Genomic DNA, 54831 nt, shown 5'->3' with positions numbered 1-54831 from the left:
TTGCCGCAACCGCCGTCCGCCCGACCCGTCAGGACCAACGTGCGCATTTCCGGTTCGTGTGGCAAAGCCGCGTCTATATCTACCACGCGCACCGTAGCCGGGGCGGTCTCATTCACCGGCGATTTTGTGTGATTTCACTGCGTGGGCGGCATCTGGCACAATTGACCAGTTGTCTGTCGCGGTTGTCGGCCCGCCCGAGTTGCTGCCGCCCGCTGCGAGACACGCCTTTCGAATGCCCGAACCCATCGGCTCGGTGACCACAGCGTGCTTTCTGCGCAGGTCGTAACCCGTAGCCGCGAACCGCAAGGAAGCGTCCCGACATGAATACGCTGGACTTCGTCGACAAGGCGTCGCTGCGCGACGACCTCCCGGCTTTCGGCCCCGGCGACACGGTCAATGTGCACGTCAAGGTGATCGAGGGCAACAAGCAGCGCATCCAGGTGTTCAAGGGTGTGGTGCTCCGCCGACAGGGCGGCGGGATTCGGGAGACGTTCACCGTCCGCAAGGAGAGCTACGGCGTCGGCGTCGAGCGCACCTTCCCGGTGCACTCGCCCAACATCGATCACATTGAGGTCGTGACGCGCGGAGACGTCCGTCGCGCCAAGCTCTACTACTTGCGGGAGCTGCGTGGCAAGAAGGCCAAGATCAAGGAAAAGCGCTGACCGCGTTGAATCTGCCGTGGGCCTCGCCGCCGCCGATGGCTCCCTGACTACGCTGATCGCGTGACCGAAACCACCGACTCGTCACCCGAGGGCCAGCCGGATTCCGATTCGGCGGAGCCGAAAATCGCGACCGACGATTCATCCGCCCCGGAGCCGCAGGCCGAGGAAAGCCCGGTAGAGAGCCCGGCAGAGCCGGAGGGCAAGCGGGGCAGCGCGCTGCGCGAAGGCGTGATCCTGGTGACGATCGCGGTGGTGCTGTATTACCTCATGCTGACCTTTGTGGCCCGGCCCTACCTGATCCCGTCGGAATCGATGGAGCCCACGCTGCACGGGTGCTCGGGCTGCGTCGGCGACCGCATCATGGTGGACAAGATCAGCTACCGATTCAGCTCACCGCAGCCCGGCGACGTGATCGTGTTCAAGGGGCCGCCGTCGTGGAATGTCATGTACAAGTCGATCCGCTCGCATCAGCCCGTGATCCGTTGGATGCAAAACGCGCTGTCGTTCGTCGGTTTCGTGCCACCTGATGAAAATGACCTGGTCAAGCGCGTTATCGCGGTGGCGGGTCAGACCGTGCAGTGCCGGCACAGCACCGGGCTGACCGTCGACGGGGTGCGGCTGACCGAGCCGTATCTGGACCAGGCCACGATGATGGCCGACCCGGCGGCCTATCCGTGTCTTGGCAGCGAGTTCGGTCCCGTCACCGTCCCGCAGGGCCGGCTGTGGGTGATGGGCGACAACCGCACGCACTCCGCGGATTCGCGCGCACATTGCACCAGCGTTCCGGCCGACGCGTTGAAGGGGCTGCTGTGCACCGGTGATCCGACGTCGGGCACCGTGCCAGTGTCCAATGTGATCGGTAAGGCTCGTTTCATCGTCTGGCCGCCGTCGCGGTGGGGTGGTGTGCGTTCGGTGAATCCGCAGCAGAATCAGTAACCATGGCCACGACCTGGCCACCGCGGACGGTAATCCGTAAGTCCTCCGGCTTGCGCACGCTCGAGTCGGCGTTGTACCGCAGCGGCCTCGGGCCGGTGGCCGGCGTCGATGAGGTCGGCCGCGGCGCCTGCGCCGGCCCGCTTGTGGTCGCGGCCTGCGTGCTGGGACCTGGACGGCTGGAAAGCCTTGCACTGCTTGATGATTCAAAGAAGCTGACCGAAAAGGCGCGGGAGAAGCTCTTCCCGCTGATTCGTCGGTATGCCCTGGCCTACCACGTCGTGTTCATCCCGCCCACCGAAGTTGACCGTCGCGGCGTGCACGCGGCCAACATCGAAGGCATGCGCAGAGCGGTGGCGGGGCTGTCGGTGCGCCCGGGCTATGTGCTGAGCGACGGCTTTCGGGTACCGGGCCTGCCCATGCCCTCGCTGCCGGTCATCGGGGGTGACGCGGCGGCGGCCTGCATCGCCGCGGCCAGTGTGCTGGCCAAGGTCAGCCGCGACCGGTTGATGGTGGCGATGGATGCCGAGTATCCGGGCTATGGCTTCGCCGAGCACAAGGGGTACAGCACACCCGCCCATTCGGAGGCGCTGGCCGAACTGGGGCCCTGCGCTGAGCATCGCTACTCGTTTATCAACGTCCGGCGAGTCGCCACCGACTTGGGCACCCGGGTCATCGCGGAGTGCCGGCCCGCTGAGGAGTCCGGCAATGGAACCGAGCCGGGCGACGATGCGGGCCTGTGGCCCGCTGAGGAGTCCGGCAATGGAACCGAGCCGGGCGATGATGCGGTTCAGCTTGACGCGGACGGGTGGGGGAAGATGGACGCAGAGCAACCAGAAGGACGGCTGGGCTGATGAGTGCCGAAGATCTCGAAAAGTACGAAACCGAGATGGAGCTCTCGCTGTACCGCGAATACAAGGACATCGTGGGTCAGTTCAGCTACGTCGTGGAAACTGAGCGGCGGTTCTATCTGGCCAACAGCGTGGAGATGGTGCCGCGCAACGCCGACGGAGAGGTCTACTTCGAGCTGCGGCTGGCCGATGCCTGGGTGTGGGACATGTACCGGCCGGCGCGGTTCGTCAAGCAGGTGCGGGTGGTCACCTTCAAAGACGTCAATATCGAAGAGGTCGAGAAGCCGGAGTTGCGGCTGCCCGAGTAGGACGGGTCGCCGCAATGGCCCTCAATTGTCCAGCGGAAACTTCTCGCCGAAGTCCCCTCGATGCTCGATGACGGTGCGGGCCACGTCGGCGAGTTTGATGTTCAGCTCCTGGGAGTATCGCCGCAGCACACCGAACGCTTCGTCCTCGGAAACGTTGTGCAGCAGCATCAGCATGCCGACGGCCTTGCCGATCTCGCGGTTGGACAGCAGGCCGCGGCGCAGGGTGGCGGCGTCTTCTCCATGCGCAATCGCATTGATGGCCACACTGGCGAACGACGCCAGGACGATGGCCTGGCCTGCTGATTCGGTATCGAAGCAGTTCGGAGTGTCGCTGAACAAGTTGAGCGCACCCATCTTGTGGCGATCGACCAACAGCCGAAAACCCATCACCCCGCGCACCGGGGTCTCGGCGAGGAGGCGAGCCGCCAGTTTGGGCCATTGACCCGGCGTGGTCAGGTCCGTCTCGATCTGGGGTGTCTCCTCCTCAATGGCGTCGACGCACGGGCCGTCGCCGACCGCGCGTTCCAGGTCGTCGACGTGCCGCGCGATCCGGTCGCTGGCGCCGACGGTGACGTAGCGATCGCCCTCGCGGGTCAGCAGGCTGGCGTGGTCACAGCCGGAGACGGTCAGGGTGGCCGCGACGCAGATGGCCGCGTACACCTCGCGGGGATCGGTCCCCTGGTAGATGATTTCGGCCAACGCGGCGAACACCGTCGCAGGATCGGCTTTCACCTGCTGGCTTGCTTCGCCAGCGCCGGATTCCGCGTCGTTTGCCACCGACCCACGGTATACCCGGCAATCGCGGCAGTTAGGGTTATGTCAACCGGCGGCCGGCGAGCGGGGAATCACGCTGCTGCGCATCCTTGCCGCCACATGGCTGACACCGCGCCCGGCCAAGGTACCCAATAACACTTCGCCGAACATGCCCGGTGGCGTTGTCGTCGAGGCAGCAGGAGCGACTGCGGCGGCGGCAGTCGGTAACGCTGCAGCAGGGCTAGTCGGCAGCGTGGAGGTCGCCGCCCAGGTTTGCGGCACCGACAGCGTGCCGACCAAGCTGGCTCGACCCATGCCCGCCGAGACCAGCGGCGCACCGATACCGGCAAGACCGGTCGGTGCCAGAGGCCCTGCCGAACCCGCCAGGAAGGGCCCGATCCCCTGGGCGGCGTCGCGCATCGCGTTGATCGCCACCGCATTGTTCGTCACCCCGATAGAAGATCCGGAGAACGACGCGCTGGTGGTCGAGGCGATTGCACTAGTGGTGGCCGTCGTGTTGGTCAGTATGTCGACAGGCGAGATCGCGGTGGGTGCGGCCTGCGTCGGGCCTATGGCCGACTGGGCAAGCGCAGCAGCCTGCGCGGCCACGCCGGCCGAATCGGTGGTGCGTGGCGGATCGGTGAAGGGCGACAGCCTCGTCGCTGTCGACGACGATGCGGCATAGCCATACATCGCAGCGGCATCCTGTGCCCACATCTCGTCATAGGCGGTTTCGGTGGCCGCAATCGCCGGGCTGTTTTGCCCGTAGAAGTTGCTCGCGATGAGTGACATCAACAGCGTGCGATTTGCCTCGATCAGTGGTGGCGGCACGGTCATCGCGTGTGCTGTCTGATAGGCGCCCGCGGCAGCGATGGCCCCGGCGGCGGTCTGCTCCGCCTGAGCGGCGGTGTTGTGCATCCATGCCACATACGGCGCGAGCGCAGTCGCCATCATTGCCGACGACGGCCCCTGCCATTCGGTTGTCGTCAGCCCTGTGATCACCAACCCGTACGCGGCGGCGGACGAATTCAGCTCGTGGGCCAGCTGGTCCCACGCGGAGGCGGCGGCTAGCATGGGACCCGAGCCAGGGCCGGAATAGATCCTGGCCGAGTTGATTTCTGGGGGAAGCGTTCCGAAGTCCATGTCTTAGAACCTTTCTGAGTGATGGGCGGTTACTAACCTGCTGCCGGTGTGCGCACGATGATGGGTTTGGTCCTCACGCGAGGACGGTCGAATTCGCACCGAGATAAGGTCCCCAGAACTGACTGGCTGAACGCACTACCCGGAAGGAGAGACTCGGTGGTGGCAGCAGGGACAGGGCAGGACTCGGGCAATGCGAATGCGACGTTTCGGATCTCCGGCGCGGCGATGGCCCAATTGGGCGGGGCTGCCAACGTCCCGACCGAGATGGAGCGGCCCATTCCCGCCCACACCGTTGATCCGCCTAACCGCATCGGAGCGGTCGACACGAGGCGCCCGGCGGCCTTTCCTGCGTCCTGAGCCTCCTGAAACGCCAGCCGCGAATTCTGGATGAAAATGCCGCGCCCGGATGTGACGGCGCTGCTCGTCGACATCACGGTGTTCACAATCTTCGGGACTGTCAGCACTGTGCTGTACGCGGACATGAGCGAAGGGGGATCCGGCGATGCGGTGGGGTCAGCGAGCTCCTGCAGTGCACTGGTGGCGTGTGCGACGGCCCCGTACTGAGTCGCCACCCCATTTTGGTTAGTGGTGGAGTTTGGTCGGGTAAACGGGCTCAATTGGCTTGCCGCCGCTGAGGATCCCGCATATCCGTACATGGCCACTGCGTCCTGGATCCACATCTCGGCGTAAATCGCCTCGGTGGCTGCGATCGCCGGGGTGTTCTGTCCGAAGAAGTTGGTCGCCACGAGAGTCATTAGCAGGCCGCGGTTAGCGGCGATGACGGGTGGCGGAACCGTCATCGCGAAGGCCAGCTCGTACGCTGCTGCGGCCTCCTTGGCTTGGGCGGCGGTTTGCTCGGCCTGCGCTGCGGTGGCGTGTAGCCACGCCACGAACGGTTTCGCCGCCGCAGCCATCGACAACGACGCCGGTCCTCGCCAGCCGGTGCCGATCAGCTCGGAGACGACTAATTCGTAATTCGTTGCAGTGGAGTACAGCTCGACTGCCAGCGCATCCCAGGCCGTTGCAGCCGCGACCATCGGCCCCGAGCCTGGCCCGGAATACATTCTGGCGGAATTGATCTCCGGTGGATAGACCCCAAAGTCCAGCATCCGCTGTTCCCGTGTCAGCCTGTTGCTGCCGCGTTGGCGGCCTCGGTGGTCGCATACGATGCAGCGCTGGTCAACAAGGTGCTGACGAACATCTCGTGAATCGCAGCGGCTTGCGCGCTTACGGCTTGATACATCTGGGCATGCGCGGCGAACTGCGTTGCGGTTAGCGCTGACACCTCATCGGCGGCCGCGGGAACCACCCCGGTCGTAGGGGCGGCTGCAGCGGCATTGTGGGCGTTCATCGCGGAGCCGATGGCCTGCAGGCTTGCCGCTGCCGCAGTCAGCATTTCCGGCTGAGCAGTTACGAAAGACATCGTTGATCCTAATCGTTTAGTAGGGATGGATTGCTGGTCGTGGTGGCGACCAGGGTCTGTTTCCTGGTTGGTCTGCTGTCAGGTGATGCCTGGTTTGTCCCGACGCTCGACGTCTAGAGAAAGAACGGCGCGCCTGACGGCAGATCACCTCCGGTGGTGGTGGGATGCCGTTGCCCGAGCCCACCGCAGGGTTGACCTCCCGACTGTGTTTCCCGAGCCTTGAGCTCTTCGATAGAACGAGGTCCTGCGGTGAGCTGGAGTCACGGACGGCTAGTGAGATGACGGACCTAAGAGTCCCGCGATTAGGGCGCCGCGTGAGTCCACCGGTGACGGCATAACCATCGATCGAAGGAGTGATGACACCTTGGGCTTGTTTTGTGGAATTGATTGGGCCACTGAACATCACGATGTCGCCGTCATCGACGACGACGGGCGTGTGGTGGCCCGCGGACGGGTCAGCAATGATGCGGCCGGGTTCGCGGCTCTGTTGACGCTGCTGGCTGAGGCCGGTGACAGCGCCGCGCATCCAATCCCGGTGGGGATCGAAACCGATCGCGGACTGTGGGTGGCCGCGCTGCGCGAAACCGGCCGGGTGATCTACCCGATCAACCCACTGGCGGCCTCGCGGTACCGGGCACGGCATGCAGTGTCGGGGGCCAAATCCGATGCCACCGATGCGGTGCTGCTGGCCAATATCGTGCGCACCGATGCCGCCGCGCACCGACCGCTGCCCGCCGACACCGAGCTGGCCCAAGCCATCCGGGTGCTCGCCCGCGCCCAGCAAGATGCGGTTTGGGCGCGTCAGCAGATCGGCAACCAGATCCGCGACCTGCTCAAAGACTTCTACCCGGCCGCCATCGCCGCGTTCGCCGGGCTGCCCGAGGGTGGACTGGCCCGCGCCGACGCCCGCACCATCTTGGCCGCTGCGCCGACCCCAACGCAGGCGGCGACGCTGACTCCCGCCCGGCTGCGCCGACTGCTGACCAAAGCTGGCCGCCGACGCCATCTCGACCGCGATATCGAGCGGTTGCGCGCCGTGTTCACCGACACCTACCTGCACCAACCGCCGGCCGTGGAAAACGCGATGGGCATCCAACTGGCGGCGTTGTTGCGCCAACTCGAGGCCGCCTGCACCGCGGCCGACGAGCTGGCCGAGGCGGCGATCGCCCATTTTGAGCAACACCCGGACGCCAAGATCATCACCAGCTTCCCCGGCCTGGGGATGTTGGCCGGCGCCCGGGTGCTCGCCGAGATCGGCGATGACCGAACCCGCTTCGCTGATGCCCGCGGACTCAAAGCCTTCGCCGGATCCGCCCCCATCACCCGCGCCAGCGGCAAGAAAACCGTTGTCCTGCATCGCCACATCAAGAACCGGCGACTGGCCGCCGTCGGCCCGATCTGGGCACTGGGATCGCTGCGCGCCTCGCCGGGCGCGCGCCGCCACTACGATGCCCGCCGCGCCGCCGGAGACTGGAACCACCAAGCCCAACGGCACCTGTTCAACAAGTTCCTCGGCCAACTCCACCACTGCCTGCAGACCGGCCGGCTCTACAACGAACACCTGGCGTTTCCACCTCCTCTCTCGCTCGCGGCTTGACTCTTAACTTCGTGAGATGTCTTTCTCGAAGACATCTGGGCGAGGTGTTGGGTTGCAACGCATCTCGTGGCGGAGCGCGCGTGGATATAACACGCTGCGCTTCAGGAACGTTCAACGCAGAATGTCGGGGAAAGGTGTTGGAATGGTGATTCATTCGCCGCTGCCCGCCCTCCTACACCGTTGACAACGGGTAGAAGCCATCAGCCAGGTGCGGCGGTTAAGGCGAGCTTCATCGCCTTTCGGCGATGCTACGTCGCGCAGTGCTAAGCGCGCAATCAATCAGTGAATCGCGGGGATTGTGAATCAATGTTCAATTGGGGATAACTGGCCGCCGCGGCCTGATGACGGACCGGCTATGTCGGCGCACCCGCGCAGGGTGTGCCCATGACGACGTTGACGCGAGCCGAACTGGGCGCACTCGGCGAACAGCTGGCCGCCGAGCACCTGGGCAGGCTCGGGCTGCAGATCTTGACGCGTAACTGGCGATGCCGCTACGGCGAGCTTGACCTGATCGCCGTTGACCCCGCCGCGAACACCGTGGTGTTCGTCGAAGTCAAAACCCGCACCGGGGACGGCTTCGGCGGCCTGGCCTACGCGGTGACCGAGCAGAAGGTGCGCCGGCTGCGCCGACTCGCCGCAGCGTGGCTGGCCAGTCAGGACCGGCGCTGGGCGGCGATCCGGATCGATGTCATCGGCGTGCGGATCGGCCGGCGCCGCACCCCGGAGATCAGCCATGTCCAGGGGGTCGGCTGATGGCGCTGGGGCGGGCATTCTCGGTCGCCGTGCGCGGTCTCGACGGCCAGATCGTGGAGATCGAGGCCCACATCACCTCGGGTCTGCCGGGAGTGCATCTGGTCGGCCTGCCCGACGCTGCGTTACAGGAGTCCCGCGACCGGGTCCGCGCGGCGATCACCAACTGCGGCGACGACTGGCCGCAGGCCCGGCTCACGCTGGCGCTGTCGCCGGCCACCCTGCCGAAGGTGGGCTCGGTTTATGACATCGCGCTGGCCGCGGCCGTGTTGTCGGCTCGGCGAAGAACGCCCTGGCGCCGCCTGGAGACGGCGGTGTTGCTGGGCGAGTTGGCGCTGGACGGTCGCGTCCGCCCGGTCCGCGGTGTGTTGCCGGCTGTGCTCGCGGCCAAAGGCGAGGGCTGGCCGACGGTGGTGGTGCCGGTGGAGAACCTGGCCGAAGCCAGCCTGGTCGACGGTATCGAGGTGTGGGGAGTGCGGACGCTCCGCCAGTTGCGGGCATGGCTCGGCGGATCGGCCCGGCTGGCCGAGCGGATCACCGGCGCTGTCCCGACGGTGGAGCCGTCGGCGGACCTAGCCGATGTCGTGGGACAGGCCCAAGCCCGATTCGCAATCGAAGTCGCCGCCGCAGGGGCACACCATGTGATGTTGACCGGCCCGCCGGGAGTAGGCAAAACCATGCTCGCGCAGCGTCTGCCAGGCCTGTTGCCGCCCCTGTCGGAGAGCGAGTCGCTGGAGGTCACCGCCATCCATTCGGTGGCCGGCTTGCTATCGGACGACACCCCGTTGATTACCAGGCCACCGTTTGTGGCGCCGCATCACAGCTCCAGCGTCGCCGCACTCGTCGGTGGCGGATCTGGGCTGGCTCGGCCCGGCGCCGTGAGCCGCGCCCACCGCGGGGTGCTGTTTCTCGACGAGTGCGCCGAGATCGGTGTCAGCGCTTTGGAGGCACTGCGAACACCGTTGGAAGACGGCGAAATTCGGCTTGCCCGCCGCGACGGGGTGGCGCGGTACCCGGCCCGCTTCCAATTGGTGATGGCGGCCAACCCGTGTCCGTGCGCACCGGCCGACCCGCGCGACTGCATCTGTAAGGCCGCGGTAAAACGCCGCTACCTGGGGCGGTTATCCGGACCGCTGCTGGATCGTGTCGATCTGCGGGTCGAAATGGATCCCGTGCGTAAGAGCGCTCTGTCGGTCACTGAGGCCGAGTCGACGGCGCGGGTACGCGAAAGAGTGGCAGCCGCGCGCGCCGCCGCCGCCGAGCGATGGCGAGCACACGGCTTTGCGACCAACGCGGAAGTCAGCGGGCCGCTGCTACGGCGAAAGTTCCGGCTGGGCAACGCCGTAATGCAGCCGTTGCGCACAGCACTGGACCGCGGCCTGCTGAGCATTCGCGGCCTCGATCGCACGTTGCGAGTCGCCTGGACACTGGCCGATCTGGCGGGGCGAACCTCGCCCGGCCTTGACGAGGTGGCCACCGCGTTGAGCTTCCGCCAAGCCGGGACGGCCCGATGAGCGACGCGACGTCACGAGCGTGGGCGTATCTGTCCCGGGTGGCCGAAGCGCCGTGCGCGGAACTGGCCGCCCTGGTCGATCGGGTGGGACCGACGGAAGCCGCCGAGATGGTGCGCAGAGGTCACGTCGACGACGCCCTGGCGCGACACACCGAGGCACGCCGCGACATCGACCGTGCCGCAGAAGATCTCGACTTGCTGCACCGTCGGGGTGGGCGGTTGATCACGCCGGAGGACGACGAATGGCCGGTGCTGGCCTTCACCGCGTTCACCAGCGTCGGCGCCGCGAGCAAACCGCAGGGCAGGCCACCGATGGTGTTGTGGGCCGTCGGCCCGGAACGGCTCGACGACCTCACCCAGCGGGCGGCCGCCGTGGTCGGCACCCGGGCCTCCACCGCGTACGGCGAGCACATTGCGGCCGACCTGGCCACCGGGCTGGTCGAACACGACGTGGCGGTGGTCTCCGGCGCGGCCTACGGCATTGACGGTGCGGCGCATCGCGCCGCGCTCGCCGCGGATGGGACAACCGTCGGCGTGCTGGCCGGTGGTATCGACATCCCTTATCCCGCAGGGCATTCCGCGTTGCTCCATCGAATCGGCGGGCACGGGCTGCTGGTCACCGAATATCCACCCGGTGTGCGGCCGGCGCGGCACCGGTTCTTGACCCGCAACCGTTTGGTGGCGGCGTTTGCGGGCGCGGCGATCGTGGTGGAAGCCGGTCTGCGCAGCGGCGCGGCGAACACCGCCGCATGGGCCCGGGCGCTGGGCCGGGTGGTGGGGGCGGTGCCGGGGCCGGTGACATCGTCGGCATCGACGGGTTGCCACGTCCTGTTGCGCGACGGCGCCGAGGTGATCACCCGCGCCGCAGACATCGTTGAACTCGTAGGCCGCATCGGCGAGTTGGCCGCCGAACCATCCCGACCAACCACGCCGCTGGACGGGCTCAGCGACGCTGAGCGGCAGGTGTATGAAGCGCTGCCCGGCCGTGGACTGGCGACGGTCGATGAGATCGCCGTCGCCGCCGGGCTGGCGCCGGCGAAGGTGTTCGGTCCGTTGACGATGTTGGAAGTCGCCGGGTTAGCCGAACGCGAGGATGGCCGATGGCGCATCGTCCGGACGCGAAAACGGTGACCGTATAGTCGACGACGTGGCCGGTCGACCAGTGCACACCTTCGAAGTGGTAAGCAGCGAGGAACTTACGCCGCACATGGTCCGGGTGGTGCTCGGCGGTGCAGGCTTCGACACCTTCAAGCCCAGCGAGTTCACCGACTCCTACGTCAAGCTGGTGTTCATCGCCGACGACGTCGATGTGACCGAGCTGCCGCAGCCGCTGACGCTGGACAGCTTCGCCGAGCTGCCATCCGAACGAAAGCCGGTCATCCGCACCATGACCGTGCGCCGCGTCGACCGCGCCGCCCGGCAGATCGCCATCGACATCGTCGTACACGGCGAACACGGCACCGCCGGGCGATGGGCCGGCGCCGCCGAACCCGGCCAGCCGGCCTACTTGATGGGTCCCAGCGGGGCGTATGCCCCGGATCCGGCAGCCGACTGGCACCTGTTCGCCGGCGACGAATCGGCGTTGCCGGCGATCAGTGTGGCGCTGGAAGCGCTACCCGATGATGCCGTCGGCAAGGCCTTCATCGAGATCGCCGGCCCCGAGCACGAAATCCCGCTGAAAGCCCCGGAAGGCGTGGCGGTGAACTGGATCTACCGCGGCGGGCGCGCCGACCTGGTGGGCGAGGACCGCGCCGGCGATCATGCCCCGTTGATCGAGGCCGTCACCACGACCCAATGGCTACCCGGGCAGGTGCACGCGTTCATCCACGGCGAGGCCCAGACCGTCATGCACAACCTGCGGCCCTACATCCGAAAGGACCGCGAAGTCGACGCGAAATGGGCGTCGATCTCCGGTTATTGGCGTCGCGGCCGCACCGAGGAGATGTTCCGGCAGTGGAAAAAGGAACTCGCCGAGGCTGAGGCAGCCGGCTGACCTGGCATCCTCACTGCATGGCATACGGGAACTATCAGTTCGAGATCTACCTGCAGGGCCTGTCCGGCGTACAGCCGTCACTGCCGATGGCATTCGGCGAGTTGGAAGCCAAGGCAAAGGCCGCCATGCCGCCGTCGGTATGGTCGTATGTGGCCGGCGGCGCCGGCGACGAACGCACCCAGCGGGCCAATTGCGAGGCGTTCGAGCGGTGGGGGCTGATCCCGCGGATGTTCGTCGGTGCCACCGAACGCGACCTGTCGGTCGAACTGTTCGGGATGACGTTGCCCGCACCGATATTCATGGCGCCGATCGGGGTCATCGGTATCTGCGCTCAGGACGGCCACGGCGATCTGGCGTCCGCCCGCGCGGCCGCCCGCACCGGCGTGCCGATGGTCGTCTCCACCTTGACCGCCGACCCGCTCGAAGATGTCGCCGCCGAATTCGGCGACACGCCAGGGTTTTTCCAGCTGTACACACCCAACGACCGAGATCTTGCCGCCAGCCTGGTCCATCGCGCGGAGGCGGCCGGCTACCGCGGCATCATCGTGACCCTCGACACCTGGGTGCCCGGCTGGCGGCCACGCGATCTGTCCACCGCCAACTTCCCGCAGCTGCGCGGCCATTGCCTGAGCAACTACACCAGCGATCCGGTATTCCGGGCCGGCCTGCAGCAGGCGCCGGAAGACGACGTCCAGGCTGTCGTGCTGCGCTGGGTGCAGGTCTTCGGACATTCCCTGACCTGGGATGACCTGCCATGGCTGCGCTCGCTGACCAGCCTGCCGCTGATCGTCAAAGGCATCTGCCATCCCGAGGACGCCCGCCGCGCCAAGGACGGCGGCGTCGACGGCATCTACTGCTCCAACCACGGGGGCCGGCAGGCCAACGGCGGCCTGCCGGCGCTGGACTGTTTGGCGGAGGTCGTCGACGCCGCCGATGGACTGCCGGTGCTGTTCGACTCGGGCGTTCGCAGCGGCGCCGACATCGTCAAGGCGCTGGCCCTGGGCGCGACGGCGGTCGGCATCGGCCGGCCCTACGCCTACGGACTGGCGCTCGGCGGCGCCGACGGCATCGTCCATGTGCTGCGCGCACTGCTGGCCGAGACCGATCTGATCATGGCCGTCGACGGGTATCCGACGCTGGGCGATCTGGATCGCGACGCGCTGCGGCGCGTCACCTGAGCCGCGGGCCCGGCGTCTGCCACCGTGGGGGAGTGCAGGCCATCCTCGAACAGTTCGACGACTACCTGGCGCTGCAGCGCGGCCGTTCGGAACACACCCGCCGCGCCTATCTGGGCGATCTGCGCTCGCTGTTCGCCTTCCTCGACGAACGCGCGCCCGGCGCTGGCCTGCGGGGGCTGAACCTGCCGCTGCTGCGGTCCTGGCTGGCGGCGCAAGCCGGTGCCGGTGCGGCCCGCACGACGCTGGCGCGGCGCACCTCGGCGGTCAAGGCGTTCACCGCGTGGGCGGTGCGGCAGGGCCTGTTGGACACCGACCCGGCCGTGCGGCTGCAGCTGCCCAAAGCGCGTCGCACGCTGCCGGCGGTGCTGCGCCAAGACCAGGCGCTGGCCGCCATGGCAGCCGCGAAATCCGGTTCGCAGCAAGGCGATCCGCTGGCACTACGCGACCGGCTGATCGTCGAGCTGCTGTATGCCACCGGCATCCGGGTCAGCGAACTGTGCGGCCTGGACATCGACGACGTCGACACCGGCAATCGGCTGGTGCGGGTGCTGGGCAAGGGCGACAAGCAGCGCACCGCGCCCTTTGGCGGGCCCGCCGCCGAGGCGTTCGAGGCGTGGCTGGCCCACGGGCGTCCCGAACTGGCCACCGCGGAGTCCGGGCCGGCGCTGCTGTTGGGTGCTCGCGGGCGGCGCCTCGACGTGCGCCAGGCCCGCACCGTCGTGCATCAGACCATGGCCGCGGTCGACGGTGCGCCCGACATAGGCCCGCACGGGCTTCGGCACAGCGCCGCCACCCACCTGCTCGAAGGCGGGGCGGACCTGCGTGTGGTGCAAGAGCTGCTCGGGCACTCGAGTCTGGCTACCACTCAGCTCTACACCCACGTCACCGTCGCCCGGCTGCGCAAGGTCCACGACCAGGCCCATCCACGGGCCTGACCGCTCGCCCTAGCCGTGCAGCGGCTTGAGCCGGATCGGTGTCGACGTGAGCAACCCGAGCGGGTCGACGTAGTCCGCGTGCGACGCCGGACCCCACATGGCGCCCCAATGCAGGCAGGCCGCCGCGCCACAGCCGGGGTGATCGGCCAGCAGTTCGCCGATCACCGTCGAGCTCCGCACCCGCTGACCGGCCCGCACCGCGGCCCGCACCGGCTGGTAGCTGGTGCGCAGTCCGCCCGGATGGGCCAGCGAGACCACCGGTCGCCCGCCGGAAAGCCCGGCGAACACCACCGTCGCGCTGCCCGCGGCGTACACCGGCTGACCGGCCCGTCCGGCCAGGTCAACGCCTCGATGGCCCGGGTGCCAATCTGGCGAGGGCGCATCGAAGCCGCGCACAACGGCCGGGGGCGGCCGCATCGGCCAGTCCAGACGCGCATCGTCGGCCGCCGCCGGGGCAGCACAGCACACCATGACCAGGAGCACTGCGAAGATCCGCATCGGGCCAGTCCAGCGCGCAGCGGGCCGGCCCGCCAGCCGGTCTGTGGACAAAGCACCTGCTTGAACCGTGTAAACTCGTGCACGCAGCTCGCTTTAGAGCGGGCTGACTTCGCGTGTCTACAGCCGACGGATGCCGCGCGGTCCCGTTTAAAGCATTGCTTAGCCGGGCCGGTATCCCGTGGACACCAGGGCCCGGCTTCACCCGTCGCCGGGCGACAACCGACGACAAAGGCATACACATGGCTGTTGTAACCATGAAGCAGCTGCTTGACAGCGGCACCCACTTCGGGCATCAGACCCGTCGCTGGAATCCCAAGATGAAGCGGTTCATCTTCACCGACCGCAACGGCATCTACATCATCGACCTGCAGCAGACGCTGACGTTCATCGACAAGGCGTACGAGTTCGTCAAGGAGACCGTCGCCCACGGCGGCACCATCTTGTTCGTCGGCACCAAAAAGCAGGCGCAGGAGTCCATTGCCGCCGAGGCCATCCGCGTCGGCATGCCCTACGTGAACCAGCGCTGGCTGGGCGGCATGCTGACCAACTTCTCCACGGTGCACAAGCGGTTGCAGCGCCTCAAAGAGCTCGAGGCGATGGAGCAGACCGGTGGCTTCGAGGGCCGCACCAAAAAAGAGATCCTCGGGCTGACTCGAGAAAAGAACAAGCTGGAGCGCAGCCTCGGCGGTATCCGGGACATGAACAAGGTGCCGTCGGCGATCTGGGTCGTCGACACCAACAAGGAACACATCGCCGTCGGCGAGGCCCGCAAGCTGGGCATCCCGGTGATCGCGATCCTGGACACCAACTGCGACCCCGACGAAGTCGACTACCCGATCCCGGGCAACGACGACGCGATCCGCTCGGCGGCGCTGCTGACCAAGGTGATCGCCTCGGCGGTGGCCGAGGGCCTGCAGGCCCGCGCCGGTCTGGGCCGCGGCGACGGCAAGCCGGAAGCCGAAGCCGCCGAACCGCTGGCCGAGTGGGAGCAGGAGCTGCTCGCCGCCGCCACGGCCCCCGCCGGCGATGCCCCGGCCGCGCCCGGTGCGCAGACCGATACGACCAACACGGAAGGCTGAGATGGCAAACTACACCGCTGCCGACGTCAAGCGGCTTCGCGAGCTCACCGGCGCCGGGATGCTCGACTGCAAGAATGCGTTGGCCGAATCCGACGGGGACTTCGACAAGGCCGTCGAGGCGCTGCGCATCAAGGGCGCCAAGGACGTCGGCAAGCGCGCTGAGCGGGCCACCGCGGAAGGCCTGGTCGCCGCCAAGGACGGCGCGTTGATCGAGTTGAACTCCGAGACCGACTTCGTCGCCAAGAGTGCCGAATTCCAGCAGCTCGCCGACCAGATCGTCGCGGCTGCGGCATCATCGAAGGCCGCCGACGTCGACGCGCTCAAAGCTGTCAAAGTCGGTGACAAGACCGTCGAGCAGGCGATCGCCGAGTTGTCGGCCAAGATCGGCGAGAAGCTCGAGCTGCGCCGCGTTGCGTTCCTGGACGGCACCGTGGAGACCTATCTGCACAAGCGGTCGGCGGATCTGCCGCCGGCCGTCGGCGTGCTAGTCGAATACAGCGGCACCGACCAGGAGGCCGCGCACGCGGTCGCGCTGCAGATCGCCGCGCTCAAGGCTCGTTACCTGACCCGCGACGACGTGCCCGAGGACGTGGTGGCCAACGAACGGCGCATCGCCGAAGAGACCGCCAAGAACGAGGGCAAACCCGAACAGGCGTTGCCCAAGATCGTCGAGGGCCGCGTCAACGGCTTCTTCAAGGACGTCGTGCTGCTCGAGCAGCCGTCGGTGTCCGACAGCAAGAAGACCGTCAAGGCGCTGCTCGACGAGGCCGGCATCACCGTGACGCGGTTTGTGCGTTTCGAGGTGGGACAGGCCTAGCGGCGATCGCCGGCACGGCAATCGTCACCGAGCGCCACACGGCCGGGCCGAAATCGAATAGTTTCGACCCATGCGACATGTACACGCCTTCGGTGACGACGCTCTCGGTGACTTCGACGCGGTCGCGCTCGCGCAGGCCATCAAGTCCGGCAAGGTCTCCCCGGCCGAGGTCGTCGACGCCGCGATCGCTCGTATCGAAGCTGTCAACCCGGCGCTGAACGGCTTGGCGTATCGGGCGTTCGACCGGGCCCGCGCCGAGGCGTCAAAGCCGTCCGGCGCGGGCTTTTTCGCCGGGGTGCCGACGTTCGTCAAGGACAACACCGATGTGGCCGGGATGCCCACGATGCACGGAACCGACGCGTGGACACCGCGGCCGGCTCCCGCCGATGGCGACTTCACCCGGGTCCTCCTCGGCTCCGGCCTGACGGCAGTAGGCAAGACGCAGATGTCGGAATACGGCTTCAGCGGCTCGGCCGAGCATCCCCGGATCGGACCGGTCCGCAACCCGTGGAACACCGACCACACCGCCGGCGCCTCGTCGTCGGGATCCGGTGCGTTCGTCGCAGCGGGTGCGGTACCGATCGCCCACGCCAACGACGGCGGCGGATCGATCCGAATTCCCGCGGCTTGCAACGGACTTGTCGGCCTCAAACCATCGCGTGGTCGGCTGCCGCTGGACAAGGACATGCGCAAGATGCCGATACGCCTGGTCACCAACGGGGTCGTCACCCGGTCGGTACGGGACACCGCCGCGTTTTTCCGGGAAGCGGAACGCATTTGGCCTGTCCGAAAATTACCCCCGATCGGCGACGTGCAGGGGCCCGGTAAGCAACGGCTGAAAGTCGCCGTGATCACCCGCTCGATCCAGCGAGAGTGCAGCCGCGAACTGCGTGAGTTGACGTTGAAAACCGCGGGCCTGCTCGAAGAGCTCGGCCACCACGTCGAGCACCTCGAAAAACCTCCGGTGCCTTCGAATTTCGTCACCGACTTCGTGTCGTACTGGGCGCTGTTGGCGTTCGGTCAAATTCAGGTCAGTCGTCGCGAGTTCGCCGATTTCGATCGCGCACGGCTGGACAACCTGACGTTGGGGTTGGCTCGCCACGCCCGCCGCAACCTGCACCGGCTGCCGCTGGCGGTGATGCGGTTACGGGGTGTACGGCGACACACTGCGCGGTTGGCCCAGACCTACGACGTCGTGCTTACCCCGACGCTGGCCGATCCGCCGCCACCCATCGGCCATCTCGACCCGACCGCCGAGTACGAGCAGGTCATGGACCGACTCAAGGATTGGGTGGCCTACACGCCACTGCACAACGTCACCGGCGAACCCGCGATCTCGCTGCCGCTGGCCCAGTCGGCGGACGGCCTTCCGGTGGGCATGATGTTCTCGGCCGACATCGGGCAAGAGGCCCGGCTGCTGGAACTGGCCTACGAGCTCGAAGAAGCGCGGCCATGGGTCCGCATCCAAGACAGCGCCGCCTAGCTTTCCGCCCAGCTCTCCGCCGAAAGTGAGGCTAGCTTCACGCTCGATGCCGACAGTGAAGCCAGGTTCACGCTCGACGCGTTAGCCCGTTCCCAGCTCTGCCAGCATCCGTTTGAACTCGTGCTGCTCGGCGGCCGACAGCTTGCTCAGGATCCGCGCGTCGGCTTCGTGCACCGCGGCCTCGGCCCGCTTGAGCAACGCCCGCCCCGATGAGCTCAGCGTGGCCGGCAGTGCACGACCGGACGGTACCGACGCGGGGCGCGTGACCGCGCCGAGCTCCTCGAGCCTGCGCAACACGGTGTTCATCGCCTGCGGCGTGACGTTGGCGTGCCGGGCCAGCTCGGCACTGGACATCCCCGGGTACATCGAAAGTATTCGCATACAAACGAATTCGGCGAGCGACAGGCCAATCGGTCGCAGCGCTGCCGATACCTCTGGGCGTAGCGCAGCGGCGACCCGGTGCAGCAGATAGCCGAGCGGAGCGTCGTTGACCTGGCCCACATCAAGTATCTTGACATATATCAATCATCTTGATATACAGGGCGGCATGACTGAAACGCAGGAATTCGACTTCGACTTCGATCCGGCCTACCGCGGTGAAGCAGCTCAGTTCGGGATCGGCGTCCGCCCGCCGTGGAGCATCGGGGAGCCGCAACCGGAGATCGCGGCACTGATCGAGGCGGGCAAGATCCACGGTGACGTTCTCGACGCCGGCTGCGGGGAGGCGGCGCTGTCGTTGCATCTAGCGGCCTTGGGCCACAACACGGTCGGGCTGGACGCGTCGCCCACCGCCATCGAGTTCGCCAAGGCCGAAGCGGCCAAGCGGAGGCTGACCAACGCGACCTTCGCGGTCGCCGACATCTCTGACTTCACCAGCTGGCCGCCCGGCTGCGACGGCCGGTTCGACACCATCGTCGACAGCACGCTGTTTCACTCGATGCCGGTGGAGCTGCGCGACGGCTACCAACAGTCGATCGTCCGCGCCGCCGCGCCGAAAGCCCGCTATTACGTGCTGGTCTTCGACCGCGCGGGGATGCCGGAAAGCCCGGCCAACCCGGTCACCGAGGACGAGCTACGCGAGGTGGTGTCCAAGTACTGGGTGATCGACGAAATCCGCGCGGCCCGCATTCACGCCAACTTCCCCGGCGCCCCGTCCGAGCAGTTCCCGGTGGTGGACCTGCGCGACGAGGGCAACGGGCGTGTGTCGCTGGCGGCGTGGCTGCTGTCCGCGCATCTCGGCTAAGCCGCCGGAGCGGACAACCGCAGCAGCTGGCTGAACTCCTCGAGGTGGGCCCGGACGTCGAGTGGGCCGGCGTAGATCGCCGCCGCCCCGGCATGTTCTAGTGCCTCGCGGGCGATCCCGCCGCTGAGCACGGCTGCGGTCGCAACGCCGGCGCGCCGGCCGGCCTGCACGTCCCACACGGTGTCGCCGAGGAAGATCGCTTGCGACGGTTGAGCATCGATGCATTCCAGCGCTGTGGCGACGATGTCTGGGTGCGGCTTGGCCCGGTCGGTGTCGGCGGCCGACGTCACCGCGCAGATCAGGTCTTCGGCGTCGAGCACATCGCGCAGCACGGCCAGCTCTTCTTCGCCCGCTGAGGTCGCCAGGACCGCCCGCCACCCTTTGTCCGCAACGGTTTCCAGCAGTTCGCGGGCGCCGGGCAACCGCCGCAACGTCGATCTGCTTTCCAGGAAATACCGGGTGTGCAGCTTCTTGACCTCGTCGCCCACCGCGTCGGCCATCTCGTCGCCAAGCAGGATTTGGACAAGTTCGGAGCCGGATCGGCCGATGAGGCCCAGGATCCGCCAGCAGGGCACCTCCTTGTCCACGTCGAGAAACGCGCGATGCCAGGCGACCACATGGTGGAAGTTGGAATCCACCAGCGTGCCGTCGACATCGAACAAGACCGCGGGTTCCTCGGCGGTAGAGCGGGTGGGTCGGGCCATACGAGCAGTCCTTTCATCGGCAATCAGCCGACAGTGAATACCCACCCTGCGGCCAAATGACGCGTCGGGTTTCTCCTCGTGGATCGCCCGTGGATTGCACGGCCGCGACACCGGGTAACCGCCTTGCTGAACCCGACCCGAGGAGCGGCAGTGGGCGACGTGACGGACATGGCCAAGCGGGCACAGCAGGAAGCCCGCGAAGAGGCAGACGCGTACCGCGGCGACAACCCGCGACCATTGGCCGGTTACCTGGCCGTCCTCGTCATTTACAGCACCGTGGTCGCGCTCACCGCGGTGCTCGCCGCGCTCACCGGGCGCAAACTGCCCGAGCGATGGCGGACTCAGGATCTGATCACGGTGATGTGTGGCACCCACAAGTTGTCGCGCACCCTGAGCAAAGACGCGGTGACCAGCCCGCTGCGGGCACCGTTCGCGCACTATGCCGGCACCGGGGGTCCGGCCGAGGTGCAGGAGGAGACTCGGCGCTCCAGCCAGTTGCGGCACAGCCTGGGCGAGCTGTTGACCTGCCCGTTCTGCCTGGAGATGTGGGTGGCCACTGCGTTTGTCATCGGGCTGATATTCGCGCCCCGATTCACCCGTTTGATCGCCGGCAGTTTCACCGCGCTGGCCGGTGCCGACTTTCTCCAGCTGGCCTACGCGATGGCCCAGCAGTCGGCGGAGAAAGAATGATCAACCTCCATGGTGTCCGGGGCCGGTGAGAACAGCCGGGTTGGCCAGGCCCTCAAGGCCCTGACCGAGATCCTGCTGTGGTGGGTTCTGACCACGGTTGCCTGGCTGGTGACGCTGACATCGTTCACCGCCGCCGAAATCGCGCTCGCCGCGATGTGCACGCTGCCATGTGCGGTGGCGGCACGGGCGGCCCGCCGCGCCAATGACGGGCATTGGCGATTCCGGATCGGTTGGCTGCGGTGGGCGGCAACGGTGTTGCGCGACGTGCCGATTCAAACCGTCCAGGTGTGGAAGTATCTGCTGGGTCCTCGCCGCCGCGGCGTGATCAGCGTCGTGAATTTACCGGCCGAACCTGAACGGTTGGCGGCCGGACGGCGCGCGCTCGCTGTGCTGGCTTTCGCAACTACGCCGGGAACCGTTGTGCTCGACTGCGATTCGGACGACGGCGTGCTGATGCTGCACCGGGTTCGACCGGGGCCCGGCCGGCTGGAGACGGTGGTGAAGCGGTGAACTTCGGTGAGATCGCGGCGCTGCTGTTGCTGACAGGGGTGTTTTTGCCGGGCACGTTTATCGTGTCTCGCGGCCAACCGCACGACCGGCTGGTCGGCTTGGAGTTCGCGAGCGTCGCTGCAGTAATGACGGTGATGGTGATTGCCGTTGCTTGGCAACGGAATTCGGATCTGATTGTCTCGTTGGTGTTGGCACTGGTGACGTTGCCCGCCACATTGGTGTTCACCCGGCTGCTGGCGGGCAAACCGTGATCGCCTGGTGCGTGGTCTTCGCCGGCGTCGCAGTTATGGTGTTTTGTGCGGTGGTCGCGGCAGCGGTGCCGCGGGTGTTCGACCGGCTGCACCTGCTGACCGCCACGACATCGTTCGGTGCCCCGTTGATCGGTGTGGGGCTGATGGTTTCGCAGGGCTGGACCGAGGCGTCGGCGATGATCGCGGTGACGGTTTTCTTCACCATGCTCAGCGCCCCAGTGGTCTCGGCGGCGACGGCTCGGCTGGCGGCACAGCACGAGGGCCTGGTCGACGAAAGCTCGCCGTCATGACCCCACTGATCCTGGTGTTGGTGACGTTGACCGGTATAGCCGGAACGGTTGTCGCGCTGACCGGCCGGCCTGAACGCCAGGCCATACCCCTGTCGGTGTTCGGGCTCGCCCTCACCATGCTCTTCGTAGTGCTGCAGGCACCCGATGTCGCGTTGTCGCAATTGGCTATCGGCGGCATCGTGGTTCCGCTGATGGTCATGCTGACCTTCCGGGCAGTACTGCGGCACAGCGACGAGCGCACGCACGGGGACGGCCGGTGAATCGCGCCCTGCGCACCGCGCTGTTTCTGGCCGGGGCTGCCGGGCTGGCGGTGTTTGTGTGGCAGGCTATCGGGCAGTTGCCGGCCTTCGGAGGGGCCTCCCATTTGTATCGGGATTTGGCTGTGCCGGCGGCGATTTCACGGGCAACCGCGAACGTCGTCGCTTCGGTCAACTTCGACCAGCGCACGTTGGACACGCTGGGCGAGCAGACTATCTTGCTGGGTTCGGTGACCGGTGTGATGGCACTGCTGCGCCCGGCGACCGAGGAACGTGAATACAACGCGCCGGGGGGCGCCACCGCGCTGGACGCGACCCGGCTGGTCGGCTATCTCATGCTCCCGCTGACAATCGCGGTGGGTATCGACATCATCGTGCACGGGCATCTCACCCCGGGTGGCGGATTTCAGGGTGGGGTGGTGCTGGCCGCGGGTTTACACCTACTCTACATCACCGGCAGCTTCCGGGCACTGGATCGGCTGCGTCCGGTCAATGTCTTCGACATCGGGGAAGCGCTGGGTGCGGCGACGTTCGTGGCGATCGGGCTGGCCGGGATGATCGTCGGCGGTGTGTTTTTCCTCAACCTGCTGCCGACAGGGACCATGGGCAACCTGTTGTCGTCCGGCTCGGTGGTGCTGCTCAACCTCGCCGTCGGTATAGAAGTTGCTTGCGGAATGACCGTGTTACTGGCCCAATTCCTGGCCCAGGAGATCACTGTCGCCAGGCGCGCCGGCGCATGAGTATCTACCCGTACTGTGTCGCCGGCTGGTTGGTGCTGATCGACGCATTCGGAATCATCCGCAGCCACAACCTGATTCACGCAGTGGTGTGCCTGTCGGTGGCCCAGTCCGGAACGTATTTGCTGCTGTTGGCGATCGGATATCAGCGCGGGGCTGCGCCACCGATCTTCGCCGGACCCAACCCGCCACCGCCGTCCGGCGTTGTCGATCCCGTCGTGCAGGCGATGACGTTGACCGACATCGTCATCCAGGCGACCGTCACGGCGCTGTTGCTGGCACTGGCGATCCAGATCCACAAACGGCACGGCACGTTGGATCCCGACGAGTTGTCGGCGCTGAGGGGATGAGCACCACCGCGGAGCAGCTGTTGCCGCTGCTGGTCGCGGTGCCGATCGTGGCGGGCTGCCTGCTGTTGGCGCTCGGCGGCCGGATCTCGGGCGCGAGCTCGACCTGGCTGACCCTGGCGGTGTCGATCGGCGCTACCGGGCTGGCGGGATTCGCGTCAGTTGCCGCGCAACAGCACACCTTGGTCAGCTGGATCGGCGGCTGGCGCATGCAGGGGCACGCTACCGTCGGAATCGCGCTGGTCGCCGACCCGCTCTCAGCCGGATTGGCAACGCTCATCGGCGTTTTGATGGCATGCGCAGCGCTGTACAGCCGGCTGGGGCTCGACGAAGCAGGCCCGCGCTTCGACGCGCTGATGCTGCTGTTTTTGGCGGCGATGAATGGTTTCGTGTTGGCCAGCGACCTGTTCAACCTGTTCGTGTTCTTGGAGTTGATGGGCGCGGTGGCGTATGCGTTGACCGGCATCAAGATCGAGGACAAGTCGGCGATTCAGGGTGCGCTCAATTTCGGGATCATTCAATCGCTTTCAGCCTGCCTGTCGTTGGTCGGCATCGCCATCCTGTACGCGCAGACGGGGCAACTGGGCATGGCTCAAACCGGGATTGCGTTGGCCCGCGGTGCGCCCGCCTCGATCACCCTCGCGGCGTTCGTGCTGATTCTCGCCGCTCTGATGGTGAAGGCAGCCATGGTGCCCTTGCATTTTTGGCTGGCCGACGCACACGCGGTCGCACCGGCCGGCGTCTGCGTGCTGTTCTCGGGGGTCATGGTGGAGCTCGGTCTGTACGGGATGTGGCGGGTGTATTGGGTGACGTTCGCCGATGCGTTGCCGCGCGCCGCGGTCACTTACACATTCGTGGCGCTCGGGGTGTTGACCGCGAGCGTCGGAGCGGTGATGTGTCTGCTTCAGCGTCACCTCAAGCGGCTGCTGGCCTATTCGACGATCGGCCACATGGGACTGTTCCTGGTGGCCGTCGCGGCGTTGCGTCCCGAGGCGACCAGCGCAGCGGCCGTCTACGTGCTGGGTCATGCCGGGGCAAAGTCAGCCCTGTTTCTCATTGCCGGGATCTTGCTCGGCCGCTATCAGAGCGTCGACGAGTTGGAGCTGTCCGGGCGCGGCCGTGGTCAGTGGTTGCTGGGCGGGCTTTATCTGGTGGCGGCGCTGGCGATGGCCGGGTTGCCGCCGTTCGGCACCGCGCTGGGGAAATCGCTGTGCGAGGAGGCCCTGCACTCCGGATGGGGTTCTGGGTTGTTCCTGGTGATCTCGGCGATGACCGGTGCAGCAGTGTTGCGCGCCGGCGTGCGCTGTTTCACGCGGTGGGGCGGTGGCGCAGAAACGGAGGATTCTGACGATCAGGTCACCAAAGGTGAGGAGGAACCCGACACCGTCCTGCCACGCACCCCGCCGAGCATGTACGTGTCGATCGTCGTGCTGCTGGCCGGCTGTCTTGCGGTCGGTGTGCTGCCGAGTGTCGCCGGTGGCGCCAGTGCGGCGGGACGACGCTTCGTCGACAGCGCCGGCTACCTCGCCGCCATCCTGGGACACACCGTCGCGGCGTCACCGACCGGGCCGCTGCCGGGCTGGTCGCTCACCGGGATCGTCCTCGGCGGTGGCAGGCGTCCTGGTGGCCGCGGGTCTGGCCGGTATTGCGTTGCGGGACAACAGCTCACCGCTGCGACGGGCAACTGCGGTGGTGTCCCGGCCGGCGGTCACAGCATTGCACAGCGTCACTCTGGTCACGTCGGCGACTACGTCGCATGGATGTTCGCCGCCTTGGCCGTGCTTGCGGCCGTACTCGGCCTGCAGTGGAGGTGAGCGCTTGCGCAGCACCTCAGATCTTCCTTGCTGTTTCCCTGCCGAAAGTTTCAAAAAAATCTGGTTTGACAAAGAAATCGAATGGGCACATCCTGCGGCATGAATGCTCGTGACCTGGTTCGTTTCCTCGCTCCCGCGCTGCTGACAGCGGGAGGCTTCAGCGCTTTGGTTCTGTCGGGCTCCGCCCTTCCCTCCGCATCCGCGCAGCCGTGCCCCGACACAGAGGTGGTGTTTGCCCGGGGCACCGGGGAGGCACCTGGTGTCGGCCCGACGGGACAGGCCTTCGTCGATGCGCTGAGCCAACGGGTTCAGGGAAAGTCGCTGGGGGTATATCCGGTCGACTACCCGGCCAGCGAACAGTGGGAGACCGGCGTCGACGGGATCAGGGACGCCGGCGCACACGTCGTTTCCATGGCCGGCAGCTGCCCCCAGACCAAGATGGTGCTCGGCGGATACTCCCAAGGCGCGGCGGTGATGGGCTTCGTGACTTCGGCTGCGGTACCCGACGGGGTCGATCCCGCGACGGTGCCGAAACCGCTGGACCCGACTGTGGCTGACAACGTCGCCGCGGTCGTGCTCTTCGGAATGCCCAACGCGCGGGCGATGAACTTCCTCAACGAGCCGCCGGTTGTCATCGGCCCCGCCTATCAGGGCAAGACCCTCAAGGTCTGCGCTACCGAAGACCCGATCTGCTCCGACGGGATGAATTTCGCCGCGCACGATACCTACGCGGTCGACGGCGCCATGATCAGCCAAGGCGCGGATTTCGCCGCCAGCCGGCTCGGTGCGGCTCCCGGTGAGCCGGCGCCGGCGCCGCATCAAGGCTTCGGAGACTGACCCCGCACTGATCTGACACCGGGCCGGCGCGGCAGTGACTCCACGGTCACGGCGGAGAGTTCGGGGGCGGCCGCGAGCACAGCCTTCCGCACGACGTCGGCGACGCTGATCGCTTCGGGCCTGGACGGGGGGAGCCGCCGCAGGGGCATTGTGCGCTCGAGCGTGGTCAATCGAGCCTGACCGCCGCGATCGCCGGAGGGTCCGGCCAGCTCGGCGGTCACGCGCAGAACTCGGCCATGATCCGATTCCGCGCCGAGCTCGTGCACGATTGTGAGCGGCGGCAGCAACGTCGGGTTGGCGGCCAACCGAGCTATCAGGCGCGCCAAGGCTTCGCCGTAGCACCAGGCCAGGGTTTCCAACGCATCGAAAGCGACCCCGCGGGGCGGACCGGCAGATACACCCAGCGCCTCGATTACGTCCTTGAGCCGCCTCAACGCGGCTGAAACCTCAGGATCTGTCAACCGAACGGGCAACCGTGTCCCCGCGGCTACCTCAGCCAAATTTCACCCCGCCGTTGGAGTTCACGGCCGGATTCGGCCGACAAAAGCGTGATACCCGCTCTCGGTGAGCGCCAAACGCGGGCCTGATCGGCTGGTCGGGGGCCGTTTACTGCTCTTTGATGCCTCGTGACAAGGCAATCTCGACGGTCGAATAGATTCCCAGCAGCCAACGCATACCTGAGATGGCCACCATGCGCGCGACGATCGGCTGTTGGGTCACCAGGCATAGTGCGACGCCGCGGCGCCGGCAGTGCTCTGCCGCGCGCGCCAGCGCGGGAAAAGCGCAGCATCCCATGAAGTCGAGGTCGGTCGCGTCGACGACCACCGGTCCCGGGAACTCGGCGGCGGCGGCTATCTCGGCTACCAGGTAGTTCCACTCGACCTCGTTGCTTGCGTCTATTTCACCTCTGACAAAGATGATCACTGCCGGACCCCGGCGTTGGGTGACAGCGCGCAGCACAGCGCTCGGGCCGGCAAACGGATATCGAAGCGGCTGCGTCGGAACTGTTCCGTCTCGGCTAACTCTGGTCGTAGGGCTCATATCTGCACTCCGAATCGCGCACCGGATATCGGCGCTTTGCGAATGCCAGCCCTACTCTGCTGAAGACAGCGAACTATTCCTTCGTAGCAACCATGGCGCGTCGTGTCCAGCGGTCCAGCGTTACGACGATGTGTCACCGGCGGTGATAGGCCCGATCGCAGGACATGACCGGACGGCGGATGGGGTATCCGAAACGGCATGGGTGCCAGCGATCACAGACCCGCGCAACTACGTGACCAAGCCGAACGACAAGCGCGGCAAGCACGTGCCGCGATGCAGGAGCGACGCGAAAAACAGCAAGGCGGGCTCGGCGGCTGGATAGCCGGCCGCGCCGGCCGATGGGATCTCAGTGGTCAGGACGAAACCACCCTGCAGCGGCAGAAGTTTTTCTGGAACCTGTTGGTGGATTACTGGTTTCGGATGGAGATCGATGGTTGGGAGAACATCGGCAAACCCCCGACCCTGTTGGTGGGCATCCACTCCGGCGCCCCGTTCGTGTGGGATGCCTGGACGGTCGGGCTGCAATGGTGGCGACGATTCGGTCCCGAGCGAACCCTGCACGGCACCGCCCACGACGCGCTGATGGCCATCCCCGGCTTCGGTCGGTACTTCCGCGCCATGGGCGTGCTGCCGGCTGCGCCGGACGCCATCGCGACGGCACTGGCCGAAGGACGCGATGTCGCGCTGTGGCCCGGCGGTGAGGTTGACTCGTTACGACCGTTCAGTGAACGGGACCAGGCCAACCTCGCGGGGCGAAAAGGCTTCGTGAAGATGGCAATTCGTGCCGGGGTGCCGATCGTCCCGATTGCAACCGTCGGTGGTGCCGATGCCATGCCGGTGCTGATCCGCGGTGACAAGCTGGCGCGCACGCTGCAACTCGATCGGTTGTTGCGGCTCAAAGTGTTCCCGCTCGCAATCTCGCTGCCCTGGGGAATCGCTCCTGCGGCGCTACCGCAGTTTCCGTTGCCGGCCAAAATCAGGACGAGGTTCATGCCCGCCGTTGAGTTGGACCACGATCCGGCCCGCGCCGACGACGAGGAATATGTCGAGTGCAAGTACCGGGAAGTGCAGGACAGCATCCAGCGCGGGATGGACGCGCTGGCCCGTAAGCGGGCGTTACCGGTATTTGGCTGAGCCAGCACATTTTTGACCCAAGACAGGCGACAGGCCCGGTCCACCACAGACCGGGCCCGTCCTCGTATCCAGCTATTGGTGGGACTGCTGGCGCTTTTCCGACGCTTCGGCGCTGCCTCGTGCGGCTTCGGCTTCGGCTTCCTTTTTCGCCGCGTCGCGCTGCGCTTCGGCCTTGTCTTGCTGAGCCGCACCCTCACGGGCCATCTCATCCTGACCGAGCACGTTGCCGGCGGCTTCTTTCGCCTTGCCCTTGACGTCCTCGACGACGCCTTTCACGCCTTCCGCGGGTCCGCTTTTGTTGTCGTCTGCCATGGATTCCTCCTATTTGGCTTGCTTTTCCAGCCGACGTCTCGACCGGACTCGGCGGCGCGGAGACTGCGGTGTCTCCGATTTCTTTTCCCGCCCCGTCTCGGCGGGTTCCCGGCACGCCTGGTGCTCAAACCTTTCTTGTTTCGTCGCCTGCGCGCCGGGTACCAGGAAGCGATGACGATTTCACTGTGGCTGGCCGGCAGAAACCGGTCCGACGCGTCAACCCATCCCGGACAACCATCCGCTGATGTGGTGGTGGTGGGGGCCGGCATCACGGGCTTGATCACCGCGGTGCTGCTGGCCCGCGCGGGCAAAGACGTTCTGGTGCTGGAGGCTCGCACCGCCGGCGCGGTGACCACCGGCAACACCACCGGCAAGATCAGCCTGCTGCAGGGGACGATGTTGTCGCAGATCGTTGCCCGGCACGGCCCGGGGCTGGCGCGCGACTACGTGCAGGGCAACCGCGAGGGTCAGGATTGGTTGCTGCGCTACTGCGAAGCAAACGGCATTCCTGTTCAGCGTGAGGACGCCTACACCTACGCCCAGTCTGCAAAAGAGGTGCTGTCGGCCCGCGCCGAGCTGGCCGCGTGTCGCCTGGCGGGGTTGGACGTGCAATGGGATGCCGACGCCGAGGTGCCCTTTCCCTACCGCGGCGGAGTTCGGCTGGCCGATCAGGCGCAGTTTGACCCAATGCCGTTGCTGGACAAGCTAATCGACGAACTTAGGCAGCGTGGTGGTCGACTGGCTGAAGGTGTGCGGGTGCACGGTGTGTCACATCGCAGCGGGGGCGTGCGGGTCGCGGCGCGCACCCGAGACGGGCAGCTCGACGTCGACGCCGCACAGTGCGTGCTTGCCACCGGTATGCCGATTCTCGACCGCAGCGGGTTTTTCGCCAGGCTGAAACCCAGCCGGTCGTACTGCATCGCGTTCGATGTCCCTGGCAAGATCACCCGGCCGATGTTCATTTCCGCGGGCTCGCCGACCAGGTCCGTGCGATATGCGCCGACAGGTGACGGTGAGCGGCTGATCGTCGGCGGGGCCAGCCACGTGGTCGGCCGCAAGAGCCCAACCGCGGAACTCGACGAATTGCAGGCGTGGACCACCGAGCACTTTCCCGGGGCGGTTGTGACTCACAAATGGTCTGCCCAGGACTACACGCCCGCCGCGCATCTGCCCTACGTCGGCTCGATCTTGCCCCGTGATGAAAACGTTTTCACCGCAACGGGCTTCAACAAGTGGGGAATGACCGCCGGGGCGGCGGCGGCACTGATGCTCAGCGCGCGCATCCTTGGTGGGCGGATGGACTGGTCACGGGCGTTTTCGGCATGGAGCCCGCACGAGATCGCCGGCATCCCCACCGCGGTGCAGGCGAACCTCGAAGTCGCGTTCCACATGGCCAAGGGCTGGCTCGCGCCGGCCACGCGATTGCGGCGAGCGGCCCCCGCCCGAGGCGGTGTGGTCACCGGGCCACCGTGGCGCATGCAGGCCCGCTGCGCGATAAACGGTACGCAGCATACGGTTTCGCCGGTCTGCCCGCATTTGGGCGGCATCGTGGGTTGGAACGACGCGACCCAGTCATGGGAATGCCCGTTGCACGGATCGAGATTCGCACCCGACGGGGCGCTGCTCGAGGGCCCGGCGACTAGAGGTCTGACGGGATCGTAGGCATCCTGGCCGGCCCCGCCACCCCCGCGGCTGGACGCCACCAGCATCGGAGGAATGGCGCAAGCAAACTTGGCCACCCTGTCACCGCGGCGTAGGGATGAGGCAGGATGTAGATGCTATTTGGGGGCGCCAGTAGGGCCAGCGAGACGAGGAGTCCGATTGAGCGAGCCGAAACCGACGGACAACAGCGGCGGGTGTTCCGCCGGTGGCTCGGATGGTCGGCCCAGGTACTCGCGAGTACTGCTAAAGCTCGGGGGCGAAATGTTCGGCGGCGGGCAGGTCGGATTGGATCCCGACGTGGTGGCTCAGGTCGCGCGCCAGATCGCCGAAGTGGTCCGCAGCGGCGTACAGGTTGCCGTGGTGATCGGTGGCGGGAACTTCTTTCGCGGCGCACAGCTGCAACAGCGCGGCATGGAGCGCACCCGCTCGGACTATATGGGCATGCTCGGTACAGTCATGAATAGTCTTGCACTGCAAGACTTTCTGGAGAAAGAAGGCATTGCGACGCGAGTCCAGACCGCCATCACCATGGGTCAGGTCGCCGAGCCTTACATTCCGCTGCGGGCCCGCCGGCATCTGGAGAAGGGGCGGGTGGTGATCTTCGGCGCCGGCATGGGCCTGCCGTACTTCTCCACCGACACCACCGCCGCGCAGCGGGCGCTGGAGATCGGCGCCGAAGTGGTGCTGATGGCCAAGGCCGTCGACGGGGTGTTCGCCGAGGACCCACGGGTGAACCCGAAAGCGGAATTGCTCACCGCGATCAGCCACCGCGAAGTCATCGACCGCGGCCTGCGGGTGGCCGACGCGACGGCGTTCAGCCTGTGCATGGACAATGGCATGCCGATCTTGGTGTTCAATTTGCTGACCGATGGCAATATCGCCCGTGCAGTGGCGGGTGAGAAGATCGGAACGCTGGTCACCACCTGAGGAGCGCCGGCGACCAAGCAGTGCGGGCAGCACCCGCGTGGCGGGGACTCAGCCGATGAAAAGGAGCGGCGCACATGATTGACGAGGCTCTCTTCGAGGCCGAGGAGAAGATGGAAAAAGCCGTGTCGGTGGCGCGGGACGACCTGTCCACCATCCGGACCGGTCGGGCCAACCCGGGCATGTTCTCCCGGATCGTCATCGACTATTACGGCACCAACACCCCGATCACCCAGCTGGCCAGCATCAACGTGCCCGAGGCGCGCATGGTCATCATCAAGCCGTACGAAAACAACCAACTGCACGCCATCGAGACCGCGATTCGCAACTCGGACCTCGGGGTGAATCCCACCAACGACGGCAACATCATTCGGGTGGCCGTGCCGCAGTTGACCGAGGAACGCCGCCGCGAGTTGGTCAAGCAGGCCAAGCACAAGGGCGAGGAAGCCAGGATTTCGGTGCGCAACATCCGTCGTAAGGCGATGGAGGAGCTGCACCGTATCCGCAAGGAAGGCGAGGCGGGTGAAGACGAGGTCGCCCGCGCGGAGAAAGACCTCGACAAAACCACGCACACCTACATCACCCAGATCGACGACTTGGTCAAACACAAGGAAGGCGAACTGCTGGAGGTCTAGTGACCGCCCAGCACTACACGTCCGTGGCAGAGACCGATATCGGCGAAGGCGCCCCGGCAGCCGACGGGTCGGCACCGAGTACATCACGAGCGGGCCGCAATTTGCCCGTCGCCATCGTCGTGGGTGTGGTCATGGGCGGGGCGGTCGTCGCCACCTTGGTATGGGCCAAGTACGCGTTCCTCGGGATCGTCGCTGCCGGTATCGCGCTGGGCACGTTGGAGATGGGTCGGCGGTTGCGCTCCGGCGGCTATGTCATCCCGATGATCCCGCTGCTGGTCGGTGGCCAATTCACACTCTGGTTGACCTGGCCCTTTGGCACCGGTGGCGCGCTGGCCGGCTTCGGCGGCACGGTCGTGGTGTGCATGATCTGGCGGTTGATCAGCCCGAAAGGGCGACGGGCCGTGCGCGGCCCGAAAGCCCCGCCGGCGAATTACTTGCGCGACGTCTCCACGACAGTGATGGTGGCGGCCTGGGTCCCGCTGTTCGGCTCGTTTGCGGCGTTGCTGATCTACCACCACGACGGCCCGGCGAAAGTGTTTGCGTTGGCCGTGGGCGTCGTCTCATCCGACGTCGGCGGATATGCCGCGGGCGTGCTCTTCGGCAAGCACCCGATGGTCCCGGCAATCAGCCCGAATAAATCCTGGGAGGGGTTTGCCGGCTCGCTGCTACTCGGAATCTCCGCGACCGCCGTGACGGTGATCTACCTGGTCGGCAAACCGTGGTACGTCGGCCTGTTGCTGGGCCTGGCCGTGGTGCTCACCGCGACGCTGGGCGACCTGGTGGAATCACAGGTCAAGCGGGATCTCGGGATCAAGGACATGGGGAGCCTGCTGCCCGGCCATGGCGGAGTGATGGATCGCTTCGACGGCTTTTTGCCGTCGGCGGTGGTCGGCTGGATCGTGCTCACGCTGGTGCCCTGACATGGCGCGCCAACCTGTGTTCGAGGCACCGGGACTGGCATTGCCGCCGCGGCATTTCGCCGACCTCGACGAGGCGGGCCGTGCGGCCGCCGTCGCCGAGCTGGGGTTGCCGCGGTTTCGTGCCAGACAACTCGCGCATCAGTATTACGGCCGGCTGATCGCCGATCCGCGGCAGATGACCGACCTGCCGGCCGCGGACCGTGACCGCGTCGCCGAAGCGTTGTTTCCCAACCTGCTGACCGCCACCCGAGACATCGCCTGCGACGAGGGCCAGACCCGTAAAACGTTGTGGCGGGCGCTCGATGGCACCACCTTCGAGTCGGTGCTGATGCGCTACCCACAGCGCAATACGGTGTGCATTTCGTCGCAGGCCGGGTGCGGCATGGCGTGTCCGTTCTGCGCGACGGGGCAAGGCGGGCTGGCCCGCAACCTGTCGGCCGCCGAGATCTTAGAGCAGGTGCGCGCCGCGGCCACCGCGCTGCGCGACGACTTCGGCCCGTCTTGTCAGCGGCTGTCCAACGTCGTCTTCATGGGCATGGGCGAGCCGCTGGCCAACTACTCGCGGGTGGTCGCCGCGGTCCGTGGCATCACCGGGGGGTTCGGAATCTCGGCGCGGTCGGTGACGGTGTCGACGGTGGGGCTGGCCCCAGCCATCCGCAAGCTGGCCGACGAACGGCTCGGCGTGACGCTGGCGCTGTCGCTGCACGCACCCGACGACGAGCTGCGGGACACGCTGGTGCCGGTTAACCACCGGTGGAAGATCGCCGAAGCACTCGACGCGGCCCGCTATTACGCCGACGTCACCGGTCGGCGAGTGTCGATCGAGTATGCGCTGATCCGCGACGTGAACGACCAGCCGTGGCGGGCGGATCTGCTGGGCAAGCTGCTGCATCGGGTGCTGGGCCCGCTGGCCCACGTGAACGTCATTCCACTGAACCCCACGCCTGGCAGCGATTGGGACGCCAGCCCCAAGCCGGTGGAGCGGGAGTTCATTCGTCGCGTCCGCACCAAAGGCGTGTCCTGCACGGTGCGTGACACCCGCGGCCGAGAGATCGCGGCCGCGTGCGGCCAGCTCGCCGCCGAAGGCGCAATTACCTGATCCAGCCGCGGCGGCGGCCCCACCAGTCGCGCACCACAAAGAACAGCGACAGCGCCGCGAAGCAGATCAAAAACACGTCCTCGATATGCCCGACGTGGTTGCCGCGCAGCATCAGCAGCAAGAACGCGACGATGAAAAGTCCGGTCAAGCGCCAGGTTCGGTGGTTGATCCTGCTCCAACCCCATTTCGCGGAAGGCACCTCGGCAACGTCGACTCTGTCGGCGCGCTCCACCTCAGTACCGGCCACGTTGACTCCTCACGTTCGAAAAGCTGATGCCCCGACATTCTGGCATACGCCAACGATCGCCAACACGGCACAATGAATGGGTGAGCAGCCCGGTTGACGGCCACGCCGAACGTGAGGCTGGCCGCACGTTCGGCGCCGAAAGTGAAGCTAGCTTCACACTCGACCGGCGGCGCCGCGTCCTGGTGCTCGGCAGCACCGGCTCGATCGGCACCCAGGCGTTGGAGGTGATCGCCGCCAATCCCGATCGGTTTGAGCTGGTCGGACTGGCGGCCGGCGGGGCGAATCCCGACCTGTTGGCCCGCCAGCGCGCGCAAACCGGGGTGACCAACATCGCGGTCGCCGACGAAAACGCCGCGAAGACGGTCGGCGAGGTCAGCTACAGCGGCCCCGACGCCGTCACCCGGCTGGTGGAAGAGACCGAGGCCGACGTCGTGCTGAACGCCCTGGTGGGTGCGCTGGGGCTGCGTCCGACGATGGCGGCGCTGGCCTCCGGGGCGCGACTGGCGCTGGCCAACAAGGAGTCGCTGGTCGCCGGCGGCCCGCTGGTGCTGCAGGCGGCGCGACCGGGCCAGATCGTGCCGGTCGACTCCGAGCACTCCGCGCTGGCGCAGTGCCTGCGCGGCGGTACCCCCGACGAGGTCGCCAGGGCGGTGCTCACCGCATCCGGCGGGCCGTTCCGCGGCTGGTCGGCCGCCGAACTCGAGCACGTCACCCCCGAACAGGCCGGCGCGCATCCGACCTGGTCGATGGGGCCGATGAACACCCTGAACTCGGCGTCGCTGGTCAACAAGGGGCTCGAGCTCATCGAGACCCATCTGCTGTTCGGCATTCCCTACGAGCGCATCGAGGTCGTGGTCCATCCGCAGTCGATCGTGCACTCGATGGTCACCTTCACCGATGGCTCGACGATCGCGCAGGCCAGTCCGCCGGACATGAAGCTGCCGATCGCGCTGGCGCTGGGCTGGCCGGCCCGGGTTCCCGGCGTCGCCGCGGCCTGCGATTTCTCCACCGCCTCGAGCTGGGAATTCGAGCCGCTCGACGAAACCGTTTTCCCGGCGGTCGAGCTCGCCCGGCGGGCCGGCCAGACCGGCGGCTGCATGACCGCCGTCTACAACGCCGCCAACGAAGAAGCAGCCGAGGCGTTTCTCGCCGGCCGGATCAAATTCCCGGCCATCGTGCGCACCATCGCCGAGGTGCTGAGCGCCGCCGACCAGTGGGCGGTTTCACCCGCTACCGTGGATGACGTACTCGACGCGCAGTCCTGGGCCCGCGACCGGGCGAAGCGGATCGTCACACAGGAGGTCATTGGCACCCGATGATGTTCGTAATCGGCATCGTGCTGTTCGCGTTGGCCATCCTCATCTCGGTCGCCTTGCATGAATGCGGCCACATGTGGGTCGCGCGCGCCACCGGTATGAAGGTGCGGCGTTACTTCGTCGGCTTCGGGCCGACGCTGTGGTCGACGCGGCGCGGCGAAACCGAATACGGACTGAAGGCCGTGCCCGCGGGCGGCTTTTGTGACATCGCCGGAATGACTGCCGTCGAGGAGTTGCAGCCCGACGAGCGTGAGCGCGCCATGTTCAAGCAAAAGACGTGGAAGCGCAGCGCGGTGTTGCTGGCCGGGCCGGGTATGAACTTCCTGATCGGGCTGATACTGATCTACGGCATCGCGGTGGCGTGGGGACTGCCCGACCTGCGCCCGGACACCCGCGCGGTCGTCGGCCAAACCGCATGTGTGGCACCGGAGATCGCCAAAGGTGAACTGGGCAAGTGCACCGGAGCCGGGCCCGCGGCGCTGGCCGGCATCAAGTCCGGCGATGTGATCAGCAAAGTCGGCGCCACCGACGTGGACAGCTTTACCGACTTGGTGGCCGCGGTGCAAAAGCTCAACGGGCCAACGCCGTTCGTCATCGAGCGCGACGGCTCCAAGTTCACCGTCATGGTCGACGTCACCCAAACCCAGCGGTTCACCGACGGCGACCGGTCCAGCACCGTCGGGGCCATCGGTGTGAGCGCCGCCCAACCGGGGCCGACGCACTACAACCCGGTCAGCGCGATCCCCGCCACCTTCGTGTTCACCGGAGACCTGTCGGTGGAACTGGGTAAGGCGCTGGCCAAGATTCCGACCAAGGTCGGAGCGCTGGTGCATTCGATCAGCGGCGGGGAGCGCGATCCGGAAACCCCGATCAGCGTGGTCGGAGCATCGATTATCGGCGGCGACACCGTCGACCACGGGCTGTGGGTGGCGTTCTGGTTCTTCTTGGCCCAGCTGAACTTCGTGCTGGGCGCCATCAACCTGGTGCCGCTGCTGCCGTTCGACGGCGGGCACATCGCCATCGCGGTGTTCGAGAAGATCCGCAACACGATCCGTTCGGCGCGCGGCGTCCTGCCCGCCGCGCCGGTGAACTACCTCAAGCTGATGCCGGCCACCTACGTCGTATTGGTCGTCGTGGTCGGGTACATGCTGCTGACCGTAACCGCCGACCTGGTCAACCCGATCAGGTTGTTCCAGTAGGAGATTCATGACTATCGGCTTGGGCATGCCGGAACCACCGGCGCCCACGTTGGCGCCGCGGCGCAAGACCCGCCAGTTGATGGTGGGCAACGTCGGCATCGGTAGCGATCATCCGATCGCCGTGCAGTCCATGACCACCACCAAAACCCACGACGTCAACAGCACGCTGCAACAGATCGCCGAGCTGACCACCGCCGGTTGCGACATCGTCCGGGTGGCCTGCCCGCGCCAAGAGGACGCCGACGCGCTCTCGGAAATCGCTAAGCACAGCCAGATTCCGGTGATCGCCGACATCCACTTCCAGCCCAAGTACATCTTCGCCGCGATCGACGCGGGCTGCGCGGCGGTGCGGGTGAACCCCGGCAACATCAAGGAGTTCGACGGCCGGGTCAAAGAGGTCGCCAAAGCCGCAGGGGCGGCCGGTGTTCCGATCCGCATCGGCGTCAACGCGGGTTCACTGGACAAACGGTTCATGGCCAAGTACGGCAAGGCCACACCGGAGGCACTGGTGGAATCGGCCCTGTGGGAGGCGTCGCTGTTCGAGGAGCACGGCTTTTCCGACATCAAGATCAGCGTCAAGCACAACGACCCGGTGATCATGGTCGCTGCCTACGAGCAGCTGGCCGCCCAGTGCGATTACCCGCTGCACCTGGGTGTCACCGAAGCGGGCCCGGCGTTTCAGGGCACCATCAAGTCCGCGGTGGCCTTTGGCGCGCTGCTGTCCAAAGGCATCGGCGACACCATCCGGGTGTCGCTGTCGGCGCCGCCGGTCGAAGAGGTCAAGGTCGGCAACCAGATCCTGGAATCGCTGAATTTGCGGCCCCGCTCGCTGGAAATCGTGTCCTGCCCGTCCTGCGGGCGTGCCCAGGTCGATGTCTACAAGCTGGCCAACGAGGTCTCCGCGGGCCTCGACGGCCTCGAGGTGCCGCTGCGCGTCGCGGTGATGGGCTGTGTGGTCAACGGTCCGGGCGAGGCGCGCGAGGCCGACCTCGGGGTGGCGTCGGGCAACGGCAAGGGCCAGATTTTCGTACGCGGCCAGGTCATCAAGACCGTGCCCGAAGCGCAGATCGTCGAGACGCTGATCGAAGAGGCCATGCGATTGGCTTCGGAGATGGGGTCGGACGGCACGCCGGGCCCGACAACAAGTGCGAGCGGTTCGCCTGTTGTGACCGTAAGCTGAGGGAGGCCCAGTCCGGCCGCCTGCTCGCAGAAAGTGTTGCCTATGTCGGCTCCGCCCATCCATCGCTTAGTCGACGAGCGACGGGTGTCGGTGGTCCGGGATGCCGCGGCCGTGCGCCGCGTCCTCGACCAAGACCCCGTCGGGTCATGCATGGTGGCTGCGCGAGTCGCCGACCACGGCATCGAGCCCAGCGCGATCGGTGGTGAGCTGTGGACGCGACGCGGCGCCGATGAATCGCTGTGCTACGCCGGGCCCAACCTGATTCCGCTGCGCGGCGGGCTCGCCGACTTGGAAGCCTTCGCCGACGAGGCGATGAGCGGTTCACGGCGATGCTCGTCGGTGGTCGGCCGGGCCGAATTGGTGATGCCGATGTGGCGCCGGCTCGAGACGGCGTGGGGCCCGGCCCGCGATGTGCGCGACCATCAGCCGTTGATGGCACTGAGTTCGATGCCGACCTGCGCGATCGATCCTGAAGTGCGCCAGGTGCGGCTCACCGAAATCGACGCGTATCTCGTGGCGGCCGTGGACATGTTCATCGGCGAAGTCGGTGTCGATCCGCGGCTCGGCGACGGCGGTCGCGGCTATCGCCGCCGGGTGGCCAACCTGATCACCCAGGGCAGGGCGTGGGCACGCTTCGAGCACGGCGAGGTCGTGTTCAAGGCCGAGATCGGCTCGCAGTCGCCGGCCGTCGGGCAAATCCAAGGGGTGTGGGTGCGTCCGGATCGGCGTGGCCAAGGGCTGGGGACGACCGGCACCGCCACGCTGGCGGCGGTGATCGTCGGGACCGGGCGGATTGCCAGCCTGTACGTGAACAGCTTCAACACCGTGGCGCGCGCCGCCTACGCCCGGGTGGGCTTCAGAGAGGTCGGCAGTTTCGCGACGGTCCTGCTGGACTAGGGCTTCACGGCCGGCCGCGTGGCCGGCGCGATTACGGCGATAACGACAGTCTCGGTGCGCCTCCGCTGACGGAGCCGCCGCAGTTCGTAACATCAGCCCCAATGGCAACTTTAATATCACGGGTCGCGGGGTTTTCGGCGGCATGCGTCACCGTCGTCGCTTTGCAGGGATGCACCCCGCGTCCGGATGGTCCGGCGCCGGCAGCCGAACGGTTCTTCGCGGCGTTGTCCAACGGGGACACCGCGGCGGCCGCCGATCTCAGTGACAACCCCAGCGAAGCGCGTGAAGCGCTCAACGCGGCGTGGGCCGGCCTGCAGGCCACCCATCTGGACACCGAGATCCTGGGCGCGAAGTACACCGAGGATGCCGGCACCGTGGCGTACCGCTACACCTGGCATCTACCGAAGGACCGGACCTGGACCTACGACGGTCAGCTGAAGATGGTTCGCGACGACGGGCAATGGCAGGTGCGGTGGAGCAACAGCGGGCTGCATCCGCGGCTTGGCGAACATCAGTCGTTCGCGCTGCGCGCGGACCCGCCCCGGCGCGCTTCGGTCATCGACGCCGGCGGCACCGACGTGTTGGTGCCCGGCTACCTCTACCACTACACACTCGATGCCACCCGGGCCGGCAATCAGCTGATTCACACCGCACGCGCGGTGGTAGATGTGCTGCATCCGTTCGATGACACGTTGAATGATCCGCAGTTACTCGCCGAGCGCGCCAGTTCGTCGGCCAAGCCGCTCGATCTGATCACCTTGCGCGTCGAGGACAACAACAACGTGGCACCGGCGCTCGGCCAGCTGCCGGGCGTGGTGATCACCCCGCAGGCCGAGTTGTTGCCCACCGACGAACATTTCGCGCCCGCCGTGATGAGCGAGGTGAAGAAGGCCGTCGTCGATCAGCTCGACGGACAACCTGGTTGGCGGGTGGTGAGCGTCAACCAGAACAACGTCGACGTCGCCGTGCTGCACGAAGTCGAGCCCTCACCGGCGCCGTCGATCTCGATCAGCTTGGACCGAGCAGTCCAGAACGCCGCCCAGCGTGCAGTGGACAATCAGACGCGGCAGGCGATGATCGTGGTAATCAAGCCGTCGACGGGCGAGATTTTGGCCGTCGCGCAGAACGCGGCCGCCGATCTCGGCGGCCCGATCGCCACGACCGGTCTGTATCCACCGGGGTCGACGTTCAAGATGGTCACCGCCGGCGCGGCGATCGAGCGCGACATGGCCACTCCGAACACCCTGCTGGGCTGCCCCGGGGAAATGGACATCGGGCATCGCACCATCCCCAACTACGGGGGATTCGATCTGGGCGTGGTGCCGATGTCGCGGGCGTTCGCCAGTTCGTGCAACACCACATTCGCCGAGCTGGCCAGCCGGATGCCGCCGCGGGCGCTCAATCAGGCGGCGGCGCAATATGGCATCGGGCTGGACTACGAAATCGACGGTCTGCCGACGGTGACGGGGGCGGTGCCGCCGACCGTGGACGTGGCCGAGCGCACCGAGGACGGCTTCGGGCAGGGCAAGGTGCTGGCCAGCCCGTTCGGCATGGCCATGGTCGCGGCGACGGTGGCCGCCGGGAAAACGCCGGTGCCCAAGCTCATCGAGGGACGGCCCACGACCACCACCGGTAATGCCACACCCATCAGCGCCAAGATGCTCGACGGGCTGCGCCCGATGATGCGGCTGGTGGTGACCAATGGCACCGGCACCGACATCGCCGGTTGTGGCGCGGTGTTCGGGAAGACCGGCGAAGCCGAATTTCCCGGCGGATCGCATTCATGGTTTGCCGGATACCGCGGCGACATGGCATTCGCGTCGCTCATCGTCGGGGGCGGCAGCTCGGAATATGCGGTGCGGATGACCAAGTTCATGATCGAGTCACTGCCCGCCGACTATTTGGCCTGAGCGCCGTAACTTCGCTATATCGAGGTTATGAGAACCTCACACTGATATTTGGCGTCGGTCCGATATATATTCAACATCTGTAAAACCACCGGTCGCCCGGCCGCATTTCGCGGCCGGGCGACCGGCTTAAATTGTCGAGCCAGCATCCCACCCGGGAACGGGAGAACTTCCATGCTTGCCCGACTGGGCACGCTGACCTACGGGGCCGGACGTTCCCCGCCGGTCAGAGTGTCCACCTCATCGGAGAAGTGGATTGTCCAGCCTTTCCAGCGAACTGAATAGCCGAAACTATCCAGCAGCTCAGCTCAATCCTCAGAACGGAGGCTGCCCCGTCAGGATGTCGATCAGCGGGTCGAGCACGAAGCCAAGACCGGTTGGGGTCAACAACATGAAATCGAGGGTCTGAGCCAGGTAGCCCAGCGCACTGTCCGGGACAAGGAATGCGCCATCGCTGAAGGTTCCGTCGATGTCGGGGTCAACCTGGAAGTAGAACGCGGTGGGGATCAGCGCAAACACCAGGTCGGATAGCGGGTGAGTTTGGTTCTCCTGGAACTGGTCCACCAGGATGTCGAACGCGGTCGCACCACCCGGGTCCTGCGCGAACAGCGCCAGATCAGCGGCGTGGTTTGCCACGCCCTGGTCGCCAAATGCCCCATAGAGGTTGACGTACCCAGAAGGGTCCGCGTACGGGTTGACGACGGGGTCGTCGATGCTGCCGCTCTCGGCGCCGGCTACGGGGGAGGTGCCAAGGCTGAGAAATGCGCCAACTGCTGCCGCGCCGACACCCACTGCGGCGCTGCGTAACGTAGACTGTTTGCGACTCATGTGCGAGCCTCCAATCGTGGTATCTCTCGATGTGGTATGGGTTTGCCTCCCGTTGCCGCGGCTCGTACATGAGTCCTAACTCTCTCAGGTAAAAGCCGTCGACGGGGAAAGCATATACCGCGATACAGGGTGTACAACACAAACTTTCTAAAAATATCTCAGCTTTTTCTGAGTCACCCGTTAAGGCCCACCTAAAGACCTCGAACAGTTCCCTAAGCCGCGCTAAAACAACACGCGTCGAATATGTTGCTGAACATGCGTTGAATATTTGCAACAACCGCCTTTACACGCATTTACATCGGCTTTTCGGTGCTCTGGCGAAGCGCTGAGGAATCGTGATCAGCAATTTTGGATCAGCGCGGCTGCCTCGATGCTCGCCGGGACTCAGACCGCCGGCGGTAGATTGATACCGCTATGACCCATCCTGGCGAACTGGCCGAGCTGCGGGTTTCCGATGCCGATCGCAACGGCACGCTGCGCCGTTTGCACAACGCGGTCGCACTTGGCCTGATCGATATCGACGAGTTCGAGCAGCGCTCGTCCCGGGTGTCCTATGCGCGCACCCGCGGCGAGCTCGACGGTCTGGTCGGTGACCTGCCCGGCCCGGGTGCTTTCGTCACGTCGGTGGCCGACCGGGTGGAGCTGCGCGGCTGGCTGGGGTCGCTCAAACGCCACGGCGAATGGACAGTGCCCACCCGGTTGGCGCTGGTGCGCCGCGTCGGGTCGGTGGAACTGGACCTTGTCCGGGCCCGCTTCGCCGGACCGGTCGTCGTCATCGAACTGGACGTTAAGTTCGGCTCGGTGGACATCCGGCTGCCCGACGGTGCCAGCGCATCGATCGACGACGTCGAGGTTTATGGCGGTAGCGCAAGTGACCGTCGCAAGGACGCACCGGCCGAGGGCACGCCCCACGTCGTACTGACCGGCCGCATGGTGTGCGGCTCAGTACGTATAAAGGGTCCCCGCCGCGCACTGCTGCGCCGCCGCTGATGATCGGCTTTTCGCCGTAGCCGGTTAAGCTGGCAAGATGCCTGTTCGCACCGCGCTCTGCCCCGGCGTGCAGTCCCCGACGCGGCCGGTGCCCAAGTCGATTCCGCGCCCGGAATACGTCGGCAAACCGACCGCGCGCGAGGGCAGTGAACCCTGGGTGCAGACTCCCGAGGTCATCGAGAAGATGCGGGTGGCGGGCCGGATCGCGGCCGGCGCGCTGGCCGAGGCGGGCAAGGCCGTCGCGCCCGGAGTGACCACCGACGAGCTGGACCGTATCGCCCACGAATACATGGTGGACCACGGCGCCTATCCTTCGACGCTGGGCTACAAGGGGTTTCCCAAGTCGTGCTGCACGTCGCTGAACGAGGTCATCTGCCACGGCATCCCCGACTCGACGGTGATCGAGGACGGCGACATCGTCAACATCGACGTCACCGCCTACATCCACGGGGTGCACGGCGACACCAATGCGACGTTTCTGGCCGGCGATGTCGCCGAGGAGCACCGGCTGCTGGTCGAGCGCACCCGCGAGGCGATGATGCGTGCGATCAATGCCGTCAAACCTGGCCGCTCGCTGTCGGTTGTCGGCCGCGTGATCGAGTCATACGCAAACCGATTCGGCTATAACGTGGTTCGCGATTTCACCGGGCACGGCATCGGAACCACGTTCCACAACGGCCTGGTGGTGCTGCATTACGACCAGCCCTCGGTCACCACGATCCTCGAGCCGGGGATGACGTTCACCATCGAGCCGATGATCAACCTCGGCGCACTGGACTACGAGATCTGGGACGACGGCTGGACAGTGGTGACCAAGGACCGCAAGTGGACGGCGCAATTCGAGCACACCCTGGTGGTCACCGACACCGGCGCCGAAATCCTCACCCTGCCGTGACGCGGTCCGCGCGACGCGCGTGAGCGGGGCGCTGCTGGTCGCCGGCACCAGCTCGGACGCCGGAAAATCCATGGTGGTGGCCGGGCTGTGTCGCCTGCTGGTACGCAAGGGGATCCGCGTCGCGCCGTTCAAGGCGCAGAACATGTCGAACAACTCGGCGGTCACCGTCGAGGGCGGCGAGATCGGCCGGGCCCAGGCAATGCAGGCGCGCGCCGCCCGCTTGGAGCCCAGCACCAGGTTCAATCCGGTCTTGCTCAAACCCGGCAGCGACCAGAGCTCGCAGCTGGTGGTCCGCGGCCAGGTCGCCGGCTCGGTCAGCGCGGCCGGCCACTGGTCACGGCGCAACGAGCTCATCGACATTGTCGCCGCCGAATTGGCGGGCCTGCGAGCCGAATTCGACGCGGTGATCTGCGAGGGCGCGGGATCACCCAGCGAGATCAACCTGCGGGCAACTGATATCGCCAACATGGGGCTGGCCCGAGCCGCGAACCTCCCGGTGATCCTGGTCGGTGACATCGACCGCGGCGGGCTGCTGGCGCATCTGTTCGGCACCGTCGCGATCCTCGACCCGCAAGACCAGGCGCTGATCGCCGGCTTCATCGTGAACAAATTTCGCGGCGACGCCGCGCTGCTGGCGCCCGGGCTGCGGCAACTGGCCCACCTCACCGGCCGCCCCACCTACGGGGTGCTGCCGTATGTGCACGAGCTCTGGCTGGACACTGAAGACTCTGTCTCGGTGTGGGCCCACCGGGTCCTGGGAACCCCGCAGCCGCCGCGTGGCCGACAATGGCTACGGGTGGCCGCGGTGCGGTTGCCGCGAATCTCCAACTCCACCGACGTCGAAGCGCTGGCCTGCGAACCCGGGGTGCTGGTGCGCTGGGTCAGCGAACCCGCCGATGTCGCCGACGCGGACGTGATTGTTTTGCCGGGCAGCCGAGCCACTGTCGCCGACCTGCGCTGGCTCCGCGAGCGTGGACTAGCCGAGTCCATCGCCTCGCACGCCGCGTCGGGCCGTCCGGTGCTGGGCATCTGCGGCGGCTTCCAGATGCTGTGCCGCTGGATCGACGACCCGGTCGAGTCCGGGTCGGGGCGCGTCCCAGGGTTGGGGCTGCTGGCCGCCGAGATCCAATTCGCGGCCCCGAAGGTGGTGCGCCGCTGGCGGTCTGGCCTGACGGGCTACGAGATTCATCATGGACGGGTAAGCAGTTGCGCCGAGGCGACCTGGTTCGACGCCGACGGATCGCCGCACGGGTATCGCCGCGACCACGTGTTCGGCACCCACTGGCACGGCCTATTCGACAACGATGTATTCCGGAGGCAGTGGCTGAGCGTCGCGGCGGCCGCTGCGGGACGCGATGGTTTCGTGGTCGCCGACGATATTGATGTCTCGGCGTGTCGCGACCTTCAGCTGGATCTGATGGCCGATCTGCTGGCCGCACACCTCGACATCCGCGCTGTCATGCGGCTGCTCGACGACGGGCCACCGCCGCGCCCAACCCTTACCGTCAAACCCGCTGTCAGCCAACCGCTTTGAACTACGTCGTTAATTTCCAGCTGCGGCCAACGGCGCTCAATTCACACAAAGTTCAGCCAATATTGACTGAGAGACTCCGCAGAAACGGCCCGCACAGCGGCCAATTCACTGTAGCTTGCGGAAGTGCCTTCGACGACGATGACGACCGTCGACGGTTTTCCCGTCCAGGTTGATGTGACCGGGCCCGACAAGGGCACCGTCGTTGTCCTCCTGGCTGCGGCGCAGCGATCCCTTACCGCCTACGAACCGGTGTGCGAACGCCTGCACACCGCGTCGCTGCGGACCGTCGCCATCGCACAGGACCAACGGCTGACTCCCAAATCGGTGATCGGCATCCTCGACGTGCTCGACATCAGTTGGTCGGTGGTGGTCGGCGACCGGGCCGGCGGCGAACTGGCGTGGGAACTGGCGGCCACCAGACTCGACCGCTTCACCGGGCTGGTGGCGATCGACCGGGGGCATCCGCGGGTAGCCGATCTGACCGGGGTGATCCGCGACGACCACTGCCCGCCGGTGGAGATCAACACCACTGCGCTGGTGAGCACACCGGCTTCCCAGGCAGTGGCGCGGGCCAGCCAGCGCTATGTCTACGGCGACTATCGGGTGGTCGAGCTGCTTGCGCGGCGCAATGCGCAGGAGTCCAACGCGCAGCTGGCCGCCGAGATCGTCCTGCGCGCCAGCACCTGGTGACCGGGTCTGGATCGATGGGCGGCGATTCGCCGTTTCCACCGGTCATCGGAATGACCACCTATCTGGATCAGGCCCGCACCGGTGTCTGGGACGTTAGGGCCAGCTTCTTGCCGGCGGCCTACTTTCAGGGCATCACGCTGGCCGGCGGCGTTGCCACCCTGCTGCCGCCGCAGCCGGTCGACGCCGACATCGCGCGGCGGGTGCTCGACGGTCTGGACGGTCTGGTGATCACCGGTGGCAAAGACATCAACCCGGCTGCCTATGACCAGCAGCCGCATCCAGAGACCGATCAGCCCGACACCGCACGCGACCAGTGGGAGTTCATGCTGCTGCGCGAGGCACTCGACCGGCGGCTTCCGGTGTTGGGCATCTGCCGCGGCGCCCAGGTCCTCAACGTGGCGCTCGGCGGCACGCTGCATCAGCATCTGCCCGACGTCATCGGGCACACTGGTCATCGGGCCGGCAACGCCGTGTTCACCACGTTGAGCGTGCGCACGGTGCCCGGCACCCGGCTGGCCGACCTGCTCGGGGAGCGCGCCGACGTGCAGTGTTACCACCACCAGGCCATCGCCGAAGTCGGGCGCGGTCTGATCGTCAGCGCGTGGGACGACGACGAGGTGATTGAGGCGCTCGAGCTGCCGGGCGACGGTTTCGTGCTGGCCGTGCAATGGCATCCCGAGGAAAACCTCGATGACTTGCGGCTGTTCACTGCGATCGTGGACGCCGCGCGCAGCTATGCGGGTGCACGGGTGGTCCGTTGAGCATGGATCTGACGCAGCGCCTTGCCGGCAGGGTTGCCGTGGTCACCGGTGCCGCCGGCGGTATCGGTGCGGCCACGGCTCGGCGGCTGCACGCCGAAGGCGCCACGATCGTCGTCGGCGATATCGACCAACGGACCGGCGAGGCGGTCGCGGCCGAGTTGGGCGGGACGTTTGTGGCCGTTGATGTTTCGGACGAAGCCGCGGTCAACGCGCTGTTCGACGCCGCCGCGGCAACATACGGGTCGGTCGACATCGCGGTCAACAACGCCGGCATTTCGCCGCCCGAGGACGAACTGATCGAAAACACCGAACTGCCGGTGTGGCAGCGGGTGCAAGACGTGAATCTCAAATCGGTGTATCTGTGCTGCCGGGCGGCGCTGCGGTACATGGTGCCCGCCGCCCAGGGCTCGATCGTCAACGTCGCCTCCTTTGTCGCGGTGATGGGTTCGGCCACGTCGCAGATTTCCTACACCGCGTCCAAGGGCGGAGTGTTGGCGATGTCGCGTGAGCTCGGGGTGCAGTTCGCCCGGCAGGGCATCCGCGTCAACGCGTTGTGCCCGGGCCCGGTGAACACCCCACTGCTGCAAGAGCTTTTCGCCAAGGATCCTGAGCGGGCTGCGCGCCGGCTGGTGCATGTGCCGATGGGCCGCTTCGCCGAGGCACACGAAGTCGCCGCAGCGGTGGCGTTTCTCGCCAGCGACGACGCGTCATTCATCACGGCGTCGACATTTCTGGTCGACGGCGGCATCAGCGCCGCTTACGTAACCCCGCTGTAGGGCTCAGCCCCGGAAGGTGATCAGCGGAATCGCCATCTCGGCAGCGGTGGCCCCGCCGTGAAACCCGATGAGCTTGGCCACTTCGGGTGGCTCGTGATCGGTGGCCAGCACCGCCGTGTCGTCGGTGCAGGTGACCACGACATCACCGATGCGCGCCAGGTGGTCGGGGCGCACTGGGCCGAACACACCGGCCGCAACAGCGTCGTCGCGGCTGCGCACTTCGGCCCGCCCGGTCAGCACTTCGGTCCAGGCGGCGATCACGTCGGGAGCCGCACCGTCGACGGTGTGCAGGTAGCGCACCCGAGGTTCGCCGGCCACCACGTGCACGCCGGCGCCCAGCCGGGGGTCGGCGTCGATGTCGACGCGGTCAGTCGCCGGCACGTTCAGCCCGCCGTGGTCGGCGGTGACCAGCAGTGCCGCGTCGCTCGGCAAGGTTTCCACCAGCCGGCTCAGCAGCGAATCGACCCGCGCCGCCGCGCTGTGCCACTCCGGTGAGCCGATCCCGCACAGATGCGCCGCCGTGTCGAGTGCCGCGGTGTAGCCATAGACCAATCCGGGTTCGGCCGCCAGCTGGTCGGCCAGCTTTTCGGCGTAATCCTCACCGTGGTTCGTGGCGTGAAACTGCGCACCGCGGTACGCCGCCTCGGTGAGCCCGCTGCCGATGAAGTGTGCCGGCAGCACGGCCCGAGCACTGATCTCGGCCTGGGCCAGCCGCTCGAACCAGGTGGGGACCGGTTGCCAGCGTGCCGGCGGGGGATCGTCGCGCCAAAAGATGTGGGTCAGCACCCGGTCGGTGCCGGGCACCCGGAGGGTGAAGCCCAAAACCCCATGCTCACCCGGTGGGCGCCCGGTGCCCAGTGACACCAGGCTGGTGGGGGTCGTCGAAGGAAATGTGCAGGTCAGCTCGGTCAGTCGCCCGAAATTTCCGGCCAGCACCGACGCGAGCAAGGGAGCATCGGGGGCTAACGTCGGCAGTTGGTGCCAACCCATCCCGTCGACCAGCAGCACCGCGACGCGGCGCACCTCGCCGAGCTGCTCGGTCAGCCCAAGTGCGTCGACGGCGCCCGGCGCCCCGAGCAGCGCAGCGGCAGCCGGCAGCACGTCGCAGATACTCATCATGATCGTCAGTCTGGCAGTCATGGCGGAGAACCTGCGTAATACTTAATCGGTGACCAGGCCATCGGCTTTGGATCCGGTCGTTACCGAACGGATCGGCGAGTTGCTGCGCGCGCATGGCCTGCGCCGGATGGCGTCGCGGATCGCGGTGCTGGCGGTGCTCGAGTCGGCCAACACGCACCTGTCCGTCGCCGAGATCGATCAGCGGCTGCATGAGTACCTGCCCGCCGACGAACCGCCACCGGACCTGGCGACGATCTACCGCACGGTGACCACGCTCGTCGACCAGGGCGTCCTGCACGCGCTGACCCTCGAAAGCGGGGTGACCACTTACGGCTTGGCCGCCGATCCGCACCATCACGCGGTGTGCACTCGCTGCGGATCGATCATCGAGGTGCCGGCGCACCAACTCAGCTCCGCGCTGGAACATGCGAGCGCGGGCAGTTCGTTCACGCTCTCGGAGCGGGCCGGTCTGACCCTGCACGGTCTGTGCCCGCAATGCCAGGGCAGGTCAGCGCAGCCCGAGTAGCGCGTTCTCGACGACCTCCGGCAATGCCGGGTGAATCCAATACTGTCCGCGGGCCATCTGCTGGGCCGTCAGTCCGAAGCTCATCGCGGTAATGAGCGGCTGGATGATCGACGACGCCTGCTGACCCATGATGTGGGCCCCCAGTAGCCGGCCGGTTCCGCATTCGCCGACCAGCTTCACGATTCCGGTGGTGTCTTCGGCCGCCCAGCCATAGGCCACATCGCCGTAGTCTTGCACGTACACAGACACATCGAAACCCATTGCGACAGCATGATTCTCGGTCAGGCCGACGCTGGCGAGCTGCGGATCGGTGAACACCGCCGAGGGCACGTATCGGTGGTCGGTGGCCACCATCGAAGCGGTGTCGTCCCAGTCGCACAACAGGTTGTGCTGCACGACGCGCGCCTCGTGGTTGGCTACGTGTTTGAGCTCATACGGTGACGACACGTCGCCGAGTGCGAACACGTTACGGGCCGACGTTCGCTGGAATTCGTCGACCGCGACCCGAGTGCCGTCGGTGTCGATACCGGCCTGCTCGAGGTCGAGCAGGTCTGCGTTAGGTATCCGGCCGGTGGCCACCAGCACGGTGTCGGCGGTCAGCGTCGACCGGTCGTCGAGTTCCAACACGGTGCGCGACCCGTCGCGGTGCGCCCCGATCACATTGCGTTGTGTTCGCATCTCCCATTTCGACGAGACGATGCGGGTGAATCGTTGGCACAGCGTGTCATCCATCTGCCGCAGCAGTGTCCCGCCTCGGATCACCAGCGTGACCCGGACGCCGAGCGCGGAGAAGATGTGCGCGAATTCTGCCGCCACGTAACCGCCGCCGACGATCACCAGATGCTCGGGCAGCTCGGCGATGCGCATGATGGTGTCGCTGGTGTGGTACTCGATTCCACAGTCGCGGATCGCGGGTGGAATCCTGGGTCGCGATCCTGCCGCGATCACGACCTGATCGGCGGCGAACTCTTCGCCGTCATCGGTCCGGAGTAGATAGCGACCGTCGGACTGGGTCGGCCCGAACCGGGTGTGCCGTTCGTAGACGTCGATATTGGGCGCGGCGAGTCGATAATCCTTGCCGCTGACGGCAATTGGATCGATACGTCCGAAGATGCGCGACACCATGTCGTCCCAGCGCACGCCGTCGATGTGTGCGTCGACGCCGTAGCGCGCAGCACCGCGGATCGTTTGCGCCACCTCGGCGGCGTAGACGAACATCTTGGTCGGGATGCACCCGACGTTGAGGCATGTTCCACCGAAGGCGCCCTGCTCGCAGATCGCGACTCGTTTGCCGGCGTAGCGTTCGTCGAGAATGCTGTTGCCCGAGCCGGTTCCGATGATGGCGAGGTCGTAGCTTTCCATGCCGGTCATCCCTTCGCCGACGGTAGCGGCTCGGCCGCACCGAGGTAGTCGTCGAGCCAGTTATCCAGCTGGCGGTATGCCAGCTGCCGCGGCTGCGGCATCGACAGGAACACATCGTGTTTGGCGTCTTGAATGGGTACCACCGTGGTGCGGTTGCCGATGCAGCCGGCCCACCGCGCGATCTGCTCCACATCCAAAACCGCGTCCCCGCACTGTAGAGCCGTCGCGTCGGCGGTCTCTGGCACGCTGTGGTCCGAGCGCAGAATCAAGTTGGGCACTCCGACGTCGAGCCCGCGATGCAGCCGTTTGTGACCGCGCAGCACGGCATGCAGCCAACCGAAGGTAATCGGGAAGCCGCCCAGTGGCTTCCACCGCAGGTCGTAGTCGAACTCGCCGTGGTAGTCGCGGTGCAAGCTGGCGCCGTAACCGCCTTCACCGGGCGCCCGGGCCACCCGTCGTCCGGCGACTCGTGCAATCGCGGCAATCAGCACGGCCGTCGGGGGCCAGCGCAGTACCGCCGGCCCGGGCAAGTCCAGCAGCGGACTGTTGAGCACCAGGCCGCCGATGCCGGCGCGCGCGGTGTCGCCCCGGCGCCGCAGCCGGTCCAGCCACAGCGACACGATGAGCCCGCCGGTGGAATGCCCGTATACAAGCACCCGCGCGGAGTCGGTTTGCTCGCGGATGACCGACAGCGCACGATTGAGCTCGGCGTCGTAGCACGCCAGGTCCGTGGTGAAATGCGGGGTTTGACCGTCCCGCCACGCCCGGCCACACTTGCGCAAGTCCAGCGCGTAGAAGGCAAAGCCGCGGTCGGCGAAATGGTCGGCCAGCGCAGTGTTGAAAAAGTAATCGGTGTAGCCGTGCAGCGCCAGCACGGCGTGCTGGGCCGGGGCACCGTCGCCGCGACGGACAAGTGTCGCCACGATCTCGCCCTCGCCGTCGGGGTCAGAACCCAACTCGATGGTGTGCTGCCAATACCCGGGCAGGACATCGTGTTGCCAGCCAGCCACGTTTGCCAGCTTAAAGCGTGCGGGGTCCATTGCCCGGCTCCTGCCCATCGCGCAGCGCATCCCCACAAGCGTGGCGTGTCACGATGGAAGCAATGACCAAAACCACGAAGACTGACGTCGTGCTGGTCGGGGCGGGCATCATGAGCGCCACGCTCGGCGCGTTGCTGCGGCGGCTGGAACCCGACTGGTCGATCACCGTGATCGAACGGCTCGACGCTGCCGCCGCCGAAAGCAGCGGCTCGTGGAACAACGCCGGCACCGGGCACTCGGCGCTGTGCGAGATGAACTACACCCCGCAGCGCCCGGACGGCTCGATCGACATCAGCAAGGCGGTACGGGTCAACGAGCAATTTCAGGTCAGCCGCCAGTTCTGGGCCTACGCCGTGGAAAGCGACATGCTCGCCGATGTGCGCAGCTTCCTCAATCCGATTCCCCATGTCAGCTTCGCCCACGGTGCCGAACAGGTCGACTTTCTGCGCCGCCGCCACCAAGCGCTGGCCGCGAACCCCCTGTTTGCAGGCACCGAATTCATCGACGACACCGACGCGTTCGCTCGCCGGTTACCGTTGATGGCGCTATCGCGTGACTTCTCCCAACCGGTGGCGCTGAGCTGGGCTGGCCACGGCACCGATATCGACTTCGGGGTGCTGTCCAAACAGCTGTTGGGCTACGCGGTACGCAACGGCACGTCGGTACTGTTCGGCCATGAGGTGCGCAACCTGTGCTACGACGGCAACTGGACACTGACCGTTCGCAACCGCCGCACCGCGCAAACACAAAGAATCACGGCCAAATTCGTCTTCATCGGCGCCGGGGGTGAGACGTTGCCGCTGCTGCAGAAATCTGGCATCAAAGAGGCCAAGGGATTCGGCGGTTTCCCGGTCGGCGGTTTGTTCATGCGCAGCCGTGACCCCGCAATGGTCGCCGCACACCGGGCAAAGGTGTACGGCTCTCCCGCACAAGACTTGCCGGCCATGGTCGCACCGCACCTCGATGCGCGCATAGTCAACGGCGAGCCCTGGCTGGTGTTCGGCGCGTTCGTGGGGTGGTCGCCCAAATTCCTCAAACATGGCCGGCTCACCGACTTGGGACGGTCGATCAAGCGCGACAACCTGCTGTCGCTGCTGAGGGTCGGTGTCAGTCAACGCAAATTGGTGAACTATCTGCTCGGCCAACTACAGCTGTCACAACCCGACAGGGTCGAGGCGTTACGTCAATTCGTCCCCAGCGCAAGCGGTTCCGGCTGGGAAACGATCGCGGCCGGTCAACGGGTACAAGTGATCCGGTGCGGAGTGCTCGACTTCGACACCACAGTGCTCAGTTCCGGCGACGGCAGCATTGCCGGACTGCTCGGCGCCTCGCCGGGAGCATCGACTGCGGTGTCGACGATGCTAGAAGTTCTAGAGCGCTGTTTTCCCGACCGCTACCAAGCCTGGCTGCCCAGGCTCACCGACATGGTGCCGTCGCTCGGAGTTACGTTGTCGCGCGAGCCGAAACTGTTCGAAGAGGTGTGGTCATGGGGGAGCAAGGTGTTAGAGCTATGAGCCGCGCCAGCGTCGATGCAGAGCAAAGCGATGAGAAGGAGCGGCGCAGATGACTGTAGCGCTGCGCCGTGCTTGGGCCAAAGATCTTGACGCACAATCACTTTACGCGCTGCTGAAGCTGCGGGTGGAGGTGTTCGTCGTCGAGCAGGCCTGCCCGTACCCGGAGTTGGACGGCCGTGACCTGCTCGCTGAAACGCGGCATTTCTGGCTGGAAGAACCCGACGGAGAAGTGATCTGCACGTTGCGGCTGATGGAAGAGCACGCCGGCGGTGAAAAGGCGTTCCGGATCGGCCGGTTGTGCACCAAACGCAGCGCGCGCGGCCAGGGCCACACCACCCGGCTGTTGCAGGCGGCGTTGGCCGAGGTCGGCGACTACCCGTGTCGCATCAACGCCCAGGTGTACCTGGCGCAGATGTACGCCCAACACGGTTTTGTCCGCGACGGCGACGACTTCGTGGAGGACGGCATTCCGCACGTGCCGATGCTCAAGCCGGGTAGCCCGCGCGCGGAGGCCCAGCCGTGACGACACCGGAGAGCCCCTACCTCGCCGGTTTGCGGCTGGCGGGCAAGAAGGTCGTCGTTGTGGGCGGCGGCAACGTCGCTCAACGCCGGCTTCCACTGCTCGTCGCCAGCGGAGCCGACGTACACGTCATCGCGAAGTCGGCCACCCGCGCCGTGGAAGCAATGCCGCGAATCACCTTGTCGTCGCGCGAGTATCGCGACGGCGACCTGGACGGAGCCTGGTACGCGATCGCGGCGACCGACGACCCGGAAGTCAACGCCGCAGTGGTCGCCGAGGCCGACAGGCGGCGAATTTTCTGCGTACGCGCCGACATTGCGGTCGAGGGCAGCGCGGTGACGCCGGCGTCATTCGAGTACGCCGGGCTCTCGGTGGGTGTGCTGGCCGGCGGCGAACACCGCCGCTCGGCGGCAATCCGCTCCGCCATCCGTGAGGCGCTGCAGCAGGGGGTCATCACCGCCGAAACTGACGACGTGCTGCGCGGCGGGGTAGCGCTGGTCGGTGGCGGGCCGGGGGACCCGGAACTGATCACGGTGCGCGGTCGCCGCCTGCTCGCCCACGCCGATGTGGTGGTGGCCGACCGGCTTGCGCCGCCGGAGCTGCTCGCCGAGCTGCCGCCACACGTCGAGGTGATCGATGCCGCGAAGATCCCCTATGGGCGGGCCATGGCCCAGGACGCCATCAACGCGGTCATGATCGAGCGCGCGAAAGCCGGGCAGTTCGTGGTGCGCCTCAAAGGCGGCGACCCGTTCGTGTTCGCCCGCGGCTACGAAGAGGTGTTGGCCTGCGTTGACGCAGGGATTTCGGTGACCGTGGTGCCCGGTGTGACCAGCGCCATCGCGGTGCCCGCGATGGTCGGTGTTCCGGTCACCCATCGCGCCGTCAATCACGAATTCGTGGTTGTCAGTGGGCATGTCGCGCCCGGACACCCCGAATCGTTAGTGAATTGGGACGCACTGGCCGCACTGACCGGCACCATCGTTTTGCTGATGGCGCTCGAGCGCATCGAACTGTTCACCGAAGCGCTGCTGAAAGGCGGCCGACCAGCGGAAACTCCGGTGCTGGTGGTTCAGCACGGAACCACGGCGGCCCAGCAGACGTTGCGGGCTACTCTGGCCGACGCGCCCGAGAAGATCCGGGCTGAAGGTATCCGGCCTCCGGCGATTATCGTCATCGGTGCGGTGGCGGCGTTCAACGTTTAAGGAGAGTTTAAGAATACTGTAGGGTATCTCCTTATGACGGCCCTCAACGATGCGCAACGGGCAGTCCTCGACCGGACCACCGACCGTTCGGAACATGCCGTTCCGCAACCCGTCAGGCAGACTTCATTGGATCCTATGAGCCTGAACCGTACGAGTAGGTATTCCCCGGCGTGGCTGCCGTCGCGCCGTTTCATTGCCGCGGTCATTGCCATCGGCGGCATGCAGTTGATGGCGACCATGGACGGGACCATCGCGATCGTCGCGCTTCCGAAGATCCAGAACGAGCTGGGCCTGTCCGACGCCGGACGCAGCTGGGTGATCACCGCCTATGTGTTGACGTTCGGCGGGCTGATGCTGCTCGGCGGCCGTCTCGGGGACACCATCGGCCGCAAGCGCACCTTCGTCGTCGGCGTCACGCTGTTCACGATCGCCTCGGCACTGTGTGGTATCGCCTGGGACGAGGCCACACTGGTCACCGCGCGGCTGCTGCAAGGTGTGGCCGCCGCGATCGCCTCGCCCACCGGTTTGGCGTTGATCGCGACCACCTTCCCGAGGGGGCCCGGGCGCAACGTCGCGACGGCGGTGTTCGGTGCCATGACCGGGGTCGGCTCGGTGATGGGCCTGGTCGTCGGCGGCGCGCTGACCGAGGTGTCGTGGCGGTTGGCGTTTGTGGTGAACGTGCCGATCGGGCTGGTGATGATCTATTTGGCCCGCACCACGCTGCGGGAAACGGTCAAGGAGCGGATGAAGCTCGACGCCGCCGGCGCCGTGTTGGCCACGTTGACGTGTACCGCTGCGGTCTTCGCCTTCTCGATGGGGCCGGAGAAGGGCTGGATTTCGGTCACGACCATCGGTTCGGCCGTAGTGGGCCTGGTCGCTTTCGTCGGGTTCGCCGTTGTCGAGCGCAGCGCCGAGAATCCGGTCGTGCCGTTCGACCTGTTCTTCGATCGCAATCGGCTGGCCACGTTCGCGGCGATCTTCCTCGGCGGCGGTGTGTTGTTCACC

The 54831-nt window shown here is 66.5% G+C and carries 59 protein-coding genes, 2 pseudogenes and 1 riboswitch (1 of these 62 only partly in view); of the genes and pseudogenes, 46 read left to right on the top strand and 15 right to left on the bottom strand.

The window, feature by feature from the left end; all coding sequences use genetic code 11:
* The first annotated feature begins 320 nt into the window (after positions 1–320).
* From rplS to MSP7336_RS20895, 4 genes and pseudogenes are all read left to right on the top strand, one after another.
* Complete coding sequence (gene rplS, locus MSP7336_RS20910; RefSeq protein ID WP_069397809.1) at positions 321–662, top strand: 50S ribosomal protein L19; 342 nt, start codon at positions 321–323, stop codon at positions 660–662.
* A gap of 60 nt (positions 663–722) precedes the next feature.
* On the top strand, positions 723–1598 hold the full coding sequence (gene lepB, locus MSP7336_RS20905) for a signal peptidase I (protein ID WP_113964491.1): 876 nt from the start codon (positions 723–725) through the stop codon (positions 1596–1598).
* 2 nt (positions 1599–1600) lie between these two features.
* Positions 1601–2302, top strand: a pseudogene (locus MSP7336_RS20900) (ribonuclease HII); the annotation flags it as partial.
* Positions 2303–2448: 146 nt separating this feature from the next.
* Positions 2449–2754: a DUF2469 domain-containing protein gene (locus MSP7336_RS20895; protein ID WP_012393608.1), complete on the top strand. Its 306-nt coding sequence runs from the start codon at positions 2449–2451 to the stop codon at positions 2752–2754.
* Positions 2755–2775: 21 nt separating this feature from the next.
* Here MSP7336_RS20895 and MSP7336_RS20890 read toward each other — a convergent pair whose 3' ends face one another.
* From MSP7336_RS20890 to MSP7336_RS20875, 4 genes are read right to left on the bottom strand one after another with little or no spacing between them, the layout of a single operon-like run.
* The gene (locus MSP7336_RS20890) at positions 2776–3531 is read right to left on the bottom strand and encodes a GAF and ANTAR domain-containing protein (protein WP_069397807.1); all 756 of its coding nucleotides are present in this window, start codon (positions 3529–3531) and stop codon (positions 2776–2778) included.
* Between the two features lie 42 nt (positions 3532–3573).
* The gene (locus tag MSP7336_RS20885; RefSeq protein ID WP_069397806.1) at positions 3574–4650 is read right to left on the bottom strand and encodes a PPE family protein; all 1077 of its coding nucleotides are present in this window, start codon (positions 4648–4650) and stop codon (positions 3574–3576) included.
* Positions 4651–4682: 32 nt separating this feature from the next.
* On the bottom strand, positions 4683–5756 hold the full coding sequence (locus MSP7336_RS24525) for a PPE family protein (RefSeq protein WP_415858493.1): 1074 nt from the start codon (positions 5754–5756) through the stop codon (positions 4683–4685).
* Positions 5757–5773: 17 nt separating this feature from the next.
* A complete protein-coding gene (locus MSP7336_RS20875; RefSeq protein WP_069397805.1) occupies positions 5774–6073 on the bottom strand; it encodes a PE family protein in 300 nt (99 codons plus the stop codon).
* 370 nt (positions 6074–6443) lie between these two features.
* On the opposite strand from MSP7336_RS20875, the gene MSP7336_RS20870 reads away from it, so the two are divergent.
* From MSP7336_RS20870 to MSP7336_RS20840, 7 genes are all read left to right on the top strand, one after another.
* The gene (locus tag MSP7336_RS20870) at positions 6444–7670 is read left to right on the top strand and encodes an IS110 family RNA-guided transposase (protein ID WP_181786972.1); all 1227 of its coding nucleotides are present in this window, start codon (positions 6444–6446) and stop codon (positions 7668–7670) included.
* A 184-nt stretch (positions 7671–7854) separates the two neighbouring features.
* A riboswitch (Fluoride riboswitch) is annotated at positions 7855–7916 on the bottom strand.
* Positions 7917–8054: 138 nt separating this feature from the next.
* A complete protein-coding gene (locus tag MSP7336_RS20865; protein WP_069397804.1) occupies positions 8055–8423 on the top strand; it encodes a YraN family protein in 369 nt (122 codons plus the stop codon).
* Positions 8423–9934: a YifB family Mg chelatase-like AAA ATPase gene (locus MSP7336_RS20860; RefSeq protein WP_113964490.1), complete on the top strand. Its 1512-nt coding sequence runs from the start codon at positions 8423–8425 to the stop codon at positions 9932–9934. Before MSP7336_RS20865 ends, MSP7336_RS20860 begins: the two co-directional genes overlap by 1 nt.
* Positions 9931–11064 carry a DNA-processing protein DprA gene (gene dprA, locus MSP7336_RS20855; RefSeq protein ID WP_113964489.1) on the top strand — a complete coding sequence of 378 codons (1134 nt, stop codon included), beginning with the start codon at positions 9931–9933 and terminating at the stop codon, positions 11062–11064. The genes MSP7336_RS20860 and dprA overlap by 4 nt, the downstream gene beginning before the upstream one ends.
* Before the next feature lie 16 nt (positions 11065–11080).
* On the top strand, positions 11081–11926 hold the full coding sequence (locus MSP7336_RS20850) for a siderophore-interacting protein (RefSeq protein WP_069397826.1): 846 nt from the start codon (positions 11081–11083) through the stop codon (positions 11924–11926).
* A gap of 17 nt (positions 11927–11943) precedes the next feature.
* Positions 11944–13104, top strand: a complete 1161-nt coding sequence (locus tag MSP7336_RS20845; protein WP_113964488.1) for a lactate 2-monooxygenase — start codon at positions 11944–11946, stop codon at positions 13102–13104.
* 32 nt (positions 13105–13136) lie between these two features.
* Positions 13137–14039 carry a tyrosine recombinase XerC gene (locus tag MSP7336_RS20840; RefSeq protein ID WP_113964487.1) on the top strand — a complete coding sequence of 301 codons (903 nt, stop codon included), beginning with the start codon at positions 13137–13139 and terminating at the stop codon, positions 14037–14039.
* Between the two features lie 18 nt (positions 14040–14057).
* Here the strand turns inward: MSP7336_RS20840 and MSP7336_RS20835 are convergent.
* A pseudogene (locus tag MSP7336_RS20835) lies at positions 14058–14573 on the bottom strand (M23 family metallopeptidase); the annotation flags it as partial.
* A 203-nt stretch (positions 14574–14776) separates the two neighbouring features.
* Here MSP7336_RS20835 and rpsB point away from each other — a divergent pair.
* The 3 genes from rpsB (at position 14777) to MSP7336_RS20820 (ending at position 17916) form a co-directional block, all read left to right on the top strand.
* The gene (rpsB, locus tag MSP7336_RS20830; RefSeq protein ID WP_069397798.1) at positions 14777–15616 is read left to right on the top strand and encodes a 30S ribosomal protein S2; all 840 of its coding nucleotides are present in this window, start codon (positions 14777–14779) and stop codon (positions 15614–15616) included.
* Position 15617: 1 nt separating this feature from the next.
* Complete coding sequence (gene tsf, locus MSP7336_RS20825) at positions 15618–16433, top strand: translation elongation factor Ts (RefSeq protein ID WP_113964485.1); 816 nt, start codon at positions 15618–15620, stop codon at positions 16431–16433.
* 70 nt (positions 16434–16503) lie between these two features.
* Entirely contained in the window at positions 16504–17916 is a 1413-nt protein-coding gene (locus tag MSP7336_RS20820) for an amidase (protein ID WP_113964484.1), read from the top strand.
* Positions 17917–17997: 81 nt separating this feature from the next.
* Here MSP7336_RS20820 and MSP7336_RS20815 read toward each other — a convergent pair whose 3' ends face one another.
* Positions 17998–18417: a MarR family winged helix-turn-helix transcriptional regulator gene (locus MSP7336_RS20815; RefSeq protein ID WP_069397795.1), complete on the bottom strand. Its 420-nt coding sequence runs from the start codon at positions 18415–18417 to the stop codon at positions 17998–18000.
* 46 nt (positions 18418–18463) lie between these two features.
* Here MSP7336_RS20815 and MSP7336_RS20810 point away from each other — a divergent pair, with 46 nt between their 5' ends.
* Positions 18464–19159 carry a class I SAM-dependent methyltransferase gene (locus MSP7336_RS20810; protein WP_113964483.1) on the top strand — a complete coding sequence of 232 codons (696 nt, stop codon included), beginning with the start codon at positions 18464–18466 and terminating at the stop codon, positions 19157–19159.
* Here MSP7336_RS20810 and MSP7336_RS20805 read toward each other — a convergent pair.
* A complete protein-coding gene (locus MSP7336_RS20805; protein ID WP_113964482.1) occupies positions 19156–19863 on the bottom strand; it encodes an HAD family hydrolase in 708 nt (235 codons plus the stop codon). The genes MSP7336_RS20810 and MSP7336_RS20805 overlap by 4 nt on opposite strands.
* Before the next feature lie 168 nt (positions 19864–20031).
* Between MSP7336_RS20805 and MSP7336_RS20800 the strand changes: the two genes are divergently transcribed.
* From MSP7336_RS20800 to MSP7336_RS20760, 9 genes are all read left to right on the top strand, one after another.
* Positions 20032–20553: a DUF1360 domain-containing protein gene (locus tag MSP7336_RS20800; protein ID WP_113965159.1), complete on the top strand. Its 522-nt coding sequence runs from the start codon at positions 20032–20034 to the stop codon at positions 20551–20553.
* Positions 20554–20562: 9 nt separating this feature from the next.
* Entirely contained in the window at positions 20563–21063 is a 501-nt protein-coding gene (locus MSP7336_RS20795; protein WP_113964481.1) for a Na+/H+ antiporter subunit E, read from the top strand.
* Complete coding sequence (locus MSP7336_RS20790) at positions 21060–21314, top strand: monovalent cation/H+ antiporter complex subunit F (protein ID WP_069397790.1); 255 nt, start codon at positions 21060–21062, stop codon at positions 21312–21314. Before MSP7336_RS20795 ends, MSP7336_RS20790 begins: the two co-directional genes overlap by 4 nt.
* The gene (locus MSP7336_RS20785; protein ID WP_084226610.1) at positions 21311–21604 is read left to right on the top strand and encodes a monovalent cation/H(+) antiporter subunit G; all 294 of its coding nucleotides are present in this window, start codon (positions 21311–21313) and stop codon (positions 21602–21604) included. Before MSP7336_RS20790 ends, MSP7336_RS20785 begins: the two co-directional genes overlap by 4 nt.
* Positions 21601–21864, top strand: coding sequence for a Na(+)/H(+) antiporter subunit B (locus MSP7336_RS20780; protein ID WP_069397789.1), 264 nt, complete (start codon positions 21601–21603; stop codon positions 21862–21864). Before MSP7336_RS20785 ends, MSP7336_RS20780 begins: the two co-directional genes overlap by 4 nt.
* The gene (locus tag MSP7336_RS20775; RefSeq protein ID WP_113964480.1) at positions 21861–22601 is read left to right on the top strand and encodes an MnhB domain-containing protein; all 741 of its coding nucleotides are present in this window, start codon (positions 21861–21863) and stop codon (positions 22599–22601) included. The genes MSP7336_RS20780 and MSP7336_RS20775 overlap by 4 nt, the downstream gene beginning before the upstream one ends.
* The gene (locus MSP7336_RS20770) at positions 22598–22948 is read left to right on the top strand and encodes a sodium:proton antiporter (RefSeq protein ID WP_113964479.1); all 351 of its coding nucleotides are present in this window, start codon (positions 22598–22600) and stop codon (positions 22946–22948) included. The genes MSP7336_RS20775 and MSP7336_RS20770 overlap by 4 nt, the downstream gene beginning before the upstream one ends.
* Positions 22945–24759: a complex I subunit 5 family protein gene (locus MSP7336_RS20765; protein WP_113964478.1), complete on the top strand. Its 1815-nt coding sequence runs from the start codon at positions 22945–22947 to the stop codon at positions 24757–24759. Before MSP7336_RS20770 ends, MSP7336_RS20765 begins: the two co-directional genes overlap by 4 nt.
* An 81-nt stretch (positions 24760–24840) precedes the next feature.
* The gene (locus MSP7336_RS20760) at positions 24841–25596 is read left to right on the top strand and encodes a cutinase family protein (RefSeq protein ID WP_113964477.1); all 756 of its coding nucleotides are present in this window, start codon (positions 24841–24843) and stop codon (positions 25594–25596) included.
* Here the strand turns inward: MSP7336_RS20760 and MSP7336_RS20755 are convergent.
* Both MSP7336_RS20755 and MSP7336_RS20750 read right to left on the bottom strand, forming a co-directional pair.
* Positions 25578–26030: a hypothetical protein gene (locus MSP7336_RS20755; RefSeq protein ID WP_113964476.1), complete on the bottom strand. Its 453-nt coding sequence runs from the start codon at positions 26028–26030 to the stop codon at positions 25578–25580. The genes MSP7336_RS20760 and MSP7336_RS20755 overlap by 19 nt on opposite strands.
* A 172-nt stretch (positions 26031–26202) precedes the next feature.
* A complete protein-coding gene (locus tag MSP7336_RS20750; protein WP_069397783.1) occupies positions 26203–26637 on the bottom strand; it encodes an anti-sigma factor antagonist in 435 nt (144 codons plus the stop codon).
* Positions 26638–26835: 198 nt separating this feature from the next.
* Here MSP7336_RS20750 and MSP7336_RS20745 point away from each other — a divergent pair, with 198 nt between their 5' ends.
* Entirely contained in the window at positions 26836–27771 is a 936-nt protein-coding gene (locus MSP7336_RS20745; RefSeq protein ID WP_113964475.1) for a lysophospholipid acyltransferase family protein, read from the top strand.
* Between the two features lie 72 nt (positions 27772–27843).
* Here MSP7336_RS20745 and mbp1 read toward each other — a convergent pair whose 3' ends face one another.
* Positions 27844–28083 carry a microaggregate-binding protein 1 gene (gene mbp1 / locus MSP7336_RS20740; protein ID WP_069397781.1) on the bottom strand — a complete coding sequence of 80 codons (240 nt, stop codon included), beginning with the start codon at positions 28081–28083 and terminating at the stop codon, positions 27844–27846.
* A gap of 171 nt (positions 28084–28254) precedes the next feature.
* On the opposite strand from mbp1, the gene MSP7336_RS20735 reads away from it, so the two are divergent.
* The 5 genes from MSP7336_RS20735 to rlmN all read left to right on the top strand — a co-directional run bounded on the left by MSP7336_RS20735 (position 28255) and on the right by rlmN (position 33323).
* Positions 28255–29745: an FAD-dependent oxidoreductase gene (locus tag MSP7336_RS20735; protein WP_113964474.1), complete on the top strand. Its 1491-nt coding sequence runs from the start codon at positions 28255–28257 to the stop codon at positions 29743–29745.
* A gap of 120 nt (positions 29746–29865) precedes the next feature.
* Positions 29866–30672, top strand: a complete 807-nt coding sequence (pyrH, locus tag MSP7336_RS20730; protein ID WP_372507699.1) for a UMP kinase — start codon at positions 29866–29868, stop codon at positions 30670–30672.
* A 74-nt stretch (positions 30673–30746) separates the two neighbouring features.
* Entirely contained in the window at positions 30747–31304 is a 558-nt protein-coding gene (gene frr / locus MSP7336_RS20725; protein ID WP_069397779.1) for a ribosome recycling factor, read from the top strand.
* 23 nt (positions 31305–31327) lie between these two features.
* Complete coding sequence (locus MSP7336_RS20720; RefSeq protein ID WP_069397823.1) at positions 31328–32224, top strand: phosphatidate cytidylyltransferase; 897 nt, start codon at positions 31328–31330, stop codon at positions 32222–32224.
* 1 nt (position 32225) lies between these two features.
* Positions 32226–33323, top strand: coding sequence for a dual-specificity RNA methyltransferase RlmN (rlmN, locus tag MSP7336_RS20715; protein WP_113964473.1), 1098 nt, complete (start codon positions 32226–32228; stop codon positions 33321–33323).
* On the opposite strand, the gene MSP7336_RS20710 is transcribed toward rlmN, so the two are convergent.
* Complete coding sequence (locus tag MSP7336_RS20710; RefSeq protein WP_113964472.1) at positions 33316–33570, bottom strand: DUF2631 domain-containing protein; 255 nt, start codon at positions 33568–33570, stop codon at positions 33316–33318. The two genes, rlmN and MSP7336_RS20710, sit on opposite strands and share 8 nt — an antisense overlap.
* A gap of 80 nt (positions 33571–33650) precedes the next feature.
* Between MSP7336_RS20710 and dxr the strand changes: the two genes are divergently transcribed.
* The 5 genes from dxr to MSP7336_RS20685 all read left to right on the top strand — a co-directional run bounded on the left by dxr (position 33651) and on the right by MSP7336_RS20685 (position 40072).
* Positions 33651–34889, top strand: a complete 1239-nt coding sequence (gene dxr / locus MSP7336_RS20705; protein WP_372507698.1) for a 1-deoxy-D-xylulose-5-phosphate reductoisomerase — start codon at positions 33651–33653, stop codon at positions 34887–34889.
* Entirely contained in the window at positions 34886–36085 is a 1200-nt protein-coding gene (locus MSP7336_RS20700; protein ID WP_069397776.1) for a M50 family metallopeptidase, read from the top strand. The genes dxr and MSP7336_RS20700 overlap by 4 nt, the downstream gene beginning before the upstream one ends.
* 7 nt (positions 36086–36092) lie before the next feature.
* A complete protein-coding gene (ispG, locus tag MSP7336_RS20695; RefSeq protein WP_069397775.1) occupies positions 36093–37265 on the top strand; it encodes a flavodoxin-dependent (E)-4-hydroxy-3-methylbut-2-enyl-diphosphate synthase in 1173 nt (390 codons plus the stop codon).
* Positions 37266–37307: 42 nt separating this feature from the next.
* Complete coding sequence (locus MSP7336_RS20690) at positions 37308–38162, top strand: GNAT family N-acetyltransferase (RefSeq protein ID WP_113964471.1); 855 nt, start codon at positions 37308–37310, stop codon at positions 38160–38162.
* Positions 38163–38263: 101 nt separating this feature from the next.
* The gene (locus tag MSP7336_RS20685; protein WP_113964470.1) at positions 38264–40072 is read left to right on the top strand and encodes a penicillin-binding transpeptidase domain-containing protein; all 1809 of its coding nucleotides are present in this window, start codon (positions 38264–38266) and stop codon (positions 40070–40072) included.
* A 312-nt stretch (positions 40073–40384) separates the two neighbouring features.
* Here MSP7336_RS20685 and MSP7336_RS20680 read toward each other — a convergent pair whose 3' ends face one another.
* Positions 40385–40897, bottom strand: a complete 513-nt coding sequence (locus tag MSP7336_RS20680) for a hypothetical protein (protein WP_142706822.1) — start codon at positions 40895–40897, stop codon at positions 40385–40387.
* A gap of 414 nt (positions 40898–41311) precedes the next feature.
* Here MSP7336_RS20680 and MSP7336_RS20675 point away from each other — a divergent pair, with 414 nt between their 5' ends.
* The 6 genes from MSP7336_RS20675 to MSP7336_RS20650 all read left to right on the top strand — a co-directional run bounded on the left by MSP7336_RS20675 (position 41312) and on the right by MSP7336_RS20650 (position 46543).
* Positions 41312–41887 carry a DUF1707 SHOCT-like domain-containing protein gene (locus MSP7336_RS20675; protein WP_069398146.1) on the top strand — a complete coding sequence of 192 codons (576 nt, stop codon included), beginning with the start codon at positions 41312–41314 and terminating at the stop codon, positions 41885–41887.
* A gap of 37 nt (positions 41888–41924) precedes the next feature.
* Entirely contained in the window at positions 41925–42782 is an 858-nt protein-coding gene (gene map / locus MSP7336_RS20670; protein WP_069398145.1) for a type I methionyl aminopeptidase, read from the top strand.
* 19 nt (positions 42783–42801) lie between these two features.
* Positions 42802–44316, top strand: coding sequence for a cobyric acid synthase (locus tag MSP7336_RS20665; protein WP_113964468.1), 1515 nt, complete (start codon positions 42802–42804; stop codon positions 44314–44316).
* A 138-nt stretch (positions 44317–44454) separates the two neighbouring features.
* Positions 44455–45006 carry an alpha/beta fold hydrolase gene (locus MSP7336_RS20660; RefSeq protein WP_069398143.1) on the top strand — a complete coding sequence of 184 codons (552 nt, stop codon included), beginning with the start codon at positions 44455–44457 and terminating at the stop codon, positions 45004–45006.
* A 14-nt stretch (positions 45007–45020) separates the two neighbouring features.
* A complete protein-coding gene (locus MSP7336_RS20655; protein ID WP_069398153.1) occupies positions 45021–45767 on the top strand; it encodes a gamma-glutamyl-gamma-aminobutyrate hydrolase family protein in 747 nt (248 codons plus the stop codon).
* Positions 45768–45769: 2 nt separating this feature from the next.
* On the top strand, positions 45770–46543 hold the full coding sequence (locus MSP7336_RS20650) for a 3-oxoacyl-ACP reductase (RefSeq protein ID WP_113964467.1): 774 nt from the start codon (positions 45770–45772) through the stop codon (positions 46541–46543).
* A gap of 3 nt (positions 46544–46546) precedes the next feature.
* On the opposite strand, the gene MSP7336_RS20645 is transcribed toward MSP7336_RS20650, so the two are convergent.
* On the bottom strand, positions 46547–47683 hold the full coding sequence (locus MSP7336_RS20645; protein WP_425325756.1) for an alkaline phosphatase family protein: 1137 nt from the start codon (positions 47681–47683) through the stop codon (positions 46547–46549).
* Positions 47684–47711: 28 nt separating this feature from the next.
* Here MSP7336_RS20645 and MSP7336_RS20640 point away from each other — a divergent pair, with 28 nt between their 5' ends.
* The gene (locus MSP7336_RS20640) at positions 47712–48188 is read left to right on the top strand and encodes a Fur family transcriptional regulator (protein WP_069398141.1); all 477 of its coding nucleotides are present in this window, start codon (positions 47712–47714) and stop codon (positions 48186–48188) included.
* Here MSP7336_RS20640 and mtr read toward each other — a convergent pair.
* Positions 48171–49550: a mycothione reductase gene (gene mtr / locus MSP7336_RS20635; RefSeq protein ID WP_113965152.1), complete on the bottom strand. Its 1380-nt coding sequence runs from the start codon at positions 49548–49550 to the stop codon at positions 48171–48173. The two genes, MSP7336_RS20640 and mtr, sit on opposite strands and share 18 nt — an antisense overlap.
* A gap of 5 nt (positions 49551–49555) precedes the next feature.
* Complete coding sequence (locus MSP7336_RS20630; RefSeq protein ID WP_113965149.1) at positions 49556–50560, bottom strand: alpha/beta hydrolase; 1005 nt, start codon at positions 50558–50560, stop codon at positions 49556–49558.
* A gap of 92 nt (positions 50561–50652) precedes the next feature.
* Between MSP7336_RS20630 and mqo the strand changes: the two genes are divergently transcribed.
* From mqo to MSP7336_RS20610, 4 genes are all read left to right on the top strand, one after another.
* Positions 50653–52104 carry a malate dehydrogenase (quinone) gene (gene mqo / locus MSP7336_RS20625; protein WP_069398149.1) on the top strand — a complete coding sequence of 484 codons (1452 nt, stop codon included), beginning with the start codon at positions 50653–50655 and terminating at the stop codon, positions 52102–52104.
* 49 nt (positions 52105–52153) lie between these two features.
* On the top strand, positions 52154–52627 hold the full coding sequence (locus MSP7336_RS20620; protein ID WP_069398140.1) for a GNAT family N-acetyltransferase: 474 nt from the start codon (positions 52154–52156) through the stop codon (positions 52625–52627).
* A complete protein-coding gene (gene cobA, locus MSP7336_RS20615) occupies positions 52624–53826 on the top strand; it encodes a uroporphyrinogen-III C-methyltransferase (RefSeq protein ID WP_113964466.1) in 1203 nt (400 codons plus the stop codon). The genes MSP7336_RS20620 and cobA overlap by 4 nt, the downstream gene beginning before the upstream one ends.
* Positions 53827–53961: 135 nt before the next feature.
* A protein-coding gene (locus MSP7336_RS20610; RefSeq protein ID WP_372507697.1) for an MFS transporter crosses the window boundary here: on the top strand, positions 53962–54831 show its 5' portion. Its footprint extends 624 nt past the window's final position; 870 of the gene's 1494 nt are visible here — the first part of the coding sequence; it begins with the start codon at positions 53962–53964; the stop codon falls past the right edge of the window.

The organism is Mycobacterium shimoidei (assembly GCF_900417275.1).
In the GTDB taxonomy this organism is placed as follows: domain Bacteria; phylum Actinomycetota; class Actinomycetes; order Mycobacteriales; family Mycobacteriaceae; genus Mycobacterium; species Mycobacterium shimoidei.
The sequence above is the reverse complement of the archived record's forward strand: the minus strand, read 5'-3'. Positions and strand labels throughout refer to the sequence as shown.

Excerpts from the sequence above, each read along its gene's own strand:
- rplS (WP_069397809.1), top strand. The coding sequence starts at position 321 with ATGAATACGCTGGACTTCGTCGACAAGGCGTCGCTGCGCGACGACCTC.
- MSP7336_RS20895 (WP_012393608.1), top strand. The coding sequence starts at position 2,449 with ATGAGTGCCGAAGATCTCGAAAAGTACGAAACCGAGATGGAGCTCTCG.
- MSP7336_RS20885 (WP_069397806.1), bottom strand. The coding sequence starts at position 4,650 with ATGGACTTCGGAACGCTTCCCCCAGAAATCAACTCGGCCAGGATCTAT.
- MSP7336_RS20875 (WP_069397805.1), bottom strand. The coding sequence starts at position 6,073 with ATGTCTTTCGTAACTGCTCAGCCGGAAATGCTGACTGCGGCAGCGGCA.
- MSP7336_RS20865 (WP_069397804.1), top strand. The coding sequence starts at position 8,055 with ATGACGACGTTGACGCGAGCCGAACTGGGCGCACTCGGCGAACAGCTG.
- MSP7336_RS20860 (WP_113964490.1), top strand. The coding sequence starts at position 8,423 with ATGGCGCTGGGGCGGGCATTCTCGGTCGCCGTGCGCGGTCTCGACGGC.
- dprA (WP_113964489.1), top strand. The coding sequence starts at position 9,931 with ATGAGCGACGCGACGTCACGAGCGTGGGCGTATCTGTCCCGGGTGGCC.
- MSP7336_RS20845 (WP_113964488.1), top strand. The coding sequence starts at position 11,944 with ATGGCATACGGGAACTATCAGTTCGAGATCTACCTGCAGGGCCTGTCC.
- rpsB (WP_069397798.1), top strand. The coding sequence starts at position 14,777 with ATGGCTGTTGTAACCATGAAGCAGCTGCTTGACAGCGGCACCCACTTC.
- tsf (WP_113964485.1), top strand. The coding sequence starts at position 15,618 with ATGGCAAACTACACCGCTGCCGACGTCAAGCGGCTTCGCGAGCTCACC.
- MSP7336_RS20820 (WP_113964484.1), top strand. The coding sequence starts at position 16,504 with ATGCGACATGTACACGCCTTCGGTGACGACGCTCTCGGTGACTTCGAC.
- MSP7336_RS20810 (WP_113964483.1), top strand. The coding sequence starts at position 18,464 with ATGACTGAAACGCAGGAATTCGACTTCGACTTCGATCCGGCCTACCGC.
- MSP7336_RS20805 (WP_113964482.1), bottom strand. The coding sequence starts at position 19,863 with ATGGCCCGACCCACCCGCTCTACCGCCGAGGAACCCGCGGTCTTGTTC.
- MSP7336_RS20800 (WP_113965159.1), top strand. The coding sequence starts at position 20,032 with ATGGCCAAGCGGGCACAGCAGGAAGCCCGCGAAGAGGCAGACGCGTAC.
- MSP7336_RS20795 (WP_113964481.1), top strand. The coding sequence starts at position 20,563 with ATGGTGTCCGGGGCCGGTGAGAACAGCCGGGTTGGCCAGGCCCTCAAG.
- MSP7336_RS20780 (WP_069397789.1), top strand. The coding sequence starts at position 21,601 with ATGACCCCACTGATCCTGGTGTTGGTGACGTTGACCGGTATAGCCGGA.
- MSP7336_RS20770 (WP_113964479.1), top strand. The coding sequence starts at position 22,598 with ATGAGTATCTACCCGTACTGTGTCGCCGGCTGGTTGGTGCTGATCGAC.
- MSP7336_RS20765 (WP_113964478.1), top strand. The coding sequence starts at position 22,945 with ATGAGCACCACCGCGGAGCAGCTGTTGCCGCTGCTGGTCGCGGTGCCG.
- MSP7336_RS20760 (WP_113964477.1), top strand. The coding sequence starts at position 24,841 with ATGGGCACATCCTGCGGCATGAATGCTCGTGACCTGGTTCGTTTCCTC.
- MSP7336_RS20750 (WP_069397783.1), bottom strand. The coding sequence starts at position 26,637 with ATGAGCCCTACGACCAGAGTTAGCCGAGACGGAACAGTTCCGACGCAG.
- MSP7336_RS20745 (WP_113964475.1), top strand. The coding sequence starts at position 26,836 with ATGGGTGCCAGCGATCACAGACCCGCGCAACTACGTGACCAAGCCGAA.
- mbp1 (WP_069397781.1), bottom strand. The coding sequence starts at position 28,083 with ATGGCAGACGACAACAAAAGCGGACCCGCGGAAGGCGTGAAAGGCGTC.
- MSP7336_RS20735 (WP_113964474.1), top strand. The coding sequence starts at position 28,255 with ATGACGATTTCACTGTGGCTGGCCGGCAGAAACCGGTCCGACGCGTCA.
- frr (WP_069397779.1), top strand. The coding sequence starts at position 30,747 with ATGATTGACGAGGCTCTCTTCGAGGCCGAGGAGAAGATGGAAAAAGCC.
- rlmN (WP_113964473.1), top strand. The coding sequence starts at position 32,226 with ATGGCGCGCCAACCTGTGTTCGAGGCACCGGGACTGGCATTGCCGCCG.
- MSP7336_RS20700 (WP_069397776.1), top strand. The coding sequence starts at position 34,886 with ATGATGTTCGTAATCGGCATCGTGCTGTTCGCGTTGGCCATCCTCATC.
- ispG (WP_069397775.1), top strand. The coding sequence starts at position 36,093 with ATGACTATCGGCTTGGGCATGCCGGAACCACCGGCGCCCACGTTGGCG.
- MSP7336_RS20690 (WP_113964471.1), top strand. The coding sequence starts at position 37,308 with ATGTCGGCTCCGCCCATCCATCGCTTAGTCGACGAGCGACGGGTGTCG.
- MSP7336_RS20685 (WP_113964470.1), top strand. The coding sequence starts at position 38,264 with ATGGCAACTTTAATATCACGGGTCGCGGGGTTTTCGGCGGCATGCGTC.
- MSP7336_RS20680 (WP_142706822.1), bottom strand. The coding sequence starts at position 40,897 with ATGAGTCGCAAACAGTCTACGTTACGCAGCGCCGCAGTGGGTGTCGGC.
- MSP7336_RS20675 (WP_069398146.1), top strand. The coding sequence starts at position 41,312 with ATGACCCATCCTGGCGAACTGGCCGAGCTGCGGGTTTCCGATGCCGAT.
- map (WP_069398145.1), top strand. The coding sequence starts at position 41,925 with ATGCCTGTTCGCACCGCGCTCTGCCCCGGCGTGCAGTCCCCGACGCGG.
- MSP7336_RS20660 (WP_069398143.1), top strand. The coding sequence starts at position 44,455 with ATGACGACCGTCGACGGTTTTCCCGTCCAGGTTGATGTGACCGGGCCC.
- MSP7336_RS20655 (WP_069398153.1), top strand. The coding sequence starts at position 45,021 with ATGGGCGGCGATTCGCCGTTTCCACCGGTCATCGGAATGACCACCTAT.
- MSP7336_RS20650 (WP_113964467.1), top strand. The coding sequence starts at position 45,770 with ATGGATCTGACGCAGCGCCTTGCCGGCAGGGTTGCCGTGGTCACCGGT.
- MSP7336_RS20645 (WP_425325756.1), bottom strand. The coding sequence starts at position 47,683 with ATGACTGCCAGACTGACGATCATGATGAGTATCTGCGACGTGCTGCCG.
- mtr (WP_113965152.1), bottom strand. The coding sequence starts at position 49,550 with ATGGAAAGCTACGACCTCGCCATCATCGGAACCGGCTCGGGCAACAGC.
- mqo (WP_069398149.1), top strand. The coding sequence starts at position 50,653 with ATGACCAAAACCACGAAGACTGACGTCGTGCTGGTCGGGGCGGGCATC.
- MSP7336_RS20620 (WP_069398140.1), top strand. The coding sequence starts at position 52,154 with ATGACTGTAGCGCTGCGCCGTGCTTGGGCCAAAGATCTTGACGCACAA.